The following is a 55,492-nucleotide window of genomic DNA, read 5'->3' on the forward strand; positions in this document are numbered from 1 at the left end:
CGGGCCGACCTGCAGCAGCGAATAGAATGCGAGGAGTTTGAGAACGCAGCTAAAATCCGCGACCAGATTCGTGAACTGGAAGGTAAGGTTACAGATGTTTAGGCTAAGCGTTGGAAGGAGGAACCGTTTTTGTCGGAGCGATCTTTTGTACAGGAAGCCTTAAGTGAATGGATGAGAGAAGCTGGGCCTGATTCAGATATTGTTATCAGCAGTCGAGTTCGGATCGCCCGTAATTTACGGAGTCATCCTTTTCCGATGCTCGCCACAAACGAACAGGCGCAGGAGGTTATGGAGAATCTCACCGCTATGGGATCTTCTCCCGAGCTGGGTGCGATTGACCGGTTTGAGACGATTGAGCTCTCCGAGCTGAGCGAGCTTGAACGCAGAGTGCTCGTTGAGAAGCATCTCATAAGTCCGAACCTTGCGAATGAGTCACGCTGCGGGGCACTTATACTAAGTGAGAACGAATCCGTCAGTATCATGGTGAATGAAGAGGATCATCTGCGGATCCAATGCTTGTATCCCGGTTTTCAAATTAAAGAAGCCTGGAGCTTGGCTAACCGCATTGACGATATTTTTGAAGAAGCAACCGATTACGCCTTTGATGAACGCCGTGGTTATCTGACCAGTTGTCCGACGAACGTCGGTACAGGTATTCGTTCTTCGGTCATGATGCATTTGCCTGCGCTTGTCATGACGCATCAGATCAACCGTATTTTGACGGCAATTACTCAAGTAGGGCTGGCAGTTCGGGGAATTTACGGAGAAGGCAGTGAAGCGTTAGGCAATTTGTTTCAGGTATCCAATCAGATTACGCTGGGACAATCCGAGGAAGAGATCATCGATAATTTGCACAGCGTAGCCAAACAAATTATTGAGCACGAAAAGGCGGCGCGTCAGCGTATGCTGGAGGAGTCGCAGATTCGTCTGGAGGATCGGATTTACCGTTCCTACGGAATTCTGTCACATGCGACCATAATGGATTCCAAAGAAGCAGGCCAGCGGTTATCCGATGTCCGGCTGGGAATCGATCTTGGTCTGATCAAAGGGGTATCGCCGCTTGTAATGAATGAAATGATGGTTTTAATGCAGCCGGGTTTTCTGCAGCAGGTGTTTAACGAAAAGATGAATACCGAGCAGCGGGATATCAGGCGGGCAGAGCTTATACGTCAGCAATTACAACTAAGTAAATCCGATCATGGGGGTGTGTAAACATGATGTTTGGCAGATTCACGGAACGTGCGCAGAAGGTACTTGCACTTGCACAAGAAGAAGCGGTTCGTCTAGGTCACAACAATATTGGAACAGAGCATATTTTACTTGGGCTTAATCGTGAAGGGGAAGGCATTGCTGCCAAAGCCCTTATCGGACTTGGTCTGAGCCTGGAAAAAATCCAGGATGAAGTCGAGACGCTTATCGGCCGCGGACAAGAGCAGCCGACCAACATTGCGTATACGCCGCGAGCGAAGAAAGTAATTGAACTTTCGATGGATGAAGCGCGTAAGCTGGGTCATACCTATGTAGGAACAGAGCATATTCTGCTCGGCCTGATCCGCGAAGGCGAAGGCGTTGCCGCCCGCGTACTTAATAATTTGGGCATCAGCCTGAACAAAGCCAGGCAGCAGGTCCTGCAGCTCCTGGGCAGCAGCGAAGCGGTCTCGAGCAACCATGGCGCACCGGCTAATGTAAGTACACCGACGCTGGATGGCCTTGCCCGCGATTTGACCGCTTATGCCAAAGATAATAATCTGGATCCTGTTATTGGACGGGGCAAAGAGATTGAGCGCGTCATTCAAGTGCTCAGCCGCAGAACCAAAAACAATCCTGTTCTTATCGGTGAACCTGGCGTAGGTAAAACAGCCATTGCCGAAGGGCTGGCTCAGAAAATTATCGCGGGTGAAATTCCGGAGACGCTGCGTGACAAACGCGTCATGACGCTCGATATGGGCTCTGTTGTTGCCGGAACCAAATATCGCGGTGAATTTGAAGACCGTCTGAAAAAAATTATGGACGAAATTCGCCAAGCCGGAAACATCGTATTGTTTATTGATGAGCTTCACACGCTTATTGGAGCAGGCGGTGCAGAAGGTGCGATTGACGCTTCGAATATTTTGAAACCAGCTCTGGCACGTGGCGAGCTGCAATGCATCGGTGCCACGACGCTGGATGAATATCGCAAGTATATTGAGAAAGATGCCGCGTTGGAACGCCGCTTTCAGCCGATTACTGTTGATCAGCCTTCGCCGGAGGAAGCTGTTCTTATCCTTCATGGACTTCGCGACCGTTATGAAGCCCATCACCGTGTGAAAATAACGGATGAAGCGATCGAGCAGGCGGTTAAGCTTTCGGACCGTTATATTACGGACCGTTTCCTGCCGGATAAAGCGATTGATCTGATCGATGAGGCCAGCTCCAAAGTACGCCTTAAATCATATACGGTACCGCCTAATTTGAAACAGCTGGAAAATCGTCTTGAGGATATCCGCAAGGAGAAAGATTCGGCGGTTCAAAGCCAGGAATTCGAGAAGGCTGCTGCCCTTCGTGATACGGAACAGAAGATTCGCGAAGAGCTTGATGTGACCAAGAATCAATGGAAAGAAAAACAAGGCCGTACGGATTCGGAGGTCACACCGGAGGATATCGCTCAGGTGGTTGCCAGCTGGACGGGAATTCCGGTGAGCAAGCTGGCTGAGGAAGAAACGCAGCGGCTTCTCAAAATGGAAGATATTCTTCATGACCGTGTTATCGGTCAGGATGAAGCCGTCAAAGCGGTATCCCGCGCAATGCGCCGTGCCCGTGCCGGCCTGAAGGATCCGAAGCGTCCAATGGGATCATTTATCTTCCTCGGCCCTACCGGCGTTGGTAAAACTGAGCTTGCCCGCGCACTGGCGGAAGCAATGTTCGGTGACGAGAATGCTGTTATCCGTATCGATATGTCGGAATATATGGAGAAGCATTCGACCTCACGTCTGGTCGGCGCGCCTCCAGGGTATGTCGGCTACGAAGAAGGTGGCCAGCTCACCGAGAAAGTACGCCGCAAGCCTTATTCGGTTGTACTGCTTGATGAGATCGAGAAGGCGCATCCGGATGTGTTTAACATCCTGCTGCAGGTGCTGGAAGATGGCCGTTTAACGGACTCCAAAGGCCGTGTCGTCGATTTTCGCAATACGCTGATCATCATGACCTCGAACGTCGGTGCGGATCAAATCAAGCGCAACACGTCGCTTGGATTTACAGCCGCACAGGATGCAGGCCGTGACTTTAATATCATGAAAGAAAAAGTGCTCGCGGAATTGAAAAAGAGCTTCCGTCCCGAGTTCCTTAACCGGATTGATGAAACGATTGTATTCCATTCTCTTGGAGAAGAGCATATTGCTCAAATCGTTACCTTAATGTCCGAGGAGCTGCGCAAACGGCTTCGTGAGCAGGAAGTAGACTTCACGCTTACAGATTCGGCCAAAGCGTTCCTGGCTAAGGAAGGCTACGATCCGCAGTACGGCGCCCGTCCGCTGCGTCGTGCGATTCAGAAGCATATTGAAGACCGGCTCTCTGAAGATCTGTTGACAGGTAATATCAATAAAGGCGATACGCTTACAATTGATGAGAAAGACGGTGCGCTGACGGTTTCGCCATCAGCACCGGCAGCTGGAGAGCCAGCCACCAAGTAAGCCAAATAATTTTTCTAAAACCTTGCCCCTGAAGGCTCTTCGCTTCCTTAGCGAAAGCCCGTCAGGGGCAAGGGTTTTTTTGCTACATCCAGCAAATCAGCGTATGATTAGAGTGAGTTGTCATTTGGCGCAGTTGAATGTTCGCTAAACCCCTGAGGAGGTAATAATAATGATCGTTGTTGTGAATACGATAAAAGTAAAAAAAGGCCATGGTGAAGAAGTGGCGCAGCGTTTTCAAAACTCCAAAGGTGTTGAATTAACCCCCGGATTTATTCGAATGGAAGTTCTCTTCACAGAAGACTTGGAAGAACATGATGAATTAAAGGTATGTACCCACTGGGCAGACAAGCCTTCATTTGAGAGTTGGGTGAACAGTGATTCCTTCCGTCAAGCCCACGCCAAGCGCGAAGGCAGCCCGGGTGGGCAATCGCAAAGCCAATCCCAAGGTCAGCACCCGCAGAGCGGCGGGCAGGAGCAGCAGGTCCAACACAGCAGCCAAGGACAAGCTCACCAAGCTTCGCCGCAGGGCGAAAGTGTCATGCTGGGATCGAAAATGACGATTCATAATGTACTTGTTTCACGTACACCCAACGAGCAATAAATACCGTAATTCTCAACTTCATCGATAATCATCTGTTTCCCGCCCGGTGGTGTATTGCTGAGCGGGAAACTTTTATTTGGACAGCGCGCTTAAGGGTTTATCCCATCCTCTAGAAATGGTAAACTTTGAATGATAAGTAATATGTATAAGGAGCCGCTCATGGCAAAACTTAAAATAAAATTCGCTTGTACGGAATGCGGAACGGAATCGCCCAAATGGTTGGGGAAATGCCCTGGCTGCGGGGAATGGAATACGATGGTCGAAGAAAAGGAATCTGTAGTCAAGACGCCTGGAATGGGTTCCAGACTTATTCAGACGAAAGAAAAGCCGCAATCCATCATACACATAGATAATGAGCAGGAGCCCAGAATTGAAACGACCCTCCTGGAGCTCAATCGTGTGCTTGGCGGCGGGGTTGTTCCCGGATCGCTCATTCTCGTTGGCGGGGATCCCGGCATCGGGAAATCGACGCTGCTGCTGCAAACCTCCCATGCGTTAGCCTCCCAGGGTCTTACGGTCCTTTATATTTCCGGAGAGGAATCGGTCAGGCAAACAAGGCTGAGGGCCGATCGCCTGGGGGCGCTTACCGAAAAGCTTTATGTGCTTTGCGAGACGAATATGGATCAGATCAGCGATGCGATCGAGTCGCTGGAGCCGGATTTTCTCGTCATCGACTCCATCCAGACGGTATATGATCCCAGTGTCTCTTCGGCACCCGGCAGTGTTTCCCAGGTTCGTGAATGCACGGCTCATTTCATGCGCGTGGCCAAAGTGAAGGGAATCGCCACTGTCCTTGTCGGGCACGTTACAAAGGAGGGAGCGATTGCTGGACCCCGATTGCTTGAGCATATGGTGGATTGTGTCCTTTATTTTGAAGGAGAACGGCATCATTCCTACCGGCTGCTCCGGGCAGTCAAAAATCGGTTTGGATCCACCAATGAAATCGGGATATTCGAAATGGGAGAGCTGGGTCTGCGTGAAGTTAGCAATCCGTCTGAACTCTTCCTCTCGGAACGTCCGCTTGGTGTATCGGGTTCGACCGTAGTGGCCAGTATGGAGGGAACGCGTCCAGTATTGGTGGAGCTCCAGGCACTTGTAGCGACAACGAATTTCCCTTCTCCAAGGCGGATGTCTACCGGTATTGACCACAATAGGATGTCGCTCATCATTGCCGTATTGGAAAAACGGATGGGTATGTTTTTGCAAACGCAGGATGCCTATTTGAATGTGGCGGGCGGCGTCAAGCTGGACGAACCCGCTGTTGATCTGGCAGCAGCGGTGAGCATTGCATCAAGCTTTCGCGATGCGCCGACAAGGCCATTCGACGTTGTTTTTGGTGAAATTGGCTTGACTGGAGAAGTTCGGGCCGTTTCGCGTGCAGAGCAGCGGGTCAAGGAAGCGCATAAGCTTGGCTTTAAACGTGTGATTATGCCAACGAAAAGCTTGAAGGGCTGGAGTCCGCCTGCGGGCATCGAAATAATTGGGGTCGAGACAGTGGCAGAAGCCCTCTCGGCAGCACTCGGATAAGAGGGGGAAGATGATGAAGGAGCCGAATCAACTAGAAGTTATGAATCAACTGCTGCAAATGGTCGCACCAGGCACGGCTTTTCGGGAAGGACTGGACAATGTGCTGCGGGCAAAAACCGGCGCGCTGATCGTTGTTGGATACAGTCCTGAGGTTATGGAGGTCGTTGATGGCGGATTTTCGATCAATTGCGACTTCTCCCCTTACTATCTGTATGAGCTTGCCAAAATGGACGGCGCCATTATTTTGAGTGAGGACCGCAAGCGGGTTTTGTATGCCAATACTCAGCTGATTCCCAACAGTTCCATTTCATCGGTTGAGACGGGAATCCGGCACCGGACGGCCGAACGGGTCGCGAAGCAGACCGGCAAGCTTGTGGTTTCCATTTCGCAAAGGCGCAATATTATTACTCTGTATCAGGGTCAGCTCCGCTATTCGCTCAAAGAAATGGGCGTTATTCTGACCAAGGCGAACCAAGCCATACAAACGCTGGAAAAATATAAAACGGTGCTCAATCAGGCGTTTACGAATTTATCAGCTCTGGAGTTTGAAGAATTGGTTACGCTGCATGAAGTGGCTCATGTCGTCAAACGCATGGAGATGCTCATTCGTGTGAAGATGGAGATTAAACGATACGTCAATGAGCTGGGGACAGAAGGCCGGCTTATCAGCATGCAGATGGAAGAATTGGTTGGCGGCGTTGAGGAAGAAGCCTGGTTTTTAATAAAGGATTATGCGAAAAATCCCCATGAGGACAAGATTCGTGAAATTCGCGCAGGCATCCATAAATTGAATTCAGAGGAATTATTTGATAATAGTTCAATTATTAAACTGCTGGGATACACGGGTACCAGTGTGGCCTCTGAAGAAATGATTGCCCCTCGGGGCTATAGGCTGCTCAGCCGTATCCCGCGCCTGCCTACCGTTATTATGAATAATCTGGTGGACCGTTTCGAGCGGTTGCCCCATATTTTAATGGCCACTATTGAGGAATTGGACTCCGTGGATGGCATCGGGGAAGTGCGGGCGCGCGCGATTAAAGAAGGGCTGAAGCGGATTCAGGAACAGATGTTCATTGACAGACATATTTAAATCACATACAATGTTAGAATGTGGATAACCATGTAAATCGCTAATAACTGTAAAAAATGGTTTTGGGGCATAGTAAAGATGAGGTGGAACAAAATGATCACGAAGTCGATACCGAGTCTTTTTACGGTGGCGAATTTATTTTTGGGTATCGTCGCCATTATTCTCGTTTTTCCAGAAAACTCAAAACCGGAAATCGCTGCGATGATGGTTATCATTGCGATGCTGATGGATGGCGTGGATGGCCGGGTGGCCCGCGCCCTGAATGCGCAAAGTGAATTCGGCAAGGAGCTGGATTCCCTTTCGGATGTGATCTCGTTCGGCGTTGCTCCGGCTTTTATTATGTATAGTGTAGCCTTCCAGGAGCTGAGCTCGGCGGCCGCGTGGATTATTACCGCGCTGTTTCCCATATGCGGTGCTCTGCGGTTGGCCAGATTTAATGTCATATCCAGCATGCCCGGTTATTTTATCGGATTGCCCATTCCGGCGGCAGGAGGCGTGCTTGCAACACTCGCGCTGTTTCACAAGGATATATCAGTTGCAGTATTGATGGGAAGCACGCTGGTGCTTTCCTTTCTCATGGTGAGTACAATTAAATACCCCAGCTTCAAAAAAATGGGCATTCCCAAAAGTGCGATTTGGGTCGTCCCTATAATCATTGTCGTCACGGTTGTACTGGGCATCCTGTTTCATAACCAGTTGTCCAAGATCCTCTTTATACCTTTGGTTCTTTACGCGCTGTACGGCCTAAAAAAAAACGTTGACCGGCGTCTCCCTTTTCCAGGGCGAAATCGCAAGCGCCGGAAACAAGCCGAATTGCTTGAAGAGATCATACCTACTGAGCATGGTGCATAGAGCTGCCTGTAAAAATGTAAAAACAAACCGCCTGCTCATCCCGTAAAGGATGAGTCAGGCGGTTTGTTTGTTATATGATCCTGTTCACAGCTCTGCGATGCGATTACTTTAAGTCAGGTTGAAGAGTCCTAATGTCGAGCACTTGTCAGATTCCTGGGCAACTACATCGTCAAGCTGAATGTCGAGGAGATTGCACATGGCTGACATGTAGAACAGGTTACGGCCAAGCTCGCCTTTAATGGCATCTCTGCAGTGCTCGCACAATTCACCGCTGACGTGGTAATGAAGAGTATTTTTGGCTTGTTCCAAATTGATTTCATCTGTGTATTCTTGCCTTTTAGCATTTAACTCGATACAACCGCATTCCGTCACCGATTTAGCAACAGCTCGATTAACGGAGGCACCGGATTGGCCGTATTTCGATAAAACATCAAGCAAACTGCGATGACGCAAAAGCAGTTCAGACACTTGTTGCTGAAATTGATCCAATGTTGGGGCGCTCATCGATTCCACCTCGTTTCGGGATTGGCAGTGCTCCTCTTATTATAAGCTTCGACCGCCAGTAATTCAAAACCGTTTTGTGTAATTTGTCTGCTTTATCGACCAAGGTTAATAATTTCTAATACTTTCATCCTTCCCTACGATTAACCTCTGAGAAATTGGAACATAATTGTAAAGGAGGTGGAATTATGATGAAACGAATGATTCAATTGTTTGGTTTATGTTTTGGCGGGGTCCTGGGCGCTCAGATGCACAGCTGGATGAATATAGGGACACTGTGGACGGAGTCTTCCTACGGGATGATGCAGCGGTCCGGCAGCTATTATATGAATGTCGGTATTGGAGCGTTGTGCGGCTTGGTGCTGGCCTCGATGCTTGCAGTTCCGCTGATCCGGTGGATTCAGCAGGGAGCTGACCGTATATCCTCGATGCCCACTGGGGATCTGTTTTCCGGGGTATTGGGGCTTATGATCGGTCTGGGACTGTCGGCGCTGCTTTATCCTGCGCTTGCCGGATTGACAGGCGCCGGGCAATTCATTCCCATAGCAGCCATGCTGGTTCTCGGTTATGCGGGTATGCGGATCGGGCTTAGCAAACGGGAGGAACTGACCGAACGGATGAGTTTGATTATGGAACGCGGCAAAAGTAATAATGGCGAAGATGACAGCAGCTATGAAGAGCATAAAATTTTGGATACAAGTGTCATTATCGACGGCCGAATCGCCGATATTTGCAAAACCGGATTTATTGAAGGGACACTTGTAATACCAGAGTTTGTGCTTGAAGAGCTGCAGCACATTGCCGATTCCTCCGATCTGCTCAAACGAAACCGCGGTCGTCGTGGACTCGACATTCTGAATAAAATTCAGAAGGAACTGGATGTGAGAGTCCTTATTTATGAAGGGGACATGGAAGAGGGAGAAGTGGACAGCAAATTGGTCAAGCTCGCCAAGGTGCTTCATGGCAAGGTGGTCACGAATGATTTTAACCTGAACAAGGTATGCGAGCTTCAAGGTGTTTCTGTACTTAATATTAATGATTTGGCCAACGCTGTGAAGCCGGTCGTTCTCCCCGGCGAAGAAATCGTGGTTCAAGTGATCAAGGATGGCAAGGAGCATGGTCAGGGAGTCGCCTATTTGGACGATGGAACGATGATCGTGGTGGAGGGCGGCCGGGAATACATCGGAACAACGATGGAGGTGCTCGTGACGAGCGTTCTTCAAACCTCGGCGGGCCGGATGATTTTTGCCAAGCCAAAGCTGTTGGAAAAAGCGCAGTAACACGTTATGATAGTAAACGGATGATGTCTCCATCAAGCGGGAGCATCGAGGTTTACAGTTTATAGCGAGGCGGTTGAAGGGCATGCAGGCAGGACAGGCAAATTGGGGCGTCGTCGTCGTGGCGGCCGGACGCGGAACACGGATGGGAACGAAGGAGAGCAAGCAGTATTTGCTCTTGCAGGACAAGCCCATCATTGTCCATACGCTGGAACGATTTGAGATGTTGGATGAGGTCAGCGAGGTTGTCTTGGTTGTAGGCCCTGGTGATACGGCCCGCGTCGAATCGATTGTACGGGATAACTTGCTGGTTAAAGTCAAGGCCGTGCTGGCTGGCGGCAGTGAGCGTCAGCACTCGGTTCGGACCGGACTGCAGGCGCTGAGCAAGGAAATGGAATGGGTCATGGTGCATGATGGTGTGCGTCCATTGGTAACTGCCGAGGCGGTACGCTCTTGTATGGCTCAAGCGGTAAAAACCGGGGCCGCTGTGCTTGCTGTGCCCGTTAAAGATACAATCAAGCAGGTTGGTGAAGCCGGTGTGATCGTGGCGACACCTGACCGCCGGAGCTTGTGGGCGATACAAACGCCGCAGGCTTTTCGGCGTTCCCTGCTGCTGGAAGCGCATGAGAGGGCGGCGGCGGACGGCTTTGTCGGAACGGATGATGCCATGGTTGTAGAACGTCTCGGTGTACCCGTTACAGTTGCAGAAGGCGATTACACCAATATAAAAATTACGACACCTGACGATTTGCCATGGGCGGAATTTCTGCTTGCGGCCCATTTGAACAAAGACAATCAGGGAAATGAATAGAGGGGGAAAGCGGGAATGATTCGAGTTGGACAAGGCTTTGATGTGCATCAACTGGTGGAAGGGCGGTCATGTATTATCGGCGGAGTGACGATTCCCTATGAGAAGGGACTGCTCGGCCATTCCGATGCCGACGTGCTGCTGCATGCAATCAGCGATGCAGTACTGGGCGCCCTTGGACTCGGTGATATCGGCAAGCATTTCCCCGATACTGATCCAGCCTTTAAGGACGCGGACAGCCTGAAGCTTCTGGAGCATATCTGGCAGCTCGTGAAAGAGCGCGGCTATAAATTGGGCAATATTGATTCGACTATTATTGCGCAGCGTCCCAAGATGGCGCCTTTTATTCCTCAGATGGTAGAAGTCATTGCACGAGCGCTGGAGGCGGATGAGCTATCTCAGGTAAATGTGAAGGCAACCACAACGGAGCAGCTTGGTTTTACCGGACGGGGCGAAGGGATTGCTGCCCAATCAGTTGTCTGCCTTGTCAAGACTATGCTATGATCGGTTGAAAACGGAACATCATGGAAGGAGTATTGGATACCATGTCAGAGAATATTCGGGTGCGGTATGCGCCGTCACCTACAGGGCATCTGCATATCGGCAACGCGAGAACGGCCTTATTCAACTATTTGTTCGCACGCAGTCTGGGCGGGAAGTTTATTATACGTATCGAAGATACTGACCTGAAACGTAATATTGAGGGCGGCGAGGAAAGTCAGCTTACCTATCTCAAGTGGCTGGGCATCGACTGGGACGAGAGCGTTGATGTCGGAGGGGGATATGGGCCATACCGCCAGACGGAGAGGCTCGACATTTACCGTGAATATTGGCATGATTTGATTGCCAAAGGTCTGGCCTATAAGTGCTACTGCACGGAGGAAGAGCTGGAAGCGGAGCGGGAAGAACAAACAGCGCGCGGAGAGATGCCGCGGTATTCCGGCAAGCATCGCGATTTAACCGAAGAGCAGCGGCAGTCATTTGAGGCGGAAGGCCGTGTACCCAGTATCCGCTTTCGCGTTCCGGAAGGCCGAACCATGACGTTCAGTGACATCGTAAAGGGCGAAATCAGCTTTGAATCCGATGGAATCGGCGATTTCGTTATTGTGAAGAAGGACGGCGTTCCCACTTATAATTTCGCGGTTGCCCTTGATGATCATCTCATGGCAATCAGTCATGTGCTCCGCGGAGAAGACCATATCTCAAATACGCCAAGGCAACTGCTGATCTATGAAGCATTCGGCTGGACGCCGCCCGTATTCGGACATATGACGCTTATTGTGAATGAACAGCGCAAGAAGTTGAGCAAACGCGATGAATCCATTATTCAATTTATTGAGCAATATGATAAGCTGGGCTACCTGCCGGAGGCAATGTTCAACTTTATTACACTGCTCGGCTGGTCTCCGGAGGGCGAGCAGGAGATATTCACACGCGATGAGCTTATTGAAGCTTTTGATCCCGCCAGATTGAGCAAAAGCCCGGCCTTCTTCGACACAGCCAAACTTAGCTGGATGAACAATGAGTACCTGAAAAAGACGGAGCTGACTCGCGTAGTTGATCTCTGTCTGCCTCATTTACAGAATGCCGGCCGGCTCCCGGAGGTTTTGGATGAGAGCGGGAGGGAATGGGCAAGCGACCTTATTGGGCTGTATCAGGATAAACTGCACTGCGCTGCAGATATCGTTCCGCTGACGAGCTTATTCTTTGAGGATGAAATGAACGATGAAGAGGAAGCGAAGCTTGTGCTCGCCGAGGAGCAGGTCCCAGCGGTGCTGCAGGGCTTCGCCGGGCAGTTGGCATCAATAGAGTCCCTGGATGCTGATGGCATCAAGGCGGCAATCAAAGCGGTACAGCAAGCTACAGGCTTCAAAGGAAAGCAGCTGTTTATGCCTATACGTGCCGCCCTGACCGGACAGACCCATGGACCGGATCTTAATCGTACAATCGCTCTGCTGGGCAAAGTCAAAGTGGAGAAACGTTTGCGTTTCCGGTTAAATTAATTCATCTTTTGCCGATAACCGGGCTCGTCTTGAATGCAAGGGCACTTGTCAGTTAATCGGCAGTCCGCTATACTTGTAGTACCTAATTATCAAGTTGTATCGGTTTAAAGGCTTGGAACAGGATTGTTCATTTCCGAGAGGAATCCAGAGAGAGCGACCTTTCAAATTGGAACAGCTGCACATGAATGCAGGATGTCTGCCATTTTGAATAGGCTGGGAGTCGTTCATTCCTTGAAATGCAGCATTGCGCCTGGGAGCCGCTCTTTCGATCCGCGCATGCGGGCGGAATTTCTTTTTGTTGTCCGTAACAGGTACAGCAGGAGAATTCAGCTTGCAGAGTGTGGGGTAGAACGTGACGATTCGTCCGCGTTATGGACTTTAAGATGGGGGTCTTTGTACGGATCTCCAAGCAGAGTGGAACCGCGTCCACACGCCTCTGCAGCCCTCGGGCTGCAGGGGCTTTTCTTTATGCCCAGGGTTGCATGGCCAATCATGCGGTCGGTACAGTTTGATGGCAATGCCTTTCAGAGAGGAGTCTTGACCATGTTTCGCCATATAAAATCCGATATAGATACGGTGCTTTATAATGATCCGGCAGCACGCAGCAAATTCGAGATCGTATTCACCTATTCGGGTTTGCATGCCATATGGTCTCATCGTATTGCCCATCGCCTGTATAAGCTGCGCTTGTACACGGTTGCGCGCCTGATCTCTCAAATCTGCCGTTTCTTTACGGGCATTGAAATCCATCCGGGTGCGACGATCGGAGACCGGTTGTTCATTGACCACGGTATGGGCGTCGTAATTGGCGAAACATGCGAGATTGGCGATAATGTCGTCATTTATCAAGGTGTGACTCTTGGGGGAACCGGTAAGGAAAAAGGAAAACGGCATCCGACAATCGGCAATAATGTAGTCATCGCATCGGGGGCCAAAGTGCTTGGATCGTTCAAGGTCGGGGATAATGTAAATATTGGCGCCAATTCGGTTGTACTCCGGGAAGTGCCGTCCAACAGTACTGTTGTCGGAATTCCCGGAAGAATAGTCAGGAAGAACGGCGAGCGGGTGAAGGACCGGCTGGATCATGCCCAGCTGCCTGACCCAGTCATTGAAATGCTTCGTGAGATGCACAAGGAAATTGAGAATTTAAGGTCCGAGCTTGAGCGCGAGAGGCAAAAGCAACCTATTGCTGGAGGAGATCCGAGAATATGACTTTGCAAATTTATAATACGATGCATCGAAACAAGGAAGACTTCATACCCCAGGAGCCTGGGCAGGTGAAAATGTATGTATGCGGTCCGACCGTGTATGATTATATTCATATCGGCAACGCACGGCCTGTGATCTTTTTTGATGTAGTGAGGCGGTATTTGGAAGCTATTGGATATCAGGTGAATTATGTCGTTAATTTTACCGATGTGGATGATAAGCTGATACGCAAGGCCGAACAGCTCGATATGACCGTTGCGGAAGTGGCGGAGAAATTTATCCATGCATTCAATAGCAATATCGAAGGACTGGGCGTGCATAGGGCGACCATCAATCCGCGTGTGACCGATCATATTCCGGAAATATTGGCTTTAATTGAAGGCTTGGTCAACACCGGCTACGCTTATGAAAGCGGCGGCGATGTTTTCTTCCGCACGAGCAAATTCCAGGATTATGGGAAGTTGTCGCATCAAAATATGCAGGAGCTGCAACTGGGTATCCGGATCGAAGTGGACCGCCGCAAGGAGAACGGCCAGGACTTCGTCCTATGGAAAGCGGCGAAGCCCGGAGAAGTGTATTGGGAAAGCCCTTGGGGAGCAGGGCGCCCGGGATGGCATATCGAATGCTCCGCAATGGCACGCAAGTATCTGGGCGATACGCTGGATATTCACGGCGGCGGACATGATTTGCAATTTCCACATCATGAGTGCGAAATTGCGCAATCTGAGTCCTTCACAGGGAAACCGCTCGCCAGGTATTGGATGCATAATGGATATATTCACATTAATAATGAAAAAATGTCGAAATCCCTCGGCAATGGAATTACGGTCAATGAGCTGTTGAAGCGGGTAAAACCGGAAGCAATCCGCTATTTCATGCTGTCGGCCCATTACCGTAGTCCGCTGAACTTTAGCGATGAGACGCTTGCGCAGGCAGAGAACAGCGTGGAGCGGATTGCCAACTGCTACAGCAACCTGCATCACCGTTTGGCTGTCGCCGTAAGCGAGAAGGATGAAGAGGCAGCTGCGCTTCAAATCCGAATAGAAGCTATTCAGAGCGAGTTTAACGCAAAAATGGATGATGATTTTAATACCCCTGATGCGATAACGGCTGTATTTGAGCTTGTCAGTGAGGCTAATCAATATTTGCAGCGTCCGGTTGCATCAACTGAAGGCTTGCAGCTGCTGATCAAGGCGTTTGAATCCCTTGACCGCGTTCTTGGGCTATTGCCGGCTTCAGGTGCTGCAGAATTGCTCGATTCGGATATTGATGCGTTAATTGTCGAACGGACGAACGCGAGATCGGCGAAAAATTGGAAACGTGCGGATGAAATCCGCGATTTGCTGGCGGATCAAGGGATTATTCTGGAGGATACCCCTCAGGGCATTCGCTGGCGGCGCAAATGATGGAAGACCGAAATCAGGGACTTTGGTTCCATCCCCCGGCCAAACAGCCCAATCAAATAAATCCGGTCGTGCTGGCCTATTTGGGAGACGCGGTTTTTGAGATGATGGTTCGACAATATTTGATTGCCCAGCCGAATCACAAGTCGAATCATCTGCACCGCCTGGCAACCGGCTTCGTTTCTGCAAAAGCCCAGTGCGCGCTTCTTGAGCGGTGGCAGCCGCTGCTCACGGAACAGGAAGCGGACATCGTCCGCCGCGGAAGGAACGCCAAATCGGGTGCCCCCCCCGAAAAATGCCAATCTCGCAGATTACCGTCAGGCGACGGCGTTGGAATGTTTAGTCGGCTATTTGTATTATGAGAAACAGACAGAGCGGCTTCGTGAGCTAATGGCAGTTGCCTTTGACGAACCGGCTGCAGCGATCGGCAAATTCGAGGAGGACAACAGATGACTGAGCAAGATTCGCAACAGGACTCACAAGAAGAATGGATTGCAGGCAAGCATCCGGTCATGGAGGCGCTGCGCTCCGGGCGGGAAATCAATAAAATATGGATTGCCGAGCAATCTCAGAAAAATGCGGCGCCTATCATAGCCGAGGCGAAAAAGGCGGGAATTATCGTTCAGTTTGCCGATAAACGCAAGCTTGATCAAATGGCCGAAGGCACAACCCATCAAGGCGTTGTCGCTCAAGCCGCTGCCTACCGCTATTTTGAGTTGGAGGAGCTGCTGGAGAGGGCTCGTTCAAGCGGAGAAATGCCTTTTCTGCTGCTGCTTGATGAAATCGAGGATCCCCACAATCTGGGTTCCATACTTAGGACGGCGGAGTGCACGGGAGTGCATGGCGTGATTATTCCCAAACGCCGATCCGCATCGCTTACGGCAACGGTGTCGAAAACCTCCGCGGGTGCTGTGGAATACGTTGCCGTTTCCCGGGTCACCAATATTGCACAGACGATCGATAAGCTGAAAGAAGCGGGAATTTGGGTTGCGGGTGCGGACGTTGGCGCACATCAGGATGTGTATGCCTCGTCCACAAAGTTTGATATGCCGCTCGCTCTTGTCATTGGCAATGAGAGCAAAGGCATCGGCAGGCTGATCCGTGAAAAATGCGATTTTCTGATCAAGCTGCCAATGAACGGGCATCTCAATTCTTTGAATGCTTCGGTGGCTGCTGGTGTGCTGATGTACGAAGTGCTGCGGCAGCGCCGGAGCCTCTAGGCAATGCGACGGCGTGATGATGTACTGCTTGTGGACGGCTACAACATGATTGGAGCATGGCCGGTTCTTGCTGCAATGCGCGACACTGATTTGGAGGGCGCACGCGATAAGCTGCTGGAGATGCTGGCTGATTATCAGGGATTCACAGGCATGTCCGTCACGGTCGTATTTGATGCGCATCAGGTTCCCGGCACAGGATCGGCTTTTAACCAGTTCAGAATCTCTGTAGTCTATACAAAAGAGAAGGAAACGGCCGATTCATGTATTGAACGGCTGGCTTCGGAGCTTGCGCTGCGCAGCCGCAATCTCTATGTGGCGACTTCCGATCTGGTTGAGCAGCATGTCGCTTTCGGCAAAGGCGCTCTCAGGATATCCGCACGGGAGCTGCTGATCGATATCGAGCAGAACCGCAAGGCGATCGAACGCACGATAGAGGACAAGTCCCATCAGCGTAATGAACTGGATACCAATCTGAGTCTGGAAGTCCGGACAAAGCTTGAACGATGGCGCCGTGGGCAGAATTAACTCAGTTCGTCTTTAATTCACATTCAATAATGTCACAATACTTGACGCGAATCCCGCTTGAAACGGGACTAACTTCCAATTTTTCTATTTAATTAAAGTTTTATCGATAGGAAGTTGATTGACGGCCCAAGGTTACATAATGTATACTGATTCTATGTTTCTGAACGGATCTGGTAGAAGTTAGTTATGGCTTGGTATCGTTTCCTGTAGTGGCATAGTGTTACACGTAACCTAATCAACGAAAATGATTGCGTTCGGTTAAATTTTGCGCAATGCACGCCTTTCGAGCCGGAGGGATTGTTCGTGAGCATCGACCTCAAAGAGTGGAAACCGCTGGACTATGACTGCAGAACGGACGAAGATATTGTAGAAGCGGTTCGTGAGGGTGACGGCGAAGCGCTGGAATATTTAATTAATAAGTATAAGAATTTTGTGCGTGCCAAGGCCAGATCCTACTTTCTGATCGGGGCTGACCGCGAGGATATCGTACAAGAGGGCATGATCGGGCTTTACAAGTCAATCCGCGATTTCAAAGGGGACAAGCTTGCATCCTTCAAGGCGTTTGCGGAGCTTTGCATCACGCGTCAGATCATTACAGCGATCAAGACGGCTACCCGCCAGAAGCATATCCCGCTCAATTCCTATGTCTCGCTGGACAAACCTATCTACGATGAAGATTCCGACCGCACACTGCTTGACGTCATCTGCGGAACCCGTGTTTCCGACCCCGAAGAGCTTATTATCAACCAGGAAGAGTTTGTTGGTTTGGAAGACAAGATGTCCGAGATTTTAAGTGATCTGGAACGCAAGGTGCTTATGCTGTATTTGGACGGGCGCTCCTATCAGGAGATCGCTGTGGATTTGGATCGGCATGTAAAGTCAATTGATAATGCTTTGCAGCGTGTCAAGCGTAAGTTGGAGCGGTATCTGGAAATCCGTAACATCAGCAACTGATTGATGGGATAAGTGACTTGCGCCGTCTTGTACGGCGAAGCATACTTTTTCTGATCGACGTGTCTAGAAAGTGCGGTATATAGGCTTATAAATTCTAAACGATGGACAGAGGAGCCGGTCAGGCTCTTTTTTTAATTTATAACAGATCCTCTGTCAAACTGACATCCGTTATATGAAAGTATGGCGGGGAAGGTTTGAAACTCTCACATGCCGCGCATAATGGGAGTAACAGAACATCTTCAACTTTTAGCTGTGGACGGTTGGGCATTGTGCGGTGATTTAAGTTTACTCCCGGTCTAGAGATGCGTTTTTCTTGACACGGCATATTGCATATGATAAAGTATTTCAGGTAGCCCTGAAATAGGTCTTTTTTTTGATGGGCTTTGAATCTTGAATCTTGCTTGTTCCACATACAATCAGGATTTAATGGATTCGAACTTTTTTTATTTATGGTAATTCGGGAGGTGTACAGCAATGCGGGTAATTATTACGTTGGCTTGCACAAACTGCAAACAAAGAAACTACGCTTCCAGCAAGAACAAACGGAATCACCCCGACCGCATCGAGATGAAGAAGTTTTGTAAGTTCTGTAACGAACATACTCCTCATCGCGAGACAAGATAGGTCAATTGGGAGGTGTGGAAGTGACATTTTTTGCTAAGATGAGGCAAAGTTTCGGGTCGACTTTTTCCTTTTTTTCTGACAGCGTCGCGGAACTGAAGAAGGTTCGTTGGCCAAGCCGTAAAGAGTTGACAAGCTATACTCTCGTTGTAGTAATAACGATTATAGTGGTTACCATTTACTTCTGGGTTCTTGACATCGGCATTTCCGCATTGGTCGAACTGATCGTTTAAGAAGGGGCCAAGGGTGGCTAGTTATGGAAATGGAAAAAAGATGGTATGTTGTGCATACCTACTCAGGGTACGAAAACAAGGTAAAAGCGAACTTGGAGAAGCGTGTTGAATCTATGGGCATGGAGGACAAAATCTTCCGCGTTCTTGTTCCTATGGAAGAAGAAGTGGTGAACAAAGACGGTAAGCAAAAGATCGTCATGCGTAAAGTTTACCCCGGCTACGTTCTTGTGGAAATGGTTCAAACCGATGACTCCTGGTATGTGGTTCGTAATACCCCTGGCGTGACCGGGTTTGTCGGATCCACTGGTTCCGGCTCAAAGCCGACTGCGCTTCTGCCTGATGAGGTGGAGCAAATCTTGCGCCACATGGGTATTGATGAGCCTAAACCGAAAATCGAATTCGATTTGAAGGAAACGGTTCGGGTGAAGGTTGGACCTTTTGCCGATTTTGTCGGTACGGTGGAAGAAATTCTGCTGGACAAAAGCAAACTCAAGGTGCATGTCAACATGTTTGGACGGGAAACCCCGCTTGAGCTGGACTATACTCAGGTGGAGAAGATCTGATCTTCGTTTTCCTGCGTTGTCTTCGGGCAATACGGGTTGCGTGATGATTCCATCACCGCGGCCAAAGGGATTATTTGAGCAAGGAGGTGTGCATCATGGCAAAAAAGGTCATCAAGATGGTAAAATTGCAAGTCCCAGCAGGTAAAGCGAACCCGGCTCCGCCGATCGGTCCTGCACTCGGTCAAGCAGGCGTTAACATCATGGCGTTCTGTAAAGAATTCAACGCCCGCACAGCTGACCAAGCCGGTTTGATTATTCCGGTTGAAATCTCCGTATTTGAAGATCGTTCATTCACTTTTATCACCAAGACTCCACCGGCAGCCGTTTTATTGCGCGTTGCAGCAGGAATCGAAAAAGGTTCAGGTGAACCGAACAAGAAGAAAGTAGCTACCGTTAAACGTTCGAAAGTTCGTGAAATTGCGGAGCAAAAAATGCCTGACCTTAACGCGGCTTCAGTTGAAGCGGCAATGCTCATGGTTGAAGGTACGGCGCGCAGTATGGGCGTTGTCATCGAAGACTAATAGAGCCTGCGATGCTTAAGGCGCAGCAAAAGATATTCTTTTGTTGTAAGTGGGAGGATCTCCAACAGGGAGGATTTTCCGTTATAACCACATGAGGAGGAAATTTTCAATGGCTAAGCACGGTAAGAAATACCAAGAAGCTGCCAAGCTGATTGACAGCGAAGCAACCTACGAAGCCTCAGAGGCGATTGATCTCGTTAAAAAGGCGGCGACAGCTAAATTCGATGAGTCTGTTGAAGTTGCTGTTCGTTTGGGTGTAGACCCAAGAAAGCAGGACCAAGCGGTTCGTGGCGTAGTTGTCCTTCCCCATGGTACTGGTAAAACCAAACGTGTGCTTGTTTTCGCAAAAGGCGATAAAGCCAAAGAAGCGGAAGCGGCAGGCGCGGATTTTGTTGGCGATGCTGACATGATCACCAAAATCCAACAAGGCTGGTTCGAATTCGACGTTTGCGTCGCTACTCCGGACATGATGGCTGAGGTTGGTAAACTGGGTCGTATTCTCGGTGGTAAAGGTCTAATGCCTAACCCGAAAGCGGGTACCGTAACGTTTGACGTAACGAAGGCTGTTCAAGAGATCAAAGCCGGTAAAATCGAGTATCGTCTTGATAAAGCAGGTCAAATCCATGCTCCGATCGGTAAAGTATCATTCGACGCAGAGAAGCTGAACGAGAACTTTCGTGCGCTTATCGACGCGCTGAACCGTGCAAAACCGGCAGCAGCAAAAGGTATTTACCTGAAAAATATTGCTGTTTCCTCGACAATGGGTCCTGGCGCACGCGTTAATGCGTCCGTATACCGCTAAGAGGAGCAACATTTAACAATCGCATACGCATACCGTAGACAGTAGGTGCTGCTGAAGCTTAATTTCCTACCGAGGTGTTATGATAAAAGTGTTTGTTCATTTCAATCTTTTTTGGATGAAATGTTGACGGACCATCATGGCCTTCGCTATAGCTGCGGGGGCTTTTCTCATGCATCGAGGAAGAAATCCTTCGTTGAAAGCGGGATGCCCGAGAACATAACGGGAGGTGTACGAAAATGGCAAACGTTAAAACTATCGAAAGAAAACAACAATCGGTTAACGAAATCTCGTCGAAACTCCGCGAGTCTTCCTGCACAGTGGTTGCAGATTACCGTGGATTGAACGTGAAGCAAATTACCGAGCTCCGCAAACAGCTTCGCGAAGCGAACATCGAGTTTCAAGTGCTGAAAAATTCACTAGTGCGTCGTGCTACCGCCGGTGCGGAATTGTCTGAACTGGATGCAGTTCTTACAGGCCCAACCGCTGTTGCATTCAGCAAAGACGATGCAGTTGCTCCTGCTAAGCTGTTGAATGATTTCGCTAAAAAGAATGACGCTTTGAAACTAAAAGGCGGCGTTGTTGAAGGCCAAGTCATGAATGCTGATCAAATCAAAGCGCTGGCGGATCTTCCATCACGCGAAGGTTTGCTCTCCATGCTCCTCAGCGTCCTGCAGGCTCCTATGCGGAACTTCGCCCTTGCGGTTAAAGCAGTGGCAGAGAAGCAAGAAGCGTAAAAAACGGGTCCGGCTAAGCCGGGCACAGATATAGGTATTTACAAAAAAACAAAAAACATTTGGAGGTTCAACCATGAGTAAAGAGCAAATCCTGGAAGCCATTAAAGGCATGAACGTTCTTGAATTGAACGATCTCGTTAAAGCAATTGAAGAAGAATTCGGCGTAACTGCTGCTGCACCAGTAGCAATGGGCGGCGGAGCTGCGGTTGCAGAAGTTGCAGAACAAACAGAATTCGACGTTATTCTTAACGGTCCTGGCGCATCCAAAATCAACGTTATCAAAGTCGTTCGCGAAATTACAGGTCTTGGCCTGAAAGAAGCAAAAGATCTTGTTGATAATGCACCTAAAGCAGTTAAAGAAAAAGTAGCAAAAGAAGAAGCCGAAGCGGTTAAAGCGAAGCTTGAAGAAGCAGGCGCTTCCGTAGAAGTGAAGTAGTAGCAAGCTTGTTTATAGCGGCGAACCCCTTGAGGCTTTGGCTTCAAGGGGTTCGTTTTATTGATTAGCAGTACATACAAGCTTTAGAGTGGAGGGATATGATGTCGGATCACTACTTCACACAAACCCCCGATGTCAAACATGATCGGCAGTTCCATGAAACCGTGCTGCGTGGACAAAAACTGAAATTTGTGACAGATGCTGGCGTATTTTCAAAAGGCGCTGTCGATTATGGGAGCCGCGTACTCATTGAGGCGCTTGAACTGGCAAGAAATGCGAGGGTGCTGGATGTGGGCTGCGGTTATGGACCGATTGGATTGTCGGCAGCCAGACTCGCGGATCAGGGACATGTAACAATGATTGATGTGAATGAACGGGCTGTACAATTGGCAGCAGAGAATGCAAAGCTTAACGCTCTGACCAATGTGACCGTTCTGCAGAGTGATCTGTTCGGGGCGGTCTCAGGGCAAATCTTCGATACCATCATCACCAATCCGCCAATCAGAGCCGGCAAAACGGTAGTTCACCGGATATTCGAGGAAGGCGCACAGCTGCTTGAGCCCGGGGGGGCGATGTGGGTGGTTATTCAAAAAAAGCAAGGAGCACCTTCGGCTGAATTGAAGCTGGAATCCATTTTCGGCAATGTTGAAGAGGTGACGAAAGACAAGGGCTATCGGGTATTTCGGGCAGTCAAAAAAACATAACCAGGCAAGGAAGAATTTGTTGACTTCATTTGCTTGATGTGATATCATTATAAAATGTCAGTATTAAAATGGGCTCTTTCTCTTTAGTCAACTAAAATGTCAAGCGCTATTTTATGAGAGTAAAAGAGCGGTTTTGACATAAATTGTTCACATTTTGGGCAAAATTACTTGATATGAGACTTTCCGTTTTTATACCCGGAAAGCGCCTGACGGAAACATGCTCTTTTTTCGAACTTTCGATAAGGGCTTTTCTTTATTCATTCGAGAAAGTTTGGGGAATTCCTTCTTTCTTGAAAGAAAGTATCACAAGATCGGCGTCTCAAACAAGACGAACGGTCGGTTTTTGCTGGTTTCCAACAGAATTTGCCTGCTGAGCACAGTGATTTATTGAAGGGTGTACGTTCACTTTCTGTGAAGCAGACATGAGGGGTGAGGTTAAGTTGGCAGGACAACTTGTTCAGTATGGTCGACGCACGCGCAGAAGCTATGCTCGTATTCGCGAGGTGCTTGAAGTTCCGAACCTGATTGAAATCCAACAAAAATCGTACGAGAAATTTTTGGAGAAAGATCTTCTTGAGCTTTTCCAGGATATCTCGCCGATTCAGGATTTTACAGGTAATTTGATGCTTGAATTCATCGATTACTCGCTGGGCGAGCCGAAATATTCGGTCGATGAATCGAAAGAGCGCGACGTAACCTATGCGGCTCCGCTGCGGGTTAAGGTCCGGCTTATCAACAAGGAAACCGGCGAAGTGAAAGAGCAAGAAGTGTTCATGGGCGATTTTCCGCTGATGACCGAGACAGGAACGTTCATAATCAATGGCGCGGAACGTGTCATCGTCAGTCAATTGGTTCGCTCACCTAGCGTCTACTTCAGCACGAAGGTGGACAAAAACGGTAAGAAAAACTACACGGCTACGGTGATCCCGAACCGCGGAGCATGGCTGGAGCTTGAAACCGACGCGAAGGACATCGTTTATGTCCGTATCGATCGGACCCGGAAGATACCGGTTACGGTTCTTCTTCGCTCGCTGGGCTTTGGAACAGACGCGGAAATCCTGGATTTGCTTGGGCATGACGAATATATTCGCAACACGCTTGATAAAGACAACACCGACTCAACCGAGAAGGCGCTTATCGAAATTTACGAGCGTCTTCGTCCAGGTGAGCCGCCGACACTTGATAATGCCAAGAGTTTGCTGGTAGCTCGTTTCTTTGACCCGAAACGTTATGATTTGGCAAATGTCGGACGCTACAAAATCAACAAAAAGCTTCATATCAAAAACCGTTTGTTTAATCAACGTTTGGCTGAAACGCTTGTAGATCCAACAACGGGAGAGATTCTCGCAGAAACCGGACAAATGATTGACCGGCGTTTGCTTGACGAATTGATTCCTCATTTAGAGAAGAATGTTGGCTTCAAGACTTACCATGTCGCTAATGGTGTGCTTGATGCAGATAGTATTCCTCTACAAACTATAAGTGTATTCTCGCCTAATGATGACGGAAAAGTTCTTAAAGTAATTGCCAACGGCTTGATTGACAAAGCCGTCAAGCATATTACGCCGGCCGACATCATTTCGTCGATTAACTACTTTATTGATTTGCTTCACGGAGTTGGCAGCACGGATGATATTGACCATCTGGGTAACCGGCGTTTGCGTTCGGTTGGGGAATTGCTGCAGAATCAGTTCCGCATCGGATTGTCCCGTATGGAACGTGTGGTTCGCGAGCGGATGTCCATCCAGGATGCCAATGCCATTACACCGCAGGCGCTCATCAATATACGTCCTGTCATCGCGTCCATTAAAGAGTTCTTTGGGTCTTCCCAACTGTCGCAATTTATGGATCAGACGAACCCGCTTGCTGAGCTTACGCACAAACGCCGTTTGTCTGCTTTGGGACCCGGCGGTTTGACAAGGGAACGCGCTGGCTTTGAGGTCCGTGACGTTCATAACTCTCACTATGGCCGTATGTGTCCGATCGAGACGCCGGAGGGACCGAATATCGGGTTGATTAACTCCTTGTCGAGCTTTGCCAGAATCAACGAATATGGGTTTATTGAAGCTCCATACCGTTGGGTTGATGCGAAGACGGCTATTGTCACCGAGCAGATTGCGTATCTGACGGCCGATGAGGAAGACAACTATGTTATCGCTCAGGCGAATGCACAGTTGACCGAAGGCGGTAAATTCGCCGAGGACTCCGTTATTGTGCGCTACAACAAACAGGCTGACAACATCCTGACCATGCCAACCGATCGTGTTGACTATATGGATGTTTCGCCGAAGCAGGTTGTTTCCGTTGCAACGGCTTTGATTCCGTTCCTTGAGAACGATGACTCCAACCGTGCGCTTATGGGATCCAACATGCAGAGGCAAGCCGTTCCGCTTCTCATTCCGAAGTCGCCGCTTGTCGGAACAGGAATGGAGCACAAATCCGCCAAGGATTCAGGCGTTTGTATTGTCGCTAAGTATGACGGCGTTATTGAGCGTGTGTCCGCTAACGAGATCTGGCTGCGCCGCGTTGAAATGATTGACGGCAAGCCGGTTACAGGCGATCTGATCAAGCAAAAGCTGCATAAATTTATGCGTTCCAACCAAGGTACCTGCATCAACCAGAGACCGCTTTGCCGCAAAGGCGATATTGTGAAAAAAGGCGATATTCTTGCAGACGGACCTTCTACGGAAATGGGTGAACTCGCGCTTGGACGCAACGTGGTCGTCGCGTTCATGACGTGGGAAGGCTACAACTATGAGGATGCCATCCTGCTCAGCGAGAAGCTGGTTAAAGAAGATGTGTATACTTCGATCCATATTGAAGAATATGAATCGGAAGCCCGCGATACCAAGCTTGGACCGGAAGAAATCACCCGCGATATTCCAAACGTAGGGGAAGAAGCGCTCCGCAATCTTGACGAGCGTGGAATCATCCGGGTTGGTGCCGAGATCAGTGCAGGAGACATTCTGGTCGGCAAAGTTACCCCCAAAGGTGTAACGGAGCTTACGGCTGAAGAAAGATTGCTGCATGCGATTTTCGGAGAAAAAGCCCGTGAAGTTCGGGATACCAGCCTTCGGGTGCCGCATGGTACAGATGGTATCGTTGTAGATGTAAAAGTGTTTACCCGTGAAAATGGCGATGAACTGCCGCCTGGCGTTAACCAACTTGTTCGTGCCTACATTGCCCAGAAACGGAAAATTTCCGAAGGCGATAAAATGGCCGGACGCCATGGTAACAAAGGGGTAATCGCACGTATTCTCCCTGAAGAGGATATGCCATTCCTGCCGGACGGAACACCGGTAGAGGTTGTTCTTAACCCGCTTGGTGTACCTTCGCGGATGAACATCGGTCAAGTTCTCGAGGTTCATCTTGGCATGGCTTGTAAAATTCTCGGTATGCACGCGGCCACTCCAGTATTTGATGGAGCGCGTGAGGATGATGTATTTAACGCCATGGAAGAAGCCGGCATGCAGCGCAATGGTAAAACCGTGCTTTATGATGGACGCACCGGTGAGGAGTTTGAGCGTGAGGTCACAGTTGGCGTCATGTACATGATCAAGCTGGCTCACATGGTTGACGATAAAATCCATGCCCGTTCAACAGGTCCATACTCGCTGGTTACACAGCAGCCGCTGGGTGGTAAAGCTCAATTCGGCGGACAGCGTTTCGGGGAGATGGAGGTATGGGCGCTTGAGGCTTACGGAGCAGCCTATACGCTTCAAGAGATCTTGACCGTCAAGTCCGATGATGTCGTCGGCCGTGTTAAGACTTACGAGTCGATTGTCAAGGGTGAGAATGTGCCGGAGCCGGGCGTTCCGGAATCGTTCAAGGTTCTGATCAAAGAGCTGCAAAGTCTCGGGATGGACGTTAAGATCCTCAGCGAGAACGAGGAAGAGATTGAAATGAAAGAAATGGACGACGAGGATGACGGACAAAGCGACAAGCTGAATCTCAACCTCGAGGGTACGGAAGTTGGCGTGGAGTAACCGTTGATCGGTACGATCGGATAAGATAACAGGCCATTAGCGTCCTCACGGCGTTGCAGAGCCGGACTGCGCGATCAATGCGTAAGTCCGGCTTGAACGGGCAAATTGATTGCGTAACACACAAGTGAATCATGACGAAGGAGGGTTGCTCCTTGTTGGACGTGAACAACTTCGAGTATATGAAAATTGGTTTGGCATCACCGGATAAAATCCGCTCTTGGTCCCGCGGAGAAGTTAAAAAACCGGAAACAATCAACTACAGAACATTGAAGCCTGAGAAAGAAGGGCTGTTCTGCGAGAAAATTTTCGGGCCAACCAAGGACTGGGAATGTCATTGCGGCAAATACAAACGGGTTCGTTATAAAGGCGTCGTTTGCGATCGCTGCGGCGTTGAAGTAACCCGTGCGAAGGTTCGTCGCGAGCGTATGGGGCATATCGAGCTTGCAGCGCCTGTATCGCATATCTGGTATTTCAAAGGAATTCCAAGCCGCATGGGGCTTGCCTTGGATATGTCTCCTCGTTCACTCGAGGAAATTATCTATTTCGCATCTTATGTTGTAACGGATCCAGGGGATACGCCGCTTGAGAAAAAGCAGCTTCTTTCCGAGAAAGAATACCGCAGCTACCGTGAGAAGTATGGCTATGGATTCCACGCTGGGATGGGTGCGGAAGCTGTCAAAAAGCTGCTTCAGGATATCGATGTCGAACGCGAGCTTGAAACGCTGAAGGAAGATCTTCGTTCGGCACAAGGTCAGCGTCGTAACCGGGCCATTAAACGTCTCGAAGTCATTGAAGCCTTCCGCAACTCCGGCAATATGCCGGAATGGATGATTCTTGATGTTCTTCCGGTTATTCCTCCTGAGCTTCGCCCGATGGTCCAGTTGGATGGCGGACGTTTTGCCACCTCTGACCTTAATGATCTGTACCGTCGCGTTATTAACCGCAACAACCGTCTGAAACGTCTCCTTGATTTGGGCGCGCCTGATATTATCGTGCAAAATGAGAAGAGAATGCTTCAAGAAGCGGTTGATGCGCTGATTGATAATGGCCGTCGCGGCCGTCCGGTAACCGGTCCCGGTAACCGTCCTTTGAAATCGCTCAGCCATATGCTCAAAGGTAAACAAGGCCGTTTCCGTCAGAACTTGCTCGGTAAACGTGTCGATTACTCCGGCCGTTCGGTTATCGTTGTCGGACCAAGCCTGAAAATGTTCCAATGCGGACTTCCCAAGGAAATGGCGCTTGAGCTGTTTAAGCCGTTTGTTATGAAAGAACTGGTCAATAAAGGCCTGGCTCATAATATCAAAAGTGCCAAACGCAAAGTTGAGCGTGTCAGTCCTGAGGTGTGGGATGTTCTTGAAGAAGTCATTAAGGAGCATCCGGTTCTCTTGAACCGTGCCCCTACGCTTCACCGTTTGGGTATCCAAGCGTTTGAACCGATTCTCGTTGAAGGCCGCGCCATCAAGCTTCATCCACTCGTATGTACCGCGTACAATGCGGATTTCGATGGTGACCAAATGGCTGTTCACGTTCCGCTCTCTGCTGAAGCGCAAGCTGAAGCGCGGCTGCTTATGCTGGCATCGGGCAACATTTTGAACCCGAAAGACGGAAAACCGGTTGTAACACCTTCACAGGATATGGTTCTTGGCAGCTACTATTTGACTATGGATAATAAAGAAGCCAAAGGAAGCGGTTCGGTTTTCGCTTCTGTGAACGAAGCGATCTCCTCTTATCAGCGGGGAATTGTTTCCCTTCATGCGCGGATTTTTATACCCGTTAAAGTGCTGAACAAGACGATCTTCACCGAAGCGCAGCAGAAATCACTGATTTCCACTACGGTTGGTAAAATTATCTTTAATGAAATATTCCCGGACACGTTCCCGTATATCAATGAGCCGACGAAAGTCAACTTACTGCAGGGAACACCTGATCGATATTTTGTTTATGAAAAAGGTACCGATCTGCACAAATTCATGGAAGAAGTTCCACAGATGGGCGCAGTCGGCAAAGAGTATCTTGGTTTGATTATTGCTGAATGCTTCAGACAGTATCACACCACCAAAACATCGGTAACGCTTGACCGGATCAAAGAACTCGGGTTTACGTATTCAACTCGTGCAGGGATTACGGTTGCGGTATCTGACGTTATCGTTCCTGAAGAGAAGAAAGCGATCCTCGCCGATTCGGAAGAGAAAGTCAAGGTTGTATCGAATCAGTATCGCCGTGGTTTGATTACGAACGAAGAGCGGTATGACCGAGTTATTGAAATTTGGAGCAAAACAAAGGATACCATCACGGATGTTCTCATGAAATCAATGGACCGCTACAATTCCATTATGCTCATGGTGGACTCCAAGGCCCGGGGTAATAAATCGCAAATCACCCAATTGGGCGGGATGCGGGGACTGATGGCGAATCCATCGGGACGTATCATTGAGCTTCCAATCAAATCGAATTTCCGTGAAGGACTTACTGTTCTCGAGTACTTTATCTCGACTCACGGAGCGCGTAAAGGTCTTGCCGATACAGCACTTCGTACGGCTGACTCGGGTTACTTGACCCGTCGTTTGGTTGACGTCGCACAGGATGTTATCGTTCGTGAGGATGACTGTGGGACGGATAAAGGATTTACCGTCAGCAAAATTCAAGATGGTAAAGAGGTTATCGAGGATCTCTACGACCGTATTGAAGGACGTTACTCCTTCGAAACTGTCCGCAATCCATCTACAGGCGAAGTCATCCTGAATCGCAACGAATTGATTGATTCCAACAAAGCGGAGGAAATTATTGCCGCTGGAGTTGAAAAACTGCAAATTCGTTCAGTTCTAAGCTGCCGCGCCCGTCACGGTGTATGCAAAATTTGTTACGGACGCAACTTGGCAACAGGTAAGTTTGTTGAGATCGGGGAAGCTGTAGGAATCATCGCAGCTCAATCTATCGGTGAGCCAGGAACGCAGCTGACGATGCGTACCTTCCATACCGGTGGTGTTGCCGGTGATGATATTACACAAGGTTTGCCGCGTATCCAGGAGTTGTTTGAGGCTCGTAACCCTAAAGGTCAAGCGATTATTTCCGAGCTCGACGGTGTTATCAAAGACATCCGCGAGACAAAAGATCGTCGTGAGATTGAAGTGCAGGGTGAAGCGGAATCCAAAGTCTATGCAGTCACGTATGGTTCTCGTATCCGCGTTGCCAAAGGCAAGCATATTGAAGCGGGAGACGAGCTGACAGATGGTTCGATCGATCCTAAAGATATGCTTCGCATCAAAGGTATCCGCGGCGTGCAGAACTACATTCTGCAAGAGGTTCAACGTGTTTATCGGAACCAGGGTGTTGAGATCAACGATAAACATATTGAGGTTATGATCAAGCAGATGCTGCGTAAAATTCGTATTGTCGATGCAGGTGAGACTACTTTGCTCCCTGGTGCATTCGTCGATATTCACGAATACGAAGCAGCTAACCGTGATGCCTTGCTCTCTGGCCGCGAGCCTGCTGTTGCAAAGCCAGTTCTGCTCGGTATCACCAAAGCATCGCTTGAGACAGATTCCTTCTTGTCCGCCGCTTCCTTCCAGGAAACCACTCGTGTCCTGACAGATGCCGCGATAAAGGGAAAAGTGGATCAGTTGCTTGGCCTGAAAGAGAATGTTATTATCGGTAAGCTGATTCCGGCAGGTACTGGAATGCAGCGTTATCGGGGCATTCGTCTAAAGGGTTATGATGATGATATCGAAACTACGGTAGAAAAAACCGAAGATGAGATCGTACCGGTTGAGTCGTAATATTCAACCCTGCGGGATACAAACTACACAAAATATGTTTGATGTAGGGCTGACGGTGGCATCGCCGATTGGACGGTGCCACCGTCGCTTTTTGCCCTATTTTATTCCAAAAGATCGATGTCCGAAGCGTTCTGCGAAATATGCTGCTAGTTGCTTGACATAGAGCAGCTTGAAGTGCTAATATGTCGTAGTGTGCCTACTTGCATAACCCCTGTATTTGAACCATGCCGATTTTGTGTTATCTCTTAAATGAGTATCGCAATTTGGTTTGGCTTGGAAGGTCGGGATCAGATGCAATTTATAATCGGCAGTAAACAGACGACTAAGATGGTGGAGCAAGGCAAAGCCGTTCTTGTCTATGTTGCGCAAGATACAGATCCACGAATGAAGGATGATATTGTACGGCTTTGTACGACGGCAGGCGTGCCTATCTCATGGGTGGACACGATGAAGGGTCTCGGGGAAACCTGCGGCATTGAAGTCGGCGCTGCAATGGCGGCAGTAGTACCAGAAATTGAATAAGGAAATAACGTTTTTGCCCGAAAGCTGTGCGGCAAGAACTTTCATTTGTTTCTTTATGAACCGCCTGGATCTGTGGGCTTAGAATAAGCCGAAATATTCTAATCTGTTTTATTATTTTGGGAAGGAGGTGGCAGCATGCCAACAATTAATCAACTAGTCCGCAAGGGCCGCGAAGCGAAGGTCGTTAAATCGAAATCGCCGGCACTTCAAAGAGGATTCAATGCACTGAAACGTGAAGAAACAAACATAAGCGCGCCTCAAAAACGTGGTGTATGTACACGTGTCGGTACAATGACACCAAAAAAACCGAACTCTGCACTTCGTAAATATGCACGTGTGCGTTTGACGAACCGCGTAGAGATCACGGCTTACATCGGTGGTATCGGTCACAACTTGCAGGAGCATAGCGTCGTATTGGTTCGTGGCGGCCGGGTTAAAGATCTACCGGGGGTACGTTATCATATCGTTCGCGGAGCGCTCGATACTGCAGGGGTTAACAACCGGAAGCAAGCTCGTTCCAAATATGGCACGAAGCGCGCGAAAGTAAAAAAATAAGATTGATTTATGAATGTTATTTCATGAATACTTGAAGAAAGGGGGATCTGCATATGCCACGCAAAGGTCCAGTTACAAAACGTGACGTTTTACCGGATCCGCTATATAACAGCAAGCTGGTAACTCGTTTAATTAACCGTATTATGCTTGATGGTAAACGTGGAGTTGCCGCAACCATTCTGTATGATGCATTCAAGCTTATCAACGAACGCACAGGTTCGGAACCGATGGAAGTTTTCGAAGCGGCCATCAAAAATATCATGCCTGTTCTTGAAGTTAAAGCCCGCCGTGTTGGTGGTTCTAACTATCAAGTACCGATTGAGGTTAAACCAGAGCGTCGTACAGCGCTTGGTCTCCGTTGGCTCGTGAACTACTCACGCAACCGCGGCGAGAAAACGATGGAAGAACGTCTGGCTGCTGAAATCATCGATGCATCGAACAATACAGGTGCGTCCGTGAAGAAGCGCGAAGATACACACAAAATGGCTGAAGCGAATAAAGCATTCGCCCACTACCGTTGGTAGGATTCGCATAATCGGAAGGAGACGAAATCATGGCAAGAGAGTTCTCCTTGAAAAATACGCGTAATATTGGGATCATGGCGCATATTGATGCCGGTAAAACAACCACGACAGAGCGGATCCTGTTCTACACAGGCCGTACCCACAAAATCGGTGAAGTGCACGAAGGTGCAGCAACGATGGATTGGATGGAGCAGGAACAGGAGCGCGGAATTACGATTACTTCCGCTGCTACAACTGCACAATGGCATGGTCATCGCATCAATATTATCGACACCCCGGGACACGTTGACTTCACAGTTGAGGTTGAACGTTCCCTTCGTGTATTGGACGGGGCCGTAGGGGTTTTCAGTGCGAAAGAAGGCGTTGAGCCGCAGTCCGAAACGGTATGGCGTCAAGCTGACCGCTACAATGTACCGCGGATTGCATATGTCAACAAAATGGATATTATCGGCGCAGACTTTTTGAATGTTATCAGAGATATGCGCCTTCGTCTCAACGCAAATGCCGTCGCTATTCAACTGCCAATCGGTGCGGAGAATGACTTTATCGGCGTAATCGACTTGATTGAACGTGTCGCTTACACATATAAAGACGATCTCGGTAAAGATCCGGAGCAAGTTGAAATCCCGGCAGCATACAAGGATCAAGTTGAAGAACTTCGTCTGGAACTCGTTGAGAAAATCGCCGAGCTTGATGAAGAGCTCACGATGAAATACCTCGAGGGCGAGGAAATCAGCGTTGCCGAGTTGAAAGCGACATTGCGCAAAGGTGTTTGCGAAGTGAAGATTTTTCCGGTAATCTGCGGTTCCTCTTACCGTAACAAAGGCGTTCAATTAATGCTTGATGCCGTTGTCGACTATCTGCCAGCTCCTATCGATGTACCTGATATCAAGGGTCACCTTGAAGATGGAACCGAGACAGTTCGCAGGTCTGCAGATGACGAGCCTTTTGCAGCATTGGCGTTCAAAATCATGACTGACCCATTCGTAGGTAAACTGACGTTCTTCCGCGTATATTCCGGCGTTCTTAATTCCGGATCGTATGTTGTGAATGCAACGAAAGGCAAACGCGAACGGATCGGCCGTATTCTTCAGATGCATGCTAATGCCCGTCAAGAGATCAGCGAAGTTTACTCCGGTGACATTGCGGCTGCAGTAGGTCTGAAAGATACAACAACCGGCGATACGCTTTGTGATGAGAAAAACCCTGTTATTCTGGAGTCGATGAACTTCCCTGAGCCGGTTATCCAGCTTGCGGTTGAACCAAAGACAAAGGCTGACCAAGATAAAATGGGTATCGCTCTTCAGAAGCTGTCCGAGGAAGATCCTACGTTCCGTGCACATACGGACGAAGAGACCGGCCAAACGATTATCGCTGGTATGGGTGAGCTTCACCTTGAAATTCTTGTAGACCGTATGCTTCGTGAATTCAAAGTCGAAACGAATGTCGGTAAACCTCAAGTTGCTTACCGTGAAACCTTCAAAACGCCTGCAAGGGTAGAAGGTAAATTCGTTCGTCAATCCGGTGGCCGCGGTCAATACGGACATTGCTGGGTTGAATTCTCGCCGCTTGAGCCAGGAACAGGCTTTATCTTTGAAAACAAAACCGTCGGTGGTTCCATTCCGCGGGAATATATTGGTCCTGTTCAAGCCGGTATCGAAGAAACAATGAAGAGCGGTGTTCTTGCAGGCTTCCCGCTTGTTGACATCAAAGCTGTTGTCGTCGACGGTTCTTACCATGACGTTGACTCCTCGGAGATGGCGTTCAAAATTGCCGGATCGATGGCGCTTAAAGCAGCCAAGGACAAATGTAGTCCTGTTCTGCTCGAGCCAATCATGAAGGTTGAAGTAACCGTTCCTGAAGAATACATGGGCGATGTTATGGGTATGCTTAGCTCCCGTCGCGGCCGTATCGAAGGATCGGACGCCCGTCACGGCGCGCTCATCATTCGTGCCAAGGTGCCTCTATCCGAAATGTTTGGATATTCCACAACATTGCGTTCAGGTACACAAGGCCGTGGTGTTTTCTCCATGGAGCTTTCGCACTATGAAGAAGTCCCAAGATCGATTTCGGAAGAGATCATCTCCAAATCCAAAGGCGCTTCCTAGTAGGATCGCTTTTACAACTTAAGTCTTACAAGTTGTACTTTGGCCAAATGATGACCTGCCCAATAGGCTCGCTCATTATGGCCGATCACATATACAATCTTTTCATATTAAGGAGGAATTAGTTCAATGGCTAAGGCAAAATTTGAACGTAATAAACCGCACGTTAATATCGGTACAATCGGTCACGTTGACCATGGTAAAACAACGCTGACAGCAGCCATCACGACCGTTCTTTCCAAAAAATATGGTGGTGCAGCAATTGCATTTGACCAAATCGACAAAGCACCGGAAGAGCGCGAGCGCGGTATCACAATCTCCACAGCTCACGTTGAGTATGAAACGCCAGCTCGTCACTATGCTCACGTTGACTGTCCTGGACATGCCGACTATGTTAAGAACATGATCACAGGTGCTGCACAAATGGATGGAGCGATCCTCGTTGTATCCGCATCTGACGGTCCAATGCCGCAAACGCGCGAGCACATTCTGCTCTCCCGCCAAGTAGGCGTTCCTTACATCGTTGTTTTCCTGAACAAATGCGATATGGTTGAAGACGAAGAGCTGCTGGAGCTTGTTGAGATGGAAGTTCGCGACCTGCTCAATGAATATGAGTTCCCAGGCGACGACACGCCGATTATCCGCGGCGCTGCTCGTGAAGCTCTGCAAAACCCAGAAGGTCCTTGGGCTGACAAAATCATCGAACTGTTCGAGCAAGTTGACACGTACATCCCGACTCCTGAGCGTGACGTATCCAAACCGTTCCTTATGCCGGTTGAGGATGTATTCACAATCACAGGCCGTGGTACAGTTGCAACTGGCCGTGTAGAGCGTGGCGTTGTTAAAGTATCTGATGAGGTTGAAATCATCGGACTTGCTGAAGAAAGCCGCAAATGTGTTGTTACGGGCGTAGAAATGTTCCGTAAACTGCTTGACTCTGCTCAAGCTGGTGACAACATCGGCGCATTGCTTCGTGGTGTTGAGCGTAAAGATATCGAGCGCGGACAAGTACTGGCTAAACCGGGTTCGGTTAAGCCACACACAAACTTCACTGCTCAAATCTACGTTCTTACTAAAGAAGAGGGTGGCCGTCACAAACCTTTCTTCACTGGTTACCGTCCACAGTTCTACTTCCGTACAACGGACGTAACTGGCATCATCAACCTGCCAGAAGGAACTGAAATGGTTATGCCTGGCGACAACATCACCGTTACGGTTGAGCTGATTGCTCCAATCGCTCTGGAAGATGGAACTCGTTTCTCGATCCGTGAAGGTGGCCGTACTGTAGGCGCCGGCGCAGTAGCAAGCATCCAAAAATAAGATGATGCGGCATTAGCCGCAAGTCTTGGATCAAGCCCTCACTTCGGTGGGGGCTTTTTTATATCAATCATCCACAGGTGAGTAATTAATGAACTATATAGTATCAAAGAGGCAATGATGATTGTGTTAGCTTGAAAATAGGAGATTGAATCGTAAATTCCTCCAATTAAGATGTATATTATAGAAGAAACCCAACTGATTGAAATATGTCTGCAATTTACTAAAAATAATGTTGCATTCGCCTAACGATTCAGATATAATAGTGAACGTTGGTCTGCGACGTTGCGATGATGCGAGAGGTTGCCGACACACACGGCTCCTTTGCCATGAGGGGCGTGCCGGGTTTTTCTCGTGGAGTATGTCCGATACTAAATTGGGCGATAGAAGGAGGGACTTATATGGCAAAGCAAAAGATTCGTATACGCTTGAAAGCGTACGATCACAGGATTCTTGACCAGTCTGCGGAGAAAATCGTAGAAACTGCGAAACGTTCCGGGGCAGGTGTATCTGGGCCGATTCCGCTTCCGACAGAGAAGCAAATCATCACCATTCTGCGTGCGGTACACAAGTACAAGGATTCAAGGGAGCAATTCGAAATGCGCACTCACAAGCGTTTGATCGATATTGTTAACCCAACGCCGCAAACGGTCGATGCATTGATGCGCTTAGATCTGCCATCCGGTGTCGATATTGAAATTAAACTGTAATTTTTGCATAACGGAAACAAGAGAGGAAATGAGGTGTCAACATGAAAGGTATCTTAGGTAAAAAACTTGGTATGACGCAAGTGTTTACTCCTGAAGGTAACGTAATCGCGGTTACGGTTATCGAAGCAGGACCTTGTGTTGTTCTACAGAAGAAAGACCAAGAAAATGACGGCTACGAAGCGGTACAACTTGGTTTCTCAGACAAAAAAGAAAAAAGAGCGACTAAGCCGGAAATCGGCCACGCTAAAAAAGCCGATTCGGCTCCTAAGCGCTACGTTCGTGAAATTCGCGGCATTACCATTGGCGAATATGAAGTTGGCCAACAGTTGAAAGCTGACTTGTTCGCTGAGGGCGAATTTGTTGACGTAACAGGTATTTCCAAGGGTAAAGGATTCCAAGGTAACATCAAACGTTGGGGCCAAACCCGCGGTCCAATGGCTCACGGATCGCGTTACCATCGTGGACCGGGTTCGATGGGTTCGATTCAAGCGAACCGCGTACCAAAGGGCAAACGCCTTCCAGGTCACATGGGACATGAAACGATCACGATTCAGAATCTTGAAGTCGTGCGCGTTGATGCCGAACGCAATGTACTGCTCATTAAAGGTTCCATTCCGGGCCCTAAAAATAGCTTTGTAAAAGTAAAACTCACGGTTAAGAAATAAATAACCCTTTAAGAAAGGAGGAACATGAAATGCCGAAAGTAGCAATTTTTAGCGTGAACGGTTCACAAGTTGGCGATATCGAATTATCCGAAACGATATTCGGAATCAAGCCAAACGTTCACGTCCTGCATAGTGCGGTACTGCTTCAGCAAGCTTCGGTTCGCAGAGGCACGCATAAGACGAAAGGCCGCTCGGAAGTACGTGGCGGTGGTCGTAAGCCTTGGAAACAAAAAGGTACGGGCCGTGCTCGTCAAGGTAGCACACGCTCACCACAATGGGTAGGCGGCGGAACGGTTTTCGGACCGACTCCTCGCAGCTACAGCTTCAAACTGCCGAAGAAAGTTCGTCGTCTGGCGATCAAATCCGCTCTATCTTCGAAAGTAATCGACAATGATATCATTGTTCTGGATCAATTGGCGTTTGCTCAACCGAAGACAAAGGAATTCACAACGATCCTTGGCAACCTCAAGGTAGCTCGCAAAGCACTTGTTGTAACAGCTAACTACGAAGACAATGTTGCATTGTCTGCCCGTAACATTCCGGGTATCAAATTCGTTGCAGCCGATGGCATTAATGTTCTGGATGTCATGACTTATGACAAACTGATTATTACCAAAGAGGCAGTTGAGAAAGTACAGGAGGTGCTTGCGTAATGAAAAATCCTCGCGATCTTATCAAGCGCCCGATTATCACGGAACAAACAAGTGACTTTATGGCAAATAAACGTTATGTTTTCGAAGTGGATATCCGCGCTAACAAAACAGAAATCAAAGATGCCATCCAACAAATTTTCAAAGTTAAAGTTACTAGTGTTAACACTATGCGCGTTCCGGGTAAACCGAAACGTCAAGGTCGCCACAGCGGATACACATCCGAGTGGAAAAAAGCTATCGTGCAATTGAGCGCGGAAAGCAATGAACTGGAATTTTTTGAATCGGTATAAGCTAATTGGTGAGGCTAATAGTCCTCGGCCAAGCAGCTTTACCGTAAGATAACGGTTAAGGAGGGAATCGAAGTGCCAGTTAAGAAGTATAAACCGACATCTCCAGCTCGTCGTGCTATGTCCGTATCGACGTTCGAAGAAATCACGACAAGCACACCGGAGAAATCGTTGCTTGCTCCGCTTTTCAAAAAAGCCGGACGCAATAATCAAGGTAAAATTACGGTTCGTCACCATGGTGGCGGCCATAAACGTAAATACCGGATTATCGACTTTAAGCGCAACAAAGATGGTGTAGTAGGTAATGTTGCGACGATCGAATACGATCCGAACCGTACCTCGAACATAGCACTTATCCACTATGCGGATGGTGCAAAAAGCTACATTATCGCTCCAAAAGGTCTGAAAGTCGGCTCGCAAATCGTGTCCGGCGCAGATGCAGATATCAAAGTCGGTAACGCATTGCCGCTGGAGAACATTCCGGTTGGTACGGTTATCCACAATATCGAGATGAAGCCTGGCAAAGGCGGACAGCTGGTTCGTGCTGCCGGAACAGAAGCTCAACTTCTTGGTAAAGAGGAAAGCTATGCGGTTATCCGTTTGTCCTCTGGTGAAGTTCGCCGTATTCTGAAAACCTGCCGTGCAACAATCGGATCTGTTGGCAACGAGGATCACGAGCTCGTGAAAATCGGTAAAGCCGGCCGTTCCCGTTGGCTGGGCAAACGCCCTGAAGTTCGTGGTGTTGTTATGAACCCGAACGATCACCCGCATGGTGGTGGTGAAGGCCGTGCGCCAATCGGACGTAAATCGCCAATGTCTCCATGGGGCAAACCAACCCTTGGCTACAAAACGCGTAAGAAGAAAAAAGCATCGAGCCAATACATTGTTCGTCGTCGTACGAAGTAATAGGTGCATGAGCGCCGCCGCGTGACGCGCTGCGTCACGCAAAGCCAGCGTGAAGGGAGGATCATCTATGGGTCGCAGTTTGAAGAAGGGTCCGTTTATCGACGGCTACCTGCTGAAAAAAGTTGAAGTGCTGAATGAGGCGGACAAGAAGACGGTTGTTAAAACCTGGTCTCGCCGTTCAACCATTTTCCCTCAATTCATCGGTCATACATTCGCTGTTTATGACGGTCGTAAGCATGTACCGGTTTATGTAACGGAAGATATGGTTGGTCACAAACTCGGTGAGTTTGCGCCGACACGTGTATACAAAGGACATGGTGATGACGACAAGAAGACAGGCCGTCGTTAATCAATAACAAGTTTCGAATGATCGATCGAGAGGAGGTTCAACGATGCAAGAAGCTAAAGCGAGCGCTAACCACGTCCGCATTGCACCTCGCAAAGCACAGCTGGTTGTGGATTTGATTCGCGGCAAGCAAGTCGGCGAAGCAATCGCGATTTTGCGCCATACGCCAAGATCCGCTTCCCCAATCGTGGAGAAGCTGCTTAACTCCGCTATTGCAAATGCGGAACACAATTACCAATTGGATATAAACAAGCTGGTCGTTGCTCAGGTTTTTGTAAACCAAGGACCAACAATGAAACGTTTCCGTCCGCGCGCCATGGGTCGTGCAAGTCGGATTAATAAAAGAACCAGCCACATTACTTTGGTGGTATCCGAAAAATAAGGAGGGACAACGTGTGGGACAAAAGGTAAATCCGGTTGGTCTACGTATCGGTATTATCCGTGACTGGGAATCCAAATGGTTCGCAGGCAAGGATTTCGGCGAGCTGCTTATGGAAGATGTCAAAATCCGTGAGTATCTCAAGAACAAATTGAGAGATGCGGCTGTATCCCGCTTTGAAATCGAGCGTGCTGCAAATCGCGTTAACGTAACAATCTATACAGCCAAGCCTGGTATGGTTATTGGTAAAGGCGGTTCCGAGGTTGAAAACCTTCGCTCCGAGCTTGCTAAAATCTCCAAAGGCAAAAAAGTACACATCAACATTTCTGAAATCAAGCATCCGGAGCTGGACGCAATTCTTGTTGCTGAAAGCATTGCTCAACAGCTTGAGCGTCGTGTATCGTTCCGTCGTGCTATGAAACAATCCATTCAACGGACTATTCGTTCCGGAGCAAAAGGAATTAAAACAGCAGTCAGCGGTCGTCTGGGCGGTGCGGAAATCGCGCGTTCGGAAGGATACAGCGAAGGCACAGTGCCGCTTCATACGCTTCGTGCCGATATTGACTACGGTACAGCTGAAGCACATACCACTTACGGCCTCATCGGCGTAAAAGTATGGATCTATCGTGGCGAAGTCCTTCCTACGAAGAAGAAAGCTGCTGCTCCCCAGGAAGGAGGCAACTAATCAATGTTGGTGCCAAAACGTGTCAAACACCGTAAACAACAACGTGGTCACATGAAAGGTCGCGCTAAAGGCGGTACTGAAGTTCATTTCGGTGAATTCGGCCTCCAAGCGCTGGAGCCATCATGGATTACCAACCGCCAAATCGAAGCTGCCCGTATTGCAATGACTCGTTATATCAAACGTGGCGGTAAAGTTTGGATTAAAATTTTCCCTGCTAAGCCAATTACACAAAAGCCGCTTGAAGTTCGGATGGGTAGCGGTAAAGGTAACGTTGAGAAGTGGGTAGCTGTTGTAAAACCAGGCAAAGTATTGTTTGAACTTGCAGGTGTTTCGGAAGAAATCGCTCGCGAAGCAATGCGTCTTGCCGCTCACAAGCTTCCAATCAAAACGAAGTTCGTGAAACGTGAAGAAGTGGGTGGTGAAGCAAATGAAAGCTAATGAATTTCGCAACCTTACCTCTGCTGAGCTTGAACAAAAAGTGAATGGTTTTAAAGAGGAGCTTTTTAACCTTCGTTTTCAGTTGGCCACTGGTCAATTGGAAAATCCGACACGTATTCGTGATGTGCGGAAGGATATCGCTCGCGCCAAAACCATTCTTCATGAAAGAGAACTCGGAATTAGCAGCTAATTGCTCCTATCCCGGGAACGATATGCAGGTTCTATCGTAAGAAAGGAGGATGAACAATGAGCGAACGTAATGCGCGCAAAGTTCAAATCGGAAAAGTCGTGAGCGACAAAATGGATAAAACCATCGTGATTGCTGTAGAAACCTACAAAAAGCATGATCTTTACCATAAACGCATCAAATACACGAAGAAATTCAAAGCACATGATGAGAACAACCAAGCTAAGATTGGCGATACTGTCAAGGTTATGGAGACTCGTCCGCTTTCAAAAGACAAACGGTTCCGCCTTGTCGAAATCGTTGAAGCAGCTATTATTTTGTAAAAATGCTTGTTTTTAAGCATTTGGACGGAAGGAGGACGTTGAAATGATTCAACCATTTACGCGTTTGGCCGTTGCTGACAACTCTGGCGCGAAAGAATTGATGTGTATTCGTGTACTGGGCGGTACTGGGCGTCGTGTAGGCCATATCGGCGATTTGATCGTTTGTTCCGTTAAACAAGCAACACCAGGTGGCGTTGTCAAAAAAGGTGATGTTGTTAAAGCGGTTATCGTACGTACGAAGCGTGCGGTTCGCCGTAAAGACGGTTCATACATCTCATTTGATGAGAATGCAGCGGTTATCGTAAAGGAAGACAAAAGCCCGCGCGGTACACGTATTTTCGGACCAGTTGCTCGTGAACTTCGCGATCGTGACTTTATGAAAATCGTATCGCTTGCACCGGAAGTTATCTAAAGAAATCATCTTGCGAACCATACGCAAGAATGCAGGAGGTGTAACTCATGCCACGCTTGAAAAAAGTGTTAGAGTCCCATAACAATAAATTGCACGTCAAAAAAGATGACACGATCATGGTCATTACCGGTAAAGACAAAGGCAAGAAAGGCCGCGTCATTGCTGCGTATCCACGAGAAAATCGTGTTCTCATCGAAGGCGTCAACATGGTGAAGAAGCATACTCGTCCTTCCCAGCTTAACCCGCAGGGTGGAATTATCGAGCAGGAAGCGCCAATTCACGTTTCAAATGTTATGCACATTGATCCAAAGAGCGGTAAAGTAACCCGTATCGGATACAAAACGCTCAACAACGGTAAAAAAGTCCGGGTCGCTAAAAAATCCGGTGAGGTAATCGATTAATTGACCGATAGCGGAAAGGAGGTCCACGTTACATGGCTACAACAAGATTGAAAGATCGTTTCCTGAATGACATTACACCTGCTTTGATGCAGAAATTTGATTACACCACCGTCATGCAAGTGCCGAAAATCGAGAAAATTGTTATCAACATGGGTGTTGGTGAGGCTGTTTCCAACTCCAAAGTGCTTGACACTGCTGTTGAAGACCTTCGCTTGATTTCCGGACAGAAGCCGGTAGTCACACGCGCGAAGAAATCCATCGCTGGTTTCAAACTTCGCGAAAATATGCCAATCGGGGTCAAAGTTACATTGCGCGGCGAGCGCATGTACTATTTCCTTGATAAACTGTTTAACGTAACGCTCCCACGCGTTCGCGACTTCCGCGGCGTATCGAACAAAGCGTTTGATGGTCGTGGTAACTATACACTCGGCTTGAAAGAACAACTTATCTTCCCGGAGATCGAGTATGATAAAGTTGATAAAGTGCGTGGTATGGACGTCGTCATCGTCACGACGGCAAAAACGGACGAAGAGGCTCGTGAACTGCTGACCCAAATGGGCATGCCGTTTGCGAAGTAATCCACAGGAGGTACTACCAAGTGGCAAAAACTTCGATGAAGATCAAGCAACAGCGCACACCGAAATTCAAAGTGCAAGCTTATACACGCTGTGAGCGTTGCGGCCGTCCGCATTCCGTTTTGCAAAAGTTTAAAATTTGCCGGATTTGTTTCCGTGAATTAGCATACAAAGGCCAGATTCCTGGCGTTAAAAAAGCAAGCTGGTAATCAGCTTAAGTATCGGGAAGGAGGTTCTCACAATGGTTATGTCTGATCCGATTGCAGATATGCTCACGCGTATCCGAAACGCAAACGTTGTGCGTCATGAGACGGTTGAAATGCCTGCTTCGAAGGTGAAGAAGCAAATCGCAGAAATTTTGAAACGCGAGGGCTTTATCCGCGACGCTGAGTATATCGAAGATAGCAAACAAGGGATTATCCGTATCTTTTTGAAATACGGTCCCAATCAAGAACGTGTCATTACCGGGCTGAAACGTATCAGCAAACCGGGACTGCGCGTTTACACGAAAAGCACTGAAGTCCCTCGTGTTCTAGGCGGCCTTGGAATGGCAATCATTTCAACGTCTAAAGGGGTTATGACCGATAAAGAAGCACGCCAAGTGAAATCGGGCGGCGAAGTCGTCTGCTACGTTTGGTAAGAAACTGTCACAACGATTGGAGGTGTAACAATGTCTCGTATTGGCCGTAAACCGATCCAAGTACCAGGTGGCGTAAACATCGACTTGGACAACAGCTTTATTACAATTAAAGGACCGAAAGGTTCGCTGAGCCGCACGATTCACAAGGACATGAAAGTGGTTGTGGAGGACAGCGTAATCACAATCGAACGTCCGACTGACAATAAATTGCACCGCTCCCTGCATGGCACAACGCGCAGCGTTATCGCTAATATGGTGAGTGGCGTAACTGAAGGTTTCACGAAATCACTGGAGCTCGTGGGCGTTGGTTACCGTGCAAGCAAGGCCGGTGACAAAGTTGTCCTTAACGTTGGATACTCCCATCCGGTTGAAATCACGCCTGAAGGCGGCATCGAGTTTGACGTTCCTTCGAACACCAAGATCATCGTTCGTGGTATCGACAAAGAACTCGTTGGCGCAACTGCTGCAAAAATCCGTTCTGTACGTGAACCAGAGCCGTATAAAGGCAAAGGGATCAAGTACGAAGGTGAGCGCATTATTCGTAAAGAAGGTAAAGCCGGTAAGAAAAAATAAATAGCTCTTGCAGCTGTTTAATCGGATAGCATCATAAAGGACAGTAAGAAAGGAGTGTACAACGAATGATTACAAAAGGCGATAAAAACAAAGCGCGTTTGAAACGTCACCTGCGTGTTCGTAAGAAAATCAATGGAACCGTGCAGCGTCCGCGTCTTGCTGTATTCCGTTCCTCCAAACACATCTATGCACAACTGATTGATGATGTTCAAGGTGTAACGATTGCATCGGCTTCTACGCTGGATAAAGAAGTTACTGACGTAGGCAACGGCGGCAACGTTGAATCGGCTCGCAAAATCGGTGAGCTCATCGCTGAACGCGCGAAAGCGAAAGGCGTTGAGAAAGTCGTTTTCGATCGCGGTGGATACTTGTACCATGGTAGAATACAGGCTCTGGCTGATGCGGCTCGCGAAGCTGGACTTCAATTCTAATTGAGAAACCTTAATAAGGAGGTAAAACGACTTGCGTATAGATCCGAATACTTTAGAACTGACTGAGAAAGTAGTTCAAATCAACCGCGTATCCAAAGTTGTAAAAGGCGGACGCCGTTTCAGCTTTAGCGCGCTTGTAGTTGTCGGAGACGGCAAAGGATATGTGGGCGCAGGAATCGGCAAAGCGGGCGAAGTTCCGGATGCCATCCGCAAAGGCATCGACGATGCCAAGAAAAACCTGATCCATGTACCACTTGTTAAGACAACGATCCCGCATCTGGTTCTTGGACATTTTGGCGCAGGACGCGTATTGCTCAAACCGGCATCGGAAGGTACCGGAGTGATTGCAGGCGGTCCTGTTCGTGCCGTTCTTGAGCTTGCAGGAGTAGGCGACATTCTTACAAAATCACTGGGTTCTTCGAACTCCATGAATATGGTTAACGCAACGCTTGAAGGGCTTTCCCGCCTGAAACGCGCTGAAGATGTTGCCAAACTGCGTGGAAAAACCGTACAAGAGCTTTTAGGTTAAGGAGGGGAACACGATGGCAAAATTGCAGATCACCCTCGTTCGCAGCCTGATTGGTCGTAACGAGAAGCAACGTGCAACGATTCAATCGCTCGGACTGCGTAAAATTCGTCAATCGGTTGTCCATAATGATAACCCGGCAGTCCGTGGTATGGTGAACACTGTCAGCCATATGGTCAAAGTTGAGGAAGTATAAGATATAGTGCCGCTTGCGGCACAAGAAATTATAAGGAGGTGCAACCTACGATGAAATTGCATGAGCTCACACCAGCACCAGGATCCCGCAAAGAAGCATTCCGTAAAGGTCGGGGTATCGGTAGCGGTAACGGCAAAACAGCTGGTCGTGGTCACAAAGGTCAGAACGCCCGTTCCGGCGGTGGTGTTCGTCCAGGTTTCGAAGGCGGACAAAACCCGTTGTATCGTCGTGTTCCTAAACGCGGCTTTAACAACCCATTCCGTAAAGAGTATGCGATTGTGAACATCGATGAGTTGAACAATTTTGCAGCCGGCACTGAAATCACGCCAGAGTTGCTTATCGAGCAAGGAATTGTCAAAAACCCGCAGAGTGGTATTAAAGTTCTCGGCAATGGCGATATCACTGTTCAGCTTACGGTAAAAGCAAACAAATTCTCTCAATCTGCGGTAGAGAAAATCCAGGCTGCCGGCGGTAAAACCGAGGTGATCTAATTGTTCAAGACCGTGTCCAACATTTGGAAAGTGGAAGACCTTCGCAAGCGGATTTTGTTCACATTGTTCATCTTGCTCGTTTACCGGATTGGTTCCTTTATTCCGGTGCCAGGCGTCAATAAAGATGTATTTAAGAGTGTTGACCAGTCCGGAGCTGATTTGTTTGGTTTGCTGAACACATTCTCAGGTGGAGCATTGTTCCAGTTCTCGATTTTCGCGATTGGAATTATGCCTTACATTACGGCTTCCATCATCGTGCAATTATTGTCGATGGATGTCATTCCTAAATTTGCCGAGTGGGCAAAAGAAGGAGAAAATGGAAAACGCAAGCTTGCACAAATTACACGTTATGGTACGATCGTACTAGGGTTAATTCAAGGTTTCGGTACGGCGATTGGATTTAACCGTCAATACCAGTACGAAATGATTCCAGGTGCAGCGTTTGGTGACTATCTGATGATAGCCATCGTCCTGACAGCAGGTACAGCCTTCCTTATGTGGCTCGGTGAGCAGATAACGGAGAAGGGTATCGGTAACGGGATCTCGGTCCTGATCTTTGCCGGTATCGTTGCTTCCATTCCGCGGCACATTCGATCTATCTATACACAAGAGTTTGTAGATGCTGGAGACACCCTTTTTCTTAACATCATAAAAGTGGTTGTTCTTCTCATCGTTATAGTCGCGATCGTGGTTGGGGTTATCTTTGTCCAACAGGGAATTAGAAAAATACCGGTTCAGTATGCTAAACGCGTAGTTGGACGTAAAATGTACGGTGGTCAATCTACACACATTCCGCTGAAAGTGAACGGAGCAGGCGTTATTCCGGTCATCTTCGCGTCATCGCTTTTGTTATTTCCCGTTACCATCTCACAGTTCTGGTCAACGCATGGCTGGGCGGTATGGGTAAAGGATAATTTGACATATGACGCGCCTCTGGGTATGGTACTGTATGTAATATTGATTCTGGCATTCACGTTCTTCTATACCTTTGTACAGATTAATCCGGTACAAATGGCTGACCAGATGAAGAAAAATGGAGGCTACATTCCAGGCATACGCCCTGGTAAGCCAACCTCTTCTTATATCACACGAGTCATGTCCAGAATCACACTGAGTGGTGCGATATTCTTGGCACTCATCTCAATTTTGCCGGTTATATTCGGTAAAATGGCTGGCTTGCCGGCAGATGTCAGACTCGGCGGAACCTCGCTGCTTATCGTTATCGGCGTTGCGCTTGATACGATGAAACAAATCGAGACCCAATTGATCAAGCGCCACTATAAAGGGTTTATCAATAAATAACGATAGGTTCAAAATCGGGCTTCCGTTCAGGTTATAGCGTAACGGAACCCGCTTAGAGCCTATTGTGCTTAAAGCGAGGAACACGCTAATGAACATTTTATTCATGGGCCCTCCAGGCGCCGGTAAAGGTACGCAAGCCGAGAGAATAGTGGATACCTTCGGAATTCCCCATATCTCTACGGGTGACGCGTTCCGACTGGCCATGAAACAAGGCACGCCTCTGGGACAGAAGGCTAAAGAATACGTCGATCAAGGTCTTCTCGTACCGGACGAAATTACGAACGGAATCGTTCGTGAACGTCTGCAGCTTGAAGATTGCCAAAAAGGATTCCTGCTAGACGGCTTTCCACGGACACTACAGCAAGCCGAGGCTTTGGATGGTATGCTTGCTGAAATGGGTCGAAGCATTGACCATGTTGTTAACTTAAAAGTTGACCGCGGTCTGCTGCTTGCGCGTCTGACCGGTCGCCGCATTTGTAAATCTTGTGGTGCGACCTACCACATTATGTTCAATCCGCCAAAGCAAGAAGGCATTTGCGATAAATGCGGCGGCGAGCTGTATCAGAGGTCAGACGATACGGAAGCGAAAGTCGGTACTCGTCTTGACGAGTACATCTCAAAAACAGCTCCTCTTCTGGATTATTACTCGGGCAAAGGGATCCTGCGCGAGGTGGACGGAGAGAGAGAGATTGATGAAGTAACGACGGAGATTGTTTCTGCTCTACGGGGAACAGCCGAATGATTATATGCAAATCCGAGTCGGAATTGCAATATATGAGAGAAGCTGGCCGAATCGTTGCCGAAACGCACCGGTTGTTGAAACAATCCATTCGTCCTGGTATTACAACCAAGGAATTGGACGGGATCGCGGAAACTTACATCCGCAGTCAAAATGCCATTCCATCTTTTAAAGGATACAATCAATTTCCTGCCAGCATTTGCGCTTCTGTCAATGAAGAGCTGGTACATGGAATTCCGGGCTCACGCAAACTGAATGATGGCGACATTATCAGCATTGATATTGGTGCGCAGTACAAAGGATACCATGGTGATTCCGCCTGGACCTACGGCGTTGGCAGTATCAGTGAGCAGACGAACAGACTGTTGGAAGTGACGGAAGAGTCACTTTATGCTGGTCTGGCGCTCGTTAAACCGGATGTTCGGTTGTTTACGATCTCGCATGCGATTCAACAAGTGATCGAAGCTGCTGGCTTCTCCGTTGTTCGTGAATATGTTGGTCACGGCATTGGAGCCAGCCTCCATGAAGAGCCACAGATTCCGAATTACGGCATGCCCAATCACGGGCCCAGGCTCAAACCGGGCATGGTGCTCGCGATTGAACCGATGGTCAACATCGGGGAGCGTTACGTACGTACGCTGGAGGATAATTGGACGGTCGTTACCGAAGACGGTTCATGGTGCGCACATTTTGAGCATACTGTGGCCGTGACGGCAGATGGCTGTGAAATATTAACCCTACCAAGGGAGCAGGCAGGTTGAACGCATTGGAACATATGCCGGAAATCGGCCGCATAGTCCAGATACTGCGTGGTAAGGAAGAAGGCGGCTATGCTGTTATTATCGGCATCGTCGATGAGAAATTCGTCCTTATCGCAGACGGTGACAAGCGGCGCTTCGATCAACCGAAGAAGAAGAACGTACTGCATCTAAGGATGCAGCCGGTCGTCAGTCATGAAGTGACGGACAGCATGCGGGAAACCGGCCGTGTTACGAATGCTAAGCTGCGTTTTGCGATTCAGAAAGCAGCGCAAGGGAAAGGAGATTGACTGTGGCTAAAGAAGATGTCATTGAAGTTGAAGGTACGGTAATTGAACCGCTGCCTAACGCCATGTTCAAGGTTGAACTGGAAAATGGACACCAAATTCTGGCTCATGTATCGGGTAAACTAAGAATGCATTTTATCCGTATCCTGACAGGAGATAAAGTGGTCATCCAGTTGTCGCCTTATGATCTATCTAGAGGACGCATTACCTATCGGAAGTAAGCCGGTATACGGTTTTGCTAACGAAAGAATTCGGGAGGTAATCACAATGAAGGTCAGACCTTCGGTCAAGCCGATCTGCGAAAAATGCAAAGTCATTCGCCGCAAAGGCAATGTAATGGTGATTTGTGAAAATCCGAAACACAAACAAAAACAAGGATAAAGGAGGGATAACGGTACATGGCACGTATTGCTGGTGTAGACTTACCGCGTGATAAACGCGTCGTCATTGCTCTGACCTACATTTTTGGTATCGGCACAACAACTGCCCACAAGATTCTGAGTACTACAGGTATCAGTGAACAGACACGCGTTCGCGACCTGACTGAAGATGAAGTCAGCAAACTGCGCGAAACGATTGATAAATCCGTTAAGGTGGAAGGCGACCTTCGTCGTGAAATTTCTCTTAACATCAAACGTCTGATCGAAATTGGCTGCTACCGCGGTGTTCGTCACCGTCGTGGTCTTCCGGTTCGTGGTCAACGGACGAAAACCAATGCTCGTACGCGTAAAGGTCCTCGTCGGACTGTAGCGAACAAGAAGAAATAACAAGGGGGGATAACTCAAATGGCAAAACCGAAAAAAGCGGTTCGTACAAAACGTCGTGACCGTAAAAATATTGAATCGGGTGTGGCACACATCCGTTCAACGTTCAATAACACGATTGTTACTATCACTGATCCGCACGGCAACGCGATCTCCTGGGCAAGCTCAGGCAACCTTGGTTTCAAAGGTTCCCGTAAAAGCACGCCTTTCGCAGCTCAAATGGCTGCCGAATCCGCTGCCAAAGCTGCAATGGAGCATGGTATGAAAGCAGTTGAAGTCATGGTTAAAGGTCCAGGTGCAGGTCGTGAAGCGGCAATCCGCTCCCTGCAGGCAGCTGGTCTTGAAGTTAACCTCATTAAGGACGTAACGCCTGTTCCGCATAACGGATGCCGTCCGCCGAAACGTCGTCGCGTATAGTCTAGTCGGGTGTGGTATCAAATATCGACAACTTGTGAATAATGGTTGTGAAGGTTTGGCATACTACATGATTAGACTTCAATTGCGATCATGGTAACGGAGCGACGTTTTGAAGGAGGGGACTATTAGTGATTGAGATCGAAAAGCCGAAAATCGAAACCGTAGAGCTGAACGAGGAAGGCACTTACGGACGTTTCGTAGTTGAACCGTTGGAACGCGGATACGGGACGACGCTCGGGAACTCGCTACGCAGAATCCTGTTGTCGTCATTGCCGGGTGCTGCTGTAACATCAGTTCAGATCGACGGCGTGCTTCATGAATTCTCGACGGTTCCAGGTGTGATGGAGGACGTAACCGAGATCATTCTGAACCTCAAAGGGCTTTCACTCAAAATCCATTCCGACGAAGAGAAGGTATTGGAAATTGACGCTGAAGGCGATGGCAACGTTACGGCGGGCGATATTCGCGCTGATAGCGATGTCGAAATTTTAAACCCTGATCTTCATGTCGCTACTCTGGCTTCCGGTGCACGGCTTCATATGCGTGTATTCGCCAATCGCGGACGCGGTTACGTTCAAGCGGATCGTAACAAACGGGAAGATCAGCCGATTGGTGTAATTCCAGTCGATTCGATCTACACGCCAATTACGCGCGTCAACTATACGGTTGAGAACACCCGCGTTGGCCAAGTAACGAACTATGATAAGCTGACATTGGAAGTTTGGACCGATGGCAGCATCAGGCCGGAAGAGGCTGTTAGCCTCGGCGCCAAAATTTTGACCGAGCATCTTGATTTATTCGTGGGACTTACGGATGAAGCCAAGGATGCCGAAATCATGGTAGAAAAAGAAGAAGACAAAAAAGAAAAAGTACTAGAGATGACGATTGAAGAACTCGATCTCTCCGTACGTTCTTACAATTGTCTCAAGCGTGCAGGCATCAACACCGTTCAAGAGCTGATAACGAAAACCGAAGAAGACATGATGAAAGTCCGCAACCTTGGACGCAAGTCTTTAGAGGAAGTTCAAGAGAAGCTCGAAGAACTCGGTCTTGGCCTCCGTATGGAAGAATAAAGGAGGGAAAATCGATGGCATATTCAAAATTGAGCCGTGACGCTAGTTCGCGTAAAGCATTATTCCGCGATCTTTGCACTGACTTGTTCCTGTATGAGCGGATTCAAACGACTGAAGCGAAAGCGAAAGAGCTTCGCCCGATCGCAGAGAAGCTGATCACGCTTGCTAAGCGCGGTGATCTTCACGCTCGTCGTCAAGTAGCTGCTTTTGTACGTCGCGAATCAATCGATGGCGAGCAAGATGCAATACAAAAACTGTTTTCCGAGCTGGCTACCCGTTACTCGGAACGTCCGGGCGGATACACACGTATTTTGAAATTGGGACCTCGTCGCGGTGACGCGGCACCAATGGTTTATTTGGAACTCGTGGACCGCGCGTAAACAAACGAAAGGGTGGACCTTGCGGCCACCTTTTTTTTGTGCCATTAAATGCGGCTCGGCTCGGACGAGCCTTCGGTACAAGCTAAAGAAGGGGCGGCGGATGCTGTTGTCCACGTAGGATATTGAATTGAATGATAAGGTAATCACATGTGGACAAAGGCAGGAAGTAAGCTCTTCGGCCCTTCTGTGCTCTACCCTACGGCTCTTCTCGCTGCACCAGTATGTCTGGAAATTATACTGACTATCGGTGGTATGGTTGGAGAATTCTCTATATAGCTGTTGAACTCGCTGCCGTGTCTTTAAAGGCTTGTAGCCTTTATGGCAAAGATACAGAGCAGTTTGTTTGTTGCAGACCGACAAGCAATAGAGTAACAAGACAAACATAAGCAACAGCTGATCAACAATAGAAAACACATCTAGTAACAACGACTGACCTGCCAGCAGTTCAAGCTGGAGCAAGAACAGATTTAGTAACAAACAGAGCACTGAACAATCGCCATACGCGCAATATCAACTGAGCAATTTGTCGGAGAGGAGGTGTGGGATGCGGAATCTGAGGGTGGTCGTCAGCTATGACGGTACCCGCTATTATGGCTTTCAAACGCAGCCTGGCGGAAATACGATCCAGGATGTGATTCAGGATACCATCAAGAAGCTAAGCGGCGAAGAGGTTCATATCATCGGTTCCGGAAGAACGGATGCCGGCGTTCACGCGCGCGGGCAAGTATTTAATTTTCACACAGCAGCGGCAATTCCGGTTGAGCGGTGGGCGATTGCTCTTAATACGAGACTGCCGACAGACATCGTTATCCGCAGCGTGGATGAAGTGGAGCCGGAGTTTCATTCCAGCTATTCTGCCAAGCGCAAGACGTATCGTTATTCAATTGATATGAATAAGTTCCCGGACGTGTTCGAACGCCGTTACCGATTTCATCATCCTACACCTCTATGTGTTGACGGGATGCGTAAAGGCTTGGCTGCCCTTGTAGGCACACATGACTTCAGTTCCTTTACATCCAGACGTTCAACCAAGACAACGCATATACGTACCGTATTTGAGGCGCGTATTGACGAGCAAGACGGCAAGCTGGATCTTTTTATCTCAGGCGGCGGTTTTTTATACAACATGGTACGGGTCATTACAGGGACGCTGCTGCTTGTAGGAGAAGGCAAACTCACTGCGGATGATGTCTCTGTCATTCTTGAAGCCCGGGACCGTTCTGCTGCCGGACCGACCGCCATGGCACATGGTCTGAATTTGTGGGAAGTAGAGTACTTGGAATAGCTGCAATCATACCGAAAAATAGCCCAAACATTATGCTTGCGCTTATGTTCTGTATATAGTAAAATATAACTTGTGCTTTCTTAGTGGCTCTCCCACAGCCCCGACTAAGTTGGCCATCCAAATTGTATATCAAACAAGTTAATGAATCGATGAAACGACATCGTTTCTTCATACATGAGAACGGTTGTTTTAATGAAGAAGGAGGATCATCCATGCGCACCACCTATATGGCTAAGCCAAATGAAGTTGAACGCAAATGGTACGTCATTGATGCGGAAGGTAAAACACTGGGTCGTCTTGCAAGCGAAGCAGCTGCATTAATCCGCGGCAAGCACAAACCAGAATTCACACCGCACGTTGACACAGGCGACTTCGTTGTAGTAATCAACGCAGAGAAAATTCATCTGACAGGTAAGAAGCTTCAAAACAAGCTGTACTACCGTCACTCCATGTATCCGGGCGGATTGAGAATAACTAATGCTCAGGATATGATCAACAAAACTCCAGAACGTGTACTGGAATTTGCCATTCACGGCATGCTTCCTAAGAACCGTCTGGGTGACAAAATGAAGCTTAAACTTAAAGTTTATGCCGGATCGGAACACCCACATCAAGCACAAAACCCGGAAGTCTATGAACTTCGCGGATAATTAGAGGGAGGACAGTTTCATGGCTCAAGTTCAATACTATGGAACCGGTCGTCGCAAACACTCTGTTGCACGTGTACGCCTTGTGCCGGGTGAAGGACGAATCATTATCAATAAACGTGACCTCAATGAGTATTTTGGTCTCGAAACACTTAAACTGATCGTGAAACAACCGCTTAATCTTACAGATACAACGGACAAGTACGATGTACTGGTACTTGCTCATGGCGGCGGTATTTCCGGTCAAGCCGGAGCCATCCGTCATGGTATTTCACGTGCTCTGCTCAAAGCAGACCCTGAATTCCGTCCAGCTCTGAAGCGTGCAGGCTTCCTGACACGTGACCCACGTATGAAAGAACGTAAGAAATACGGACTTAAAGCGGCTCGTCGCGCGCCTCAGTTCTCGAAACGTTAAACGAATCAACGAAAAATGCCCCTTCTGCTGGCCAGAGGGGGTATTTTTCTTCATATTGGCTCATTTAAGTCATTGAACAATACCATCATTAGACGTATAATTTAAAGTAGATCACTTTACTAGGAATTCGTTAATGGAGGCATTAGATATGAACCTTTTTGAGAAAGAAGCACTTATAACGCAAAAAGCAGTGGATTTGGAAAACGCATCACCGCAGGAAATTATTAAATTTGCCATCGAAACCTTTCCGAACATTACGTTTGCCTGCAGTTTTGGTGCGGAGGATGTAGTTATCGTTGATATGCTGCAAAAAATCAGCCCAAGTACAGACGTGTTTTACTTGGATACCGATTTTCACTTCAAAGAAACCTATGAAACAAGAGATAAGATGAAAGAAATTTACGGCATGAACTTTGTTGAGGTTAAACCTGAGATTACACCAGAGCAGCAGGCCGAACAATTCGGGGATGAGCTTTGGAAAAGTGATGCCAATCAATGCTGCAATATTCGCAAAGTTCAGCCTCTGACCAAAATTTTGTCCAAATACGAAGCTTGGATTACCGGTATTCGCCGCGATCAGGCGCCGACGCGTGCCAATTCCAAAAAAGTGGAGTATGACACCAAGTTTGGTCTGGTGAAGTTCAACCCAATCGCAAGCTGGACTTCCGAGGACGTTTGGGAGTATATCCGCACGAATAATGTTTATTACAACCCGCTGCATGATAATAACTACCCAAGCATTGGCTGCGAGCATTGCACGCGTCAGGTCATGCCGGGTGAGGACCCGCGTGCCGGTCGTTGGGCGGGACAAGAAAAAACAGAATGCGGATTGCATAAATAAAGGGAGGCACTTGCATAAATGAGCAGCATAAAGCCGCATGGCGGCGAACTCATCAATCGAATCGCCACTGGAGCACAGCGTGATGCGTTAGTTGCGGAAGCGGCAACCTTGTCATCCATTGTTATTAATACCTGGGCTGTATCTGATCTTGATTTAATAGGTGTTGGAGCTTTTTCGCCGCTCACGGGTTTCCTGAACGAAGCCGATTATCACTCTGTTGTAGAGAAAATGCGTCTTGCTAACGGCATTGTGTGGAGTATTCCGATCACTTTATCCGTTGAGGATGAGAAGGCGGCAGAGCTCTCTGTAGGGACTCGTGCGGCACTGACAGGTGAAGATGGCGTGCTTTACGGTGTAATCGATATCGAGAGCATCTACAAAGTGGATCAGAACCTTGAGGCCATCAATGTTTTCAAAACCGATGATCGAGAACATCCCGGAGTAGCCAAATTGTTTGGTCGTCCTTCCACTTATGTTGGTGGACCCATAACCGTAATCAACCGCCCTCAGCCGGAAAAGTTTAATGAGTTTTATTTCGATCCTGCCGAGACCCGTAAGATCTTCGCGGATAACGGCTGGAAAACCATCGTGGGATTCCAGACTCGCAATCCCGTCCACCGGGCTCATGAATATATCCAAAAATGTGCAATGGAAATTGTCGATGCACTTTTTCTGAATCCGCTGGTAGGCGAAACCAAATCGGATGACGTGCCGGCTAATGTGCGGATGAAGAGCTACGTTGCCTTGCTTGAGAATTATTACCCGAAGGATCGAGTGTTTCTTGGTGTTTTTCCAGCGGCGATGCGTTATGCGGGACCAAGGGAAGCTATCTTTCATGCAATGGTTCGTAAAAACTATGGCTGCACGCATTTCATTGTGGGCCGTGATCATGCGGGTGTTGGTGATTACTACGGGACTTACGAGGCTCAGGAGTTGCTTCGCACCTTCTCTGCGGAGGAGCTCGGCATAACGCCGCTTTATTTTGAGCACAGCTTCTTCTGTAAGAAATGCGGCAACATGGCTTCCAGCAAAACATGTCCGCATGATAAAGAGCATCACCTGACGCTGTCAGGCACCAAGGTTCGCGCTCTGCTTCGTGACGGGATATGTCCGCCTCCAGAGTTCTCCCGTCCGGAAGTTGCTCAAATTTTGATCGAAGGCATGTCAGAGCAGCCTGTGAATTAGTTGGTAACAATTTGTATTGGACAACTGATATTCGCATAACCGACCACCTCGTCCCATAAGATGATAAGAGAGCAGGCAAGACATGCCTCTTGCGTTATCATTGTTGGGGATTGGGGTGGTTTTTTGTATGCGCGGTTTTCGTAACCGATTCGTTGTCTGGATTACATATCGTGGAGCCTTACGCATCGTGGTTGGCATGTCGGTTGTATTGTTGACGGTTCTTTTGCTGACGCAGGAAGTGCCTGCGACCCGTACATGGACGTACTGGACCATGCCGCTTTCCGGGAAAATTATTGCCATTGATGCAGGGCACGGCGGTGTTGACGGCGGAGCGGTAAGTAAACAGGGAGCTGTTGAGAAGGATCTTAATCTGGCGATTGCGCTGCAGCTTCGCGACTACTTGCAGCAATCCGGGGCGGTTGTCGTCATGACGCGTGAAGGTGATTATGATCTGGCTAATGAAGGAACCCAGAAAATCAGCAAAAGAAAAACAGAGGATCTCCTGAGGCGCGCTCAATTCGTGAAGGACCAGAAC

70 protein-coding genes and 1 other annotated feature (2 of these 71 running past the window's edge) are annotated in these 55,492 nt (G+C 48.5%); of the genes, 69 read left to right on the top strand and 1 reads right to left on the bottom strand.

From position 1 onward, the window contains the following. From ACFOLF_RS19985 to pssA, 7 genes are all read left to right on the top strand, one after another. On the top strand, positions 1-102 hold the end of the coding sequence (locus tag ACFOLF_RS19985) for a UvrB/UvrC motif-containing protein (RefSeq protein WP_210046700.1). 420 nt of this gene lie to the left of the window's left edge; the window shows 102 of its 522 coding nt (coding positions 421-522); its start codon lies off the left edge, out of view; it ends in the stop codon at positions 100-102. A 69-nt stretch (positions 103-171) separates the two neighbouring features. Continuing rightward, positions 172-1,212 (top strand): protein arginine kinase, encoded by a 1,041-nt coding sequence (locus ACFOLF_RS19990; protein WP_379114375.1) that lies wholly within the window; start codon positions 172-174, stop codon positions 1,210-1,212. 2 nt (positions 1,213-1,214) lie between these two features. After that, complete coding sequence (locus ACFOLF_RS19995) at positions 1,215-3,668, top strand: ATP-dependent Clp protease ATP-binding subunit (protein ID WP_210046698.1); 2,454 nt, start codon at positions 1,215-1,217, stop codon at positions 3,666-3,668. 169 nt (positions 3,669-3,837) lie between these two features. Next, a complete protein-coding gene (locus ACFOLF_RS20000; RefSeq protein ID WP_210046697.1) occupies positions 3,838-4,269 on the top strand; it encodes an antibiotic biosynthesis monooxygenase in 432 nt (143 codons plus the stop codon). A gap of 159 nt (positions 4,270-4,428) precedes the next feature. Next, the gene (gene radA / locus ACFOLF_RS20005) at positions 4,429-5,796 is read left to right on the top strand and encodes a DNA repair protein RadA (RefSeq protein ID WP_210046696.1); all 1,368 of its coding nucleotides are present in this window, start codon (positions 4,429-4,431) and stop codon (positions 5,794-5,796) included. 13 nt (positions 5,797-5,809) lie between these two features. Next, positions 5,810-6,886: a DNA integrity scanning diadenylate cyclase DisA gene (gene disA / locus ACFOLF_RS20010; protein WP_210046707.1), complete on the top strand. Its 1,077-nt coding sequence runs from the start codon at positions 5,810-5,812 to the stop codon at positions 6,884-6,886. 93 nt (positions 6,887-6,979) lie between these two features. Further along, on the top strand, positions 6,980-7,738 hold the full coding sequence (gene pssA / locus ACFOLF_RS20015; RefSeq protein ID WP_210046706.1) for a CDP-diacylglycerol--serine O-phosphatidyltransferase: 759 nt from the start codon (positions 6,980-6,982) through the stop codon (positions 7,736-7,738). A gap of 108 nt (positions 7,739-7,846) precedes the next feature. Here pssA and ACFOLF_RS20020 read toward each other — a convergent pair whose 3' ends face one another. Further along, positions 7,847-8,242 carry a DUF1573 domain-containing protein gene (locus ACFOLF_RS20020; protein WP_210046695.1) on the bottom strand — a complete coding sequence of 132 codons (396 nt, stop codon included), beginning with the start codon at positions 8,240-8,242 and terminating at the stop codon, positions 7,847-7,849. Positions 8,243-8,427: 185 nt separating this feature from the next. On the opposite strand from ACFOLF_RS20020, the gene ACFOLF_RS20025 reads away from it, so the two are divergent. The 62 genes from ACFOLF_RS20025 to cwlD form a co-directional block, all read left to right on the top strand. Further along, positions 8,428-9,519 carry a PIN/TRAM domain-containing protein gene (locus tag ACFOLF_RS20025; protein WP_210046694.1) on the top strand — a complete coding sequence of 364 codons (1,092 nt, stop codon included), beginning with the start codon at positions 8,428-8,430 and terminating at the stop codon, positions 9,517-9,519. 82 nt (positions 9,520-9,601) lie between these two features. Then, the gene (gene ispD, locus ACFOLF_RS20030) at positions 9,602-10,327 is read left to right on the top strand and encodes a 2-C-methyl-D-erythritol 4-phosphate cytidylyltransferase (protein ID WP_210046693.1); all 726 of its coding nucleotides are present in this window, start codon (positions 9,602-9,604) and stop codon (positions 10,325-10,327) included. A gap of 15 nt (positions 10,328-10,342) precedes the next feature. After that, complete coding sequence (ispF, locus tag ACFOLF_RS20035) at positions 10,343-10,828, top strand: 2-C-methyl-D-erythritol 2,4-cyclodiphosphate synthase (RefSeq protein ID WP_210046692.1); 486 nt, start codon at positions 10,343-10,345, stop codon at positions 10,826-10,828. Positions 10,829-10,869: 41 nt separating this feature from the next. Beyond that, the gene (gltX, locus tag ACFOLF_RS20040; RefSeq protein WP_210046691.1) at positions 10,870-12,327 is read left to right on the top strand and encodes a glutamate--tRNA ligase; all 1,458 of its coding nucleotides are present in this window, start codon (positions 10,870-10,872) and stop codon (positions 12,325-12,327) included. A gap of 543 nt (positions 12,328-12,870) precedes the next feature. Further along, positions 12,871-13,539 (top strand): serine O-acetyltransferase EpsC, encoded by a 669-nt coding sequence (gene epsC / locus ACFOLF_RS20045; RefSeq protein ID WP_210046690.1) that lies wholly within the window; start codon positions 12,871-12,873, stop codon positions 13,537-13,539. Next, positions 13,536-14,942, top strand: coding sequence for a cysteine--tRNA ligase (gene cysS / locus ACFOLF_RS20050; RefSeq protein ID WP_210046689.1), 1,407 nt, complete (start codon positions 13,536-13,538; stop codon positions 14,940-14,942). Before epsC ends, cysS begins: the two co-directional genes overlap by 4 nt. Beyond that, complete coding sequence (locus ACFOLF_RS20055) at positions 14,939-15,301, top strand: Mini-ribonuclease 3 (RefSeq protein ID WP_379219484.1); 363 nt, start codon at positions 14,939-14,941, stop codon at positions 15,299-15,301. Before cysS ends, ACFOLF_RS20055 begins: the two co-directional genes overlap by 4 nt. Before the next feature lie 87 nt (positions 15,302-15,388). Continuing rightward, positions 15,389-16,159, top strand: a complete 771-nt coding sequence (gene rlmB, locus ACFOLF_RS20060; RefSeq protein WP_210046687.1) for a 23S rRNA (guanosine(2251)-2'-O)-methyltransferase RlmB — start codon at positions 15,389-15,391, stop codon at positions 16,157-16,159. A 3-nt stretch (positions 16,160-16,162) separates the two neighbouring features. Then, positions 16,163-16,684 (top strand): NYN domain-containing protein, encoded by a 522-nt coding sequence (locus tag ACFOLF_RS20065; RefSeq protein ID WP_210046686.1) that lies wholly within the window; start codon positions 16,163-16,165, stop codon positions 16,682-16,684. Positions 16,685-16,987: 303 nt separating this feature from the next. Further along, positions 16,988-17,638: an RNA polymerase sporulation sigma factor SigH gene (sigH, locus tag ACFOLF_RS20070; RefSeq protein ID WP_210046685.1), complete on the top strand. Its 651-nt coding sequence runs from the start codon at positions 16,988-16,990 to the stop codon at positions 17,636-17,638. A gap of 474 nt (positions 17,639-18,112) precedes the next feature. Then, complete coding sequence (rpmG, locus tag ACFOLF_RS20075; protein ID WP_183604319.1) at positions 18,113-18,262, top strand: 50S ribosomal protein L33; 150 nt, start codon at positions 18,113-18,115, stop codon at positions 18,260-18,262. Between the two features lie 20 nt (positions 18,263-18,282). Then, positions 18,283-18,492, top strand: a complete 210-nt coding sequence (gene secE / locus ACFOLF_RS20080; protein ID WP_210046684.1) for a preprotein translocase subunit SecE — start codon at positions 18,283-18,285, stop codon at positions 18,490-18,492. A gap of 29 nt (positions 18,493-18,521) precedes the next feature. Then, a complete protein-coding gene (gene nusG / locus ACFOLF_RS20085) occupies positions 18,522-19,055 on the top strand; it encodes a transcription termination/antitermination protein NusG (protein ID WP_210046705.1) in 534 nt (177 codons plus the stop codon). 95 nt (positions 19,056-19,150) lie between these two features. Next, positions 19,151-19,576 (top strand): 50S ribosomal protein L11, encoded by a 426-nt coding sequence (gene rplK / locus ACFOLF_RS20090; RefSeq protein WP_210046683.1) that lies wholly within the window; start codon positions 19,151-19,153, stop codon positions 19,574-19,576. Between the two features lie 109 nt (positions 19,577-19,685). After that, positions 19,686-20,378 (top strand): 50S ribosomal protein L1, encoded by a 693-nt coding sequence (rplA, locus tag ACFOLF_RS20095; protein ID WP_210046682.1) that lies wholly within the window; start codon positions 19,686-19,688, stop codon positions 20,376-20,378. Between the two features lie 14 nt (positions 20,379-20,392). After that, positions 20,393-20,555: a sequence feature (ribosomal protein L10 leader region), on the top strand. Between the two features lie 59 nt (positions 20,556-20,614). Beyond that, complete coding sequence (gene rplJ / locus ACFOLF_RS20100) at positions 20,615-21,112, top strand: 50S ribosomal protein L10 (RefSeq protein ID WP_210046681.1); 498 nt, start codon at positions 20,615-20,617, stop codon at positions 21,110-21,112. Between the two features lie 73 nt (positions 21,113-21,185). Beyond that, positions 21,186-21,548, top strand: coding sequence for a 50S ribosomal protein L7/L12 (rplL, locus tag ACFOLF_RS20105; RefSeq protein WP_210046680.1), 363 nt, complete (start codon positions 21,186-21,188; stop codon positions 21,546-21,548). A gap of 101 nt (positions 21,549-21,649) precedes the next feature. Beyond that, the gene (locus ACFOLF_RS20110) at positions 21,650-22,252 is read left to right on the top strand and encodes a class I SAM-dependent methyltransferase (RefSeq protein ID WP_210046704.1); all 603 of its coding nucleotides are present in this window, start codon (positions 21,650-21,652) and stop codon (positions 22,250-22,252) included. Positions 22,253-22,674: 422 nt separating this feature from the next. Further along, positions 22,675-26,238, top strand: a complete 3,564-nt coding sequence (gene rpoB, locus ACFOLF_RS20115; RefSeq protein ID WP_210046679.1) for a DNA-directed RNA polymerase subunit beta — start codon at positions 22,675-22,677, stop codon at positions 26,236-26,238. 152 nt (positions 26,239-26,390) lie between these two features. Then, a complete protein-coding gene (gene rpoC, locus ACFOLF_RS20120) occupies positions 26,391-30,017 on the top strand; it encodes a DNA-directed RNA polymerase subunit beta' (RefSeq protein WP_210046678.1) in 3,627 nt (1,208 codons plus the stop codon). A gap of 291 nt (positions 30,018-30,308) precedes the next feature. After that, the gene (locus ACFOLF_RS20125; RefSeq protein WP_210046677.1) at positions 30,309-30,539 is read left to right on the top strand and encodes a ribosomal L7Ae/L30e/S12e/Gadd45 family protein; all 231 of its coding nucleotides are present in this window, start codon (positions 30,309-30,311) and stop codon (positions 30,537-30,539) included. Between the two features lie 135 nt (positions 30,540-30,674). Further along, complete coding sequence (gene rpsL, locus ACFOLF_RS20130) at positions 30,675-31,094, top strand: 30S ribosomal protein S12 (protein ID WP_210046676.1); 420 nt, start codon at positions 30,675-30,677, stop codon at positions 31,092-31,094. Between the two features lie 53 nt (positions 31,095-31,147). Further along, positions 31,148-31,618 carry a 30S ribosomal protein S7 gene (gene rpsG, locus ACFOLF_RS20135; RefSeq protein ID WP_189000494.1) on the top strand — a complete coding sequence of 157 codons (471 nt, stop codon included), beginning with the start codon at positions 31,148-31,150 and terminating at the stop codon, positions 31,616-31,618. Positions 31,619-31,647: 29 nt separating this feature from the next. Next, positions 31,648-33,726: an elongation factor G gene (fusA, locus tag ACFOLF_RS20140; RefSeq protein WP_210046675.1), complete on the top strand. Its 2,079-nt coding sequence runs from the start codon at positions 31,648-31,650 to the stop codon at positions 33,724-33,726. Positions 33,727-33,852: 126 nt separating this feature from the next. Beyond that, positions 33,853-35,043 (top strand): elongation factor Tu, encoded by a 1,191-nt coding sequence (tuf, locus tag ACFOLF_RS20145; RefSeq protein ID WP_210046674.1) that lies wholly within the window; start codon positions 33,853-33,855, stop codon positions 35,041-35,043. A gap of 398 nt (positions 35,044-35,441) precedes the next feature. Next, complete coding sequence (rpsJ, locus tag ACFOLF_RS20150; RefSeq protein WP_005544556.1) at positions 35,442-35,750, top strand: 30S ribosomal protein S10; 309 nt, start codon at positions 35,442-35,444, stop codon at positions 35,748-35,750. A 41-nt stretch (positions 35,751-35,791) separates the two neighbouring features. Then, on the top strand, positions 35,792-36,415 hold the full coding sequence (gene rplC / locus ACFOLF_RS20155) for a 50S ribosomal protein L3 (RefSeq protein ID WP_210046673.1): 624 nt from the start codon (positions 35,792-35,794) through the stop codon (positions 36,413-36,415). A 29-nt stretch (positions 36,416-36,444) separates the two neighbouring features. Then, complete coding sequence (gene rplD / locus ACFOLF_RS20160; protein WP_210046672.1) at positions 36,445-37,068, top strand: 50S ribosomal protein L4; 624 nt, start codon at positions 36,445-36,447, stop codon at positions 37,066-37,068. Continuing rightward, positions 37,068-37,358, top strand: coding sequence for a 50S ribosomal protein L23 (gene rplW, locus ACFOLF_RS20165; protein ID WP_210046671.1), 291 nt, complete (start codon positions 37,068-37,070; stop codon positions 37,356-37,358). The genes rplD and rplW overlap by 1 nt, the downstream gene beginning before the upstream one ends. A 72-nt stretch (positions 37,359-37,430) precedes the next feature. Continuing rightward, positions 37,431-38,261, top strand: a complete 831-nt coding sequence (rplB, locus tag ACFOLF_RS20170; protein WP_210046670.1) for a 50S ribosomal protein L2 — start codon at positions 37,431-37,433, stop codon at positions 38,259-38,261. 67 nt (positions 38,262-38,328) lie between these two features. After that, the gene (rpsS, locus tag ACFOLF_RS20175; protein ID WP_189000472.1) at positions 38,329-38,610 is read left to right on the top strand and encodes a 30S ribosomal protein S19; all 282 of its coding nucleotides are present in this window, start codon (positions 38,329-38,331) and stop codon (positions 38,608-38,610) included. 43 nt (positions 38,611-38,653) lie between these two features. Then, on the top strand, positions 38,654-38,989 hold the full coding sequence (gene rplV, locus ACFOLF_RS20180) for a 50S ribosomal protein L22 (protein WP_210046669.1): 336 nt from the start codon (positions 38,654-38,656) through the stop codon (positions 38,987-38,989). 13 nt (positions 38,990-39,002) lie between these two features. Continuing rightward, positions 39,003-39,671, top strand: a complete 669-nt coding sequence (gene rpsC / locus ACFOLF_RS20185) for a 30S ribosomal protein S3 (protein ID WP_210046668.1) — start codon at positions 39,003-39,005, stop codon at positions 39,669-39,671. 3 nt (positions 39,672-39,674) lie between these two features. Next, positions 39,675-40,109 carry a 50S ribosomal protein L16 gene (gene rplP, locus ACFOLF_RS20190; protein ID WP_210046667.1) on the top strand — a complete coding sequence of 145 codons (435 nt, stop codon included), beginning with the start codon at positions 39,675-39,677 and terminating at the stop codon, positions 40,107-40,109. After that, positions 40,099-40,299 carry a 50S ribosomal protein L29 gene (rpmC, locus tag ACFOLF_RS20195; RefSeq protein ID WP_210046666.1) on the top strand — a complete coding sequence of 67 codons (201 nt, stop codon included), beginning with the start codon at positions 40,099-40,101 and terminating at the stop codon, positions 40,297-40,299. The genes rplP and rpmC overlap by 11 nt, the downstream gene beginning before the upstream one ends. 56 nt (positions 40,300-40,355) lie before the next feature. Further along, positions 40,356-40,619 carry a 30S ribosomal protein S17 gene (rpsQ, locus tag ACFOLF_RS20200; RefSeq protein ID WP_189000461.1) on the top strand — a complete coding sequence of 88 codons (264 nt, stop codon included), beginning with the start codon at positions 40,356-40,358 and terminating at the stop codon, positions 40,617-40,619. Between the two features lie 43 nt (positions 40,620-40,662). Beyond that, positions 40,663-41,031 (top strand): 50S ribosomal protein L14, encoded by a 369-nt coding sequence (gene rplN / locus ACFOLF_RS20205; protein ID WP_210046665.1) that lies wholly within the window; start codon positions 40,663-40,665, stop codon positions 41,029-41,031. A 47-nt stretch (positions 41,032-41,078) separates the two neighbouring features. Then, on the top strand, positions 41,079-41,432 hold the full coding sequence (gene rplX / locus ACFOLF_RS20210; protein ID WP_210046664.1) for a 50S ribosomal protein L24: 354 nt from the start codon (positions 41,079-41,081) through the stop codon (positions 41,430-41,432). Between the two features lie 32 nt (positions 41,433-41,464). After that, positions 41,465-42,010: a 50S ribosomal protein L5 gene (rplE, locus tag ACFOLF_RS20215; RefSeq protein ID WP_210046663.1), complete on the top strand. Its 546-nt coding sequence runs from the start codon at positions 41,465-41,467 to the stop codon at positions 42,008-42,010. Between the two features lie 20 nt (positions 42,011-42,030). Then, a complete protein-coding gene (locus ACFOLF_RS20220) occupies positions 42,031-42,216 on the top strand; it encodes a type Z 30S ribosomal protein S14 (RefSeq protein WP_169281342.1) in 186 nt (61 codons plus the stop codon). Between the two features lie 32 nt (positions 42,217-42,248). After that, entirely contained in the window at positions 42,249-42,647 is a 399-nt protein-coding gene (gene rpsH / locus ACFOLF_RS20225; RefSeq protein WP_189000457.1) for a 30S ribosomal protein S8, read from the top strand. Positions 42,648-42,677: 30 nt separating this feature from the next. Next, the gene (rplF, locus tag ACFOLF_RS20230) at positions 42,678-43,220 is read left to right on the top strand and encodes a 50S ribosomal protein L6 (protein WP_210046662.1); all 543 of its coding nucleotides are present in this window, start codon (positions 42,678-42,680) and stop codon (positions 43,218-43,220) included. A gap of 65 nt (positions 43,221-43,285) precedes the next feature. After that, on the top strand, positions 43,286-43,651 hold the full coding sequence (gene rplR, locus ACFOLF_RS20235; protein WP_210046661.1) for a 50S ribosomal protein L18: 366 nt from the start codon (positions 43,286-43,288) through the stop codon (positions 43,649-43,651). Positions 43,652-43,682: 31 nt separating this feature from the next. After that, positions 43,683-44,180 carry a 30S ribosomal protein S5 gene (gene rpsE, locus ACFOLF_RS20240; protein ID WP_210046660.1) on the top strand — a complete coding sequence of 166 codons (498 nt, stop codon included), beginning with the start codon at positions 43,683-43,685 and terminating at the stop codon, positions 44,178-44,180. Between the two features lie 13 nt (positions 44,181-44,193). Beyond that, entirely contained in the window at positions 44,194-44,373 is a 180-nt protein-coding gene (rpmD, locus tag ACFOLF_RS20245; RefSeq protein WP_189000446.1) for a 50S ribosomal protein L30, read from the top strand. A gap of 50 nt (positions 44,374-44,423) precedes the next feature. Further along, positions 44,424-44,864: a 50S ribosomal protein L15 gene (gene rplO / locus ACFOLF_RS20250; protein WP_210046659.1), complete on the top strand. Its 441-nt coding sequence runs from the start codon at positions 44,424-44,426 to the stop codon at positions 44,862-44,864. After that, positions 44,865-46,166, top strand: a complete 1,302-nt coding sequence (gene secY / locus ACFOLF_RS20255) for a preprotein translocase subunit SecY (RefSeq protein ID WP_210046658.1) — start codon at positions 44,865-44,867, stop codon at positions 46,164-46,166. An 88-nt stretch (positions 46,167-46,254) separates the two neighbouring features. Next, positions 46,255-46,908 (top strand): adenylate kinase, encoded by a 654-nt coding sequence (locus tag ACFOLF_RS20260; RefSeq protein ID WP_210046657.1) that lies wholly within the window; start codon positions 46,255-46,257, stop codon positions 46,906-46,908. After that, entirely contained in the window at positions 46,905-47,666 is a 762-nt protein-coding gene (gene map / locus ACFOLF_RS20265; RefSeq protein ID WP_210046656.1) for a type I methionyl aminopeptidase, read from the top strand. Before ACFOLF_RS20260 ends, map begins: the two co-directional genes overlap by 4 nt. Before the next feature lie 14 nt (positions 47,667-47,680). After that, positions 47,681-47,953, top strand: coding sequence for a KOW domain-containing RNA-binding protein (locus ACFOLF_RS20270; RefSeq protein WP_210046703.1), 273 nt, complete (start codon positions 47,681-47,683; stop codon positions 47,951-47,953). Positions 47,954-47,955: 2 nt separating this feature from the next. Next, the gene (gene infA / locus ACFOLF_RS20275; protein ID WP_015847200.1) at positions 47,956-48,171 is read left to right on the top strand and encodes a translation initiation factor IF-1; all 216 of its coding nucleotides are present in this window, start codon (positions 47,956-47,958) and stop codon (positions 48,169-48,171) included. A 46-nt stretch (positions 48,172-48,217) separates the two neighbouring features. Next, positions 48,218-48,331 carry a 50S ribosomal protein L36 gene (gene rpmJ / locus ACFOLF_RS20280; RefSeq protein WP_003333770.1) on the top strand — a complete coding sequence of 38 codons (114 nt, stop codon included), beginning with the start codon at positions 48,218-48,220 and terminating at the stop codon, positions 48,329-48,331. A gap of 17 nt (positions 48,332-48,348) precedes the next feature. Next, positions 48,349-48,717 (top strand): 30S ribosomal protein S13, encoded by a 369-nt coding sequence (rpsM, locus tag ACFOLF_RS20285; RefSeq protein ID WP_210046655.1) that lies wholly within the window; start codon positions 48,349-48,351, stop codon positions 48,715-48,717. A gap of 18 nt (positions 48,718-48,735) precedes the next feature. After that, on the top strand, positions 48,736-49,131 hold the full coding sequence (gene rpsK / locus ACFOLF_RS20290) for a 30S ribosomal protein S11 (RefSeq protein WP_125663943.1): 396 nt from the start codon (positions 48,736-48,738) through the stop codon (positions 49,129-49,131). Positions 49,132-49,259: 128 nt separating this feature from the next. Then, positions 49,260-50,204 (top strand): DNA-directed RNA polymerase subunit alpha, encoded by a 945-nt coding sequence (locus tag ACFOLF_RS20295; protein ID WP_210046654.1) that lies wholly within the window; start codon positions 49,260-49,262, stop codon positions 50,202-50,204. A 14-nt stretch (positions 50,205-50,218) separates the two neighbouring features. Further along, complete coding sequence (gene rplQ / locus ACFOLF_RS20300; protein WP_189000425.1) at positions 50,219-50,584, top strand: 50S ribosomal protein L17; 366 nt, start codon at positions 50,219-50,221, stop codon at positions 50,582-50,584. Between the two features lie 544 nt (positions 50,585-51,128). Continuing rightward, the gene (truA, locus tag ACFOLF_RS20305) at positions 51,129-51,869 is read left to right on the top strand and encodes a tRNA pseudouridine(38-40) synthase TruA (protein WP_210046653.1); all 741 of its coding nucleotides are present in this window, start codon (positions 51,129-51,131) and stop codon (positions 51,867-51,869) included. A 212-nt stretch (positions 51,870-52,081) separates the two neighbouring features. Continuing rightward, positions 52,082-52,519, top strand: coding sequence for a 50S ribosomal protein L13 (rplM, locus tag ACFOLF_RS20310; protein ID WP_210046652.1), 438 nt, complete (start codon positions 52,082-52,084; stop codon positions 52,517-52,519). 19 nt (positions 52,520-52,538) lie between these two features. Further along, the gene (rpsI, locus tag ACFOLF_RS20315; RefSeq protein ID WP_210046651.1) at positions 52,539-52,931 is read left to right on the top strand and encodes a 30S ribosomal protein S9; all 393 of its coding nucleotides are present in this window, start codon (positions 52,539-52,541) and stop codon (positions 52,929-52,931) included. Between the two features lie 148 nt (positions 52,932-53,079). Next, on the top strand, positions 53,080-53,772 hold the full coding sequence (locus ACFOLF_RS20320; protein WP_210046650.1) for a phosphoadenylyl-sulfate reductase: 693 nt from the start codon (positions 53,080-53,082) through the stop codon (positions 53,770-53,772). 18 nt (positions 53,773-53,790) lie between these two features. Further along, positions 53,791-54,957, top strand: a complete 1,167-nt coding sequence (gene sat, locus ACFOLF_RS20325; RefSeq protein WP_210046649.1) for a sulfate adenylyltransferase — start codon at positions 53,791-53,793, stop codon at positions 54,955-54,957. A 127-nt stretch (positions 54,958-55,084) separates the two neighbouring features. After that, a protein-coding gene (gene cwlD, locus ACFOLF_RS20330) for an N-acetylmuramoyl-L-alanine amidase CwlD (RefSeq protein ID WP_210046648.1) crosses the window boundary here: on the top strand, positions 55,085-55,492 show its 5' portion. 366 nt of this gene lie beyond the right edge of the window; only the first 408 of its 774 coding nucleotides appear in the window; it begins with the start codon at positions 55,085-55,087; its stop codon lies beyond the right edge, outside the window.

The organism is Paenibacillus sepulcri (assembly GCF_042647105.1).
In the GTDB taxonomy this organism is placed as follows: Bacteria; Bacillota; Bacilli; order Paenibacillales; family Paenibacillaceae; genus Paenibacillus_Z; species Paenibacillus_Z sepulcri.

Coding starts and splice junctions, on each gene's coding strand:
- rlmB (WP_210046687.1), top strand. CDS start 15,389: ATGACTGAGCAAGATTCGCAACAGGACTCACAAGAAGAATGGATTGCA.
- cysS (WP_210046689.1), top strand. CDS start 13,536: ATGACTTTGCAAATTTATAATACGATGCATCGAAACAAGGAAGACTTC.
- fusA (WP_210046675.1), top strand. CDS start 31,648: ATGGCAAGAGAGTTCTCCTTGAAAAATACGCGTAATATTGGGATCATG.
- ACFOLF_RS20000 (WP_210046697.1), top strand. CDS start 3,838: ATGATCGTTGTTGTGAATACGATAAAAGTAAAAAAAGGCCATGGTGAA.
- rpsG (WP_189000494.1), top strand. CDS start 31,148: ATGCCACGCAAAGGTCCAGTTACAAAACGTGACGTTTTACCGGATCCG.
- rpsQ (WP_189000461.1), top strand. CDS start 40,356: ATGAGCGAACGTAATGCGCGCAAAGTTCAAATCGGAAAAGTCGTGAGC.
- rplA (WP_210046682.1), top strand. CDS start 19,686: ATGGCTAAGCACGGTAAGAAATACCAAGAAGCTGCCAAGCTGATTGAC.
- ACFOLF_RS20125 (WP_210046677.1), top strand. CDS start 30,309: ATGCAATTTATAATCGGCAGTAAACAGACGACTAAGATGGTGGAGCAA.
- rplO (WP_210046659.1), top strand. CDS start 44,424: ATGAAATTGCATGAGCTCACACCAGCACCAGGATCCCGCAAAGAAGCA.
- rpmC (WP_210046666.1), top strand. CDS start 40,099: ATGAAAGCTAATGAATTTCGCAACCTTACCTCTGCTGAGCTTGAACAA.
- ACFOLF_RS19990 (WP_379114375.1), top strand. CDS start 172: ATGAGAGAAGCTGGGCCTGATTCAGATATTGTTATCAGCAGTCGAGTT.
- ACFOLF_RS20320 (WP_210046650.1), top strand. CDS start 53,080: ATGAACCTTTTTGAGAAAGAAGCACTTATAACGCAAAAAGCAGTGGAT.
- rpsK (WP_125663943.1), top strand. CDS start 48,736: ATGGCAAAACCGAAAAAAGCGGTTCGTACAAAACGTCGTGACCGTAAA.
- gltX (WP_210046691.1), top strand. CDS start 10,870: ATGTCAGAGAATATTCGGGTGCGGTATGCGCCGTCACCTACAGGGCAT.
- rpmD (WP_189000446.1), top strand. CDS start 44,194: ATGGCAAAATTGCAGATCACCCTCGTTCGCAGCCTGATTGGTCGTAAC.
- ACFOLF_RS20260 (WP_210046657.1), top strand. CDS start 46,255: ATGAACATTTTATTCATGGGCCCTCCAGGCGCCGGTAAAGGTACGCAA.
- rplK (WP_210046683.1), top strand. CDS start 19,151: ATGGCAAAAAAGGTCATCAAGATGGTAAAATTGCAAGTCCCAGCAGGT.
- rpmJ (WP_003333770.1), top strand. CDS start 48,218: ATGAAGGTCAGACCTTCGGTCAAGCCGATCTGCGAAAAATGCAAAGTC.
- tuf (WP_210046674.1), top strand. CDS start 33,853: ATGGCTAAGGCAAAATTTGAACGTAATAAACCGCACGTTAATATCGGT.
- ACFOLF_RS20025 (WP_210046694.1), top strand. CDS start 8,428: ATGATGAAACGAATGATTCAATTGTTTGGTTTATGTTTTGGCGGGGTC.
- rplQ (WP_189000425.1), top strand. CDS start 50,219: ATGGCATATTCAAAATTGAGCCGTGACGCTAGTTCGCGTAAAGCATTA.
- ACFOLF_RS20065 (WP_210046686.1), top strand. CDS start 16,163: ATGCGACGGCGTGATGATGTACTGCTTGTGGACGGCTACAACATGATT.
- rplJ (WP_210046681.1), top strand. CDS start 20,615: ATGGCAAACGTTAAAACTATCGAAAGAAAACAACAATCGGTTAACGAA.
- map (WP_210046656.1), top strand. CDS start 46,905: ATGATTATATGCAAATCCGAGTCGGAATTGCAATATATGAGAGAAGCT.
- rpsS (WP_189000472.1), top strand. CDS start 38,329: ATGGGTCGCAGTTTGAAGAAGGGTCCGTTTATCGACGGCTACCTGCTG.
- rpsH (WP_189000457.1), top strand. CDS start 42,249: ATGGTTATGTCTGATCCGATTGCAGATATGCTCACGCGTATCCGAAAC.
- rplC (WP_210046673.1), top strand. CDS start 35,792: ATGAAAGGTATCTTAGGTAAAAAACTTGGTATGACGCAAGTGTTTACT.
- ispD (WP_210046693.1), top strand. CDS start 9,602: ATGCAGGCAGGACAGGCAAATTGGGGCGTCGTCGTCGTGGCGGCCGGA.
- rpmG (WP_183604319.1), top strand. CDS start 18,113: ATGCGGGTAATTATTACGTTGGCTTGCACAAACTGCAAACAAAGAAAC.
- ACFOLF_RS20270 (WP_210046703.1), top strand. CDS start 47,681: ATGCCGGAAATCGGCCGCATAGTCCAGATACTGCGTGGTAAGGAAGAA.
- ACFOLF_RS20110 (WP_210046704.1), top strand. CDS start 21,650: ATGTCGGATCACTACTTCACACAAACCCCCGATGTCAAACATGATCGG.
- ACFOLF_RS20055 (WP_379219484.1), top strand. CDS start 14,939: ATGATGGAAGACCGAAATCAGGGACTTTGGTTCCATCCCCCGGCCAAA.
- sat (WP_210046649.1), top strand. CDS start 53,791: ATGAGCAGCATAAAGCCGCATGGCGGCGAACTCATCAATCGAATCGCC.
- rplW (WP_210046671.1), top strand. CDS start 37,068: ATGAAAAATCCTCGCGATCTTATCAAGCGCCCGATTATCACGGAACAA.
- ACFOLF_RS19995 (WP_210046698.1), top strand. CDS start 1,215: ATGATGTTTGGCAGATTCACGGAACGTGCGCAGAAGGTACTTGCACTT.
- rplN (WP_210046665.1), top strand. CDS start 40,663: ATGATTCAACCATTTACGCGTTTGGCCGTTGCTGACAACTCTGGCGCG.
- rplR (WP_210046661.1), top strand. CDS start 43,286: ATGATTACAAAAGGCGATAAAAACAAAGCGCGTTTGAAACGTCACCTG.
- rpsJ (WP_005544556.1), top strand. CDS start 35,442: ATGGCAAAGCAAAAGATTCGTATACGCTTGAAAGCGTACGATCACAGG.
- rplF (WP_210046662.1), top strand. CDS start 42,678: ATGTCTCGTATTGGCCGTAAACCGATCCAAGTACCAGGTGGCGTAAAC.
- ispF (WP_210046692.1), top strand. CDS start 10,343: ATGATTCGAGTTGGACAAGGCTTTGATGTGCATCAACTGGTGGAAGGG.
- rplL (WP_210046680.1), top strand. CDS start 21,186: ATGAGTAAAGAGCAAATCCTGGAAGCCATTAAAGGCATGAACGTTCTT.
- rplE (WP_210046663.1), top strand. CDS start 41,465: ATGGCTACAACAAGATTGAAAGATCGTTTCCTGAATGACATTACACCT.
- truA (WP_210046653.1), top strand. CDS start 51,129: ATGCGGAATCTGAGGGTGGTCGTCAGCTATGACGGTACCCGCTATTAT.
- rplV (WP_210046669.1), top strand. CDS start 38,654: ATGCAAGAAGCTAAAGCGAGCGCTAACCACGTCCGCATTGCACCTCGC.
- ACFOLF_RS20020 (WP_210046695.1), bottom strand. CDS start 8,242: ATGAGCGCCCCAACATTGGATCAATTTCAGCAACAAGTGTCTGAACTG.
- pssA (WP_210046706.1), top strand. CDS start 6,980: ATGATCACGAAGTCGATACCGAGTCTTTTTACGGTGGCGAATTTATTT.
- rpsI (WP_210046651.1), top strand. CDS start 52,539: ATGGCTCAAGTTCAATACTATGGAACCGGTCGTCGCAAACACTCTGTT.
- rplD (WP_210046672.1), top strand. CDS start 36,445: ATGCCGAAAGTAGCAATTTTTAGCGTGAACGGTTCACAAGTTGGCGAT.
- nusG (WP_210046705.1), top strand. CDS start 18,522: ATGGAAAAAAGATGGTATGTTGTGCATACCTACTCAGGGTACGAAAAC.
- rplM (WP_210046652.1), top strand. CDS start 52,082: ATGCGCACCACCTATATGGCTAAGCCAAATGAAGTTGAACGCAAATGG.
- rplP (WP_210046667.1), top strand. CDS start 39,675: ATGTTGGTGCCAAAACGTGTCAAACACCGTAAACAACAACGTGGTCAC.
- epsC (WP_210046690.1), top strand. CDS start 12,871: ATGTTTCGCCATATAAAATCCGATATAGATACGGTGCTTTATAATGAT.
- radA (WP_210046696.1), top strand. CDS start 4,429: ATGGCAAAACTTAAAATAAAATTCGCTTGTACGGAATGCGGAACGGAA.
- rpoB (WP_210046679.1), top strand. CDS start 22,675: ATGAGGGGTGAGGTTAAGTTGGCAGGACAACTTGTTCAGTATGGTCGA.
- rplX (WP_210046664.1), top strand. CDS start 41,079: ATGCCACGCTTGAAAAAAGTGTTAGAGTCCCATAACAATAAATTGCAC.
- rpsL (WP_210046676.1), top strand. CDS start 30,675: ATGCCAACAATTAATCAACTAGTCCGCAAGGGCCGCGAAGCGAAGGTC.
- rpsM (WP_210046655.1), top strand. CDS start 48,349: ATGGCACGTATTGCTGGTGTAGACTTACCGCGTGATAAACGCGTCGTC.
- disA (WP_210046707.1), top strand. CDS start 5,810: ATGAAGGAGCCGAATCAACTAGAAGTTATGAATCAACTGCTGCAAATG.